Consider the following 41,337-nt stretch of genomic DNA (forward strand, 5'->3'; position numbering starts at 1 on the left):
CTGAAGAGTTCGCGGACGCTTACGCCCGTGCTTGGTTCAAGCTGACCCACCGCGACATGGGCCCGAAGTCCCGCTACTTCGGCCCAGAGGTTCCTGCTGAGGACCTGGTTTGGCAGGATCCACTGCCAGCAGCTCCAGAGGTCACCCTGGGTGCCGCTGAAATCGCAGGCCTGAAGGAACTGATCAAGGAATCCGGTCTTTCGGTTCAGCAGCTGGTATCCACCGCTTGGAAGGCCGCAGCTTCCTTCCGTTCCTCGGATAAGCGCGGTGGAGTCAACGGCGGCCGCATCCGTCTGGAGCCTCAGGTTTCATGGGCTGTCAACCAGCCTGCAGAGCTGAAGCCAGTGATCGCCAAGCTGGAAGAAATCGTTGAAACCTTCAACGCTACTTCCGACATCAAGGCTTCCTTCGCCGACGTTGTGGTTCTTGCCGGCAACGTAGGCGTCGAGCAGGCTGCTCTGGCCGGCGGCCAGCAGATCGAGGTTGCTTTCGCACCGGGCCGCGTTGACGCTACCCAGGAGCAGACCGATGTTGACCAGTTCGCATGGCTGGAGCCAGTTTCCGACGGCTTCCGCAACTACGACTCGGGCTTCATCAACCTGCCAAGCGAGTACCTGCTGATCGACAAGGCCAACCTGTTCGGCCTGTCCGCTCCAGAACTGACCGTTCTGGTTGGCGGTCTGCGCGTACTGGGCAACAACTGGGATGGCTCGAACCTGGGCGTCTTCACCGACACCCCGGGCGCGCTGACCAACGACTTCTTCACCAACCTGCTGGAGCCAGGCATCGAGTGGACTGCTTCGGATGACGAGCAGACCTACACCTCGAAGGATGGCCGCTGGGTAGGTAGCCGCGTTGACCTGCTGTTCGGTTCCAACTCCGAACTGCGTGCGCTGGCTGAAGTCTACGCATCGGATGACGCGAAGGAGAAGTTCGTTCGCGACTTCGCCGCTGCATGGGCCAAGTTCATGAACTCGGACCGCTTCGACCTGGCTCGCAAGAACTAAGTTCTTAGCAGCTAGTTCCTAGCACTACAAGGGCGGTTGCCTTCCTCCATTCGGAGGAAGGCAACCGCCCTTTGTTTAACGCCATTGGATTAGCGCTGTTCAACCCATTGCCAACGGGCCGGTGGACGCCCCGTCCCCTGAGGGACCGCCTCAAGTTTGCGGATCGCCTTGTTCGATGACAGCGCGCGGCCGACATTATTGACCACTGGTTCGGGCCTGCCTGCGGCAGTCGCGAGTTCTTTCATGCGGGCCACCACATCTGCCGTGGTGAAGTCGTCGCCCAGCAGTGCCTTGGTCAGGTCCGTATTGACCCAGAGCGAGTCAAGCAACACCGAGCATGCTTGGGAAATGATCTGGTTGTGGTCGAAGGGCAGCGCCGGAAGCTGATCGAGCGGATAGACCCGCACCGAATCGCTGTCCGGAAGTCTGTCGAGTAGCACGAGGTGCGCGATGGACAGCGTTGGGCCGCGCTCGTCGCGCTCGAAGTCGTCGAACACCGCTGTGTGCACCATGGCGAGGTATTCGCTGATGCCTGTCTTGGAGAGCAGTGCGCGTTCGACCGCTTCGCTCAGCCTTTCATTGGCATTGAGCAGAACTCCTGGCAGGGCCGCCTGCCCGATGAACGGTTCAAAGAGCCGCAGCCCGGTGATGACGCAGAGCTGGCCGTCCTGAACTATGAGTGGAACCGCATCAATGGAAACGAGGGGCTGGGTAGGCATAGTTCTCATCATAGGGCAGCCGATCCGCCGGGTATTTACCGAGCGGATCGACTGGCGGCAATGATCGTTCAGCGCAGGTTTCCCAGAACCCGTCGCACATCGTTGAATGACTGGGTCCGAAGGAACTTGCCGTCTTTCCATACGGGCCTGAGCAATGAAGCCGCTTCCTGTTCGGCAGTCGCCTTCTCGATCAGTGCAAGCTCCCCGTACTCATTTTCAACCACCGACAAACGACCGGTGGCGGACTTCTTCATTCCGCTGTCCGTGACCGGATCCTTGAGCAAATTGTGTCCCTCGCCGTTGATTTCCGCCCAGGTGGCTTTGACTGCCGAGGAGAAGGTATCGCGGGTGACGAACTGATAGGTGAATGAACCGACCCCAAGCACCACATTCGACGCGGCGAAGCCCATCGCCTCAAGTTTCCCGGTGATCTGCCGCGCGCGATCCATGGTGATTGAATCTCCGTAGATCAGACCGATGTGCGGGTCCAACTCCTTGAATCCAGCCTCATTGATTCGTCCGCCGAATACCTGCCACAGCAGGCGCACGGCGCCCAAGTGGGCGGGGTCCAGTTCCTCTCCCTCTTCGTTTTCAAGGTCTGCAATGCCGCAGATAATATCGACAGGATCCCCAGAATCTGGGCGGATCACCAGCTTTCCTTCACGGCTCATGATCTGCTCCTTGAGCGTTGGGAGGATTTGGGTCAGCACCTTCCAAAAGTCCATGGTGTCCGAAACCACCGAGATGTTCCCGGCAGGGTATTGATTGATGATGCGCCGGTAGGTGTCCAGCTCGTCGACCGCGCTGATTCCGGCGCTCATTACGGAGTGTTCGGTTGCCGGGATGGATCCGATGACCAACTGGTTGTCGGTTCCGGCCGCGCTCGGGTAGTAGCGGTTGACCCAGTCCATGGTGGCCAGCGAGTCCGATCCTGTGAAGGAGAGCAGGTGCCCGGCGCCCGAAGCCGCCGCCGCGTGGGCTCCCGGCATTCCGCGGAAGCTGAAATCGTGGAGCTGCCAGTTCACCGCTGACAAGTCTCCGCCGGTTCGTTCCGCTGCGGCGTCGAGGATCCCTCGGTAGGTGTCGGCGGTCGTGGCGGAGGTTGAAGCCTGCCAAATTTCCGAGGAGAGGACGGTCTCGATGTAGTTGGTCAGCCAGAAGAATTCGGGCAGGGTGTTTTCAACCGTGAAGCTTGGCACGCGCAGCGGGACGCGGGTTCCTTCGGGCAGCGCACAGAAGATCAGTGGCAGGTAGCCCAACCGGTGCAGTGCCCTGATGTGTCCGGTGTCGATTCCGTGATCCGGCCCCAAGACAGCGACCAGCTGCTGATCGTACTCGGCCACCGCTTCATCTTCGTCGGCGGCAAAGAACGGCGCAAAGGCCTCAACACAGTAGGACTGCAAGAATGCCTGCAAACCAAAGTGCACGACCTTCTCAATTCCCTCAACCCGTGACGCGCGGTTGGTGTAGTTGGAGAGGACCCGCGTGGTTCCGGCGGGGTAGATATCCTTGTGACCCAGCTTGTAGCAGTCGGTGAGAAACAATGCCGCGGTGACGGACGGTGCTGTCATCTGGGTGAAGGCTGCCGGTGAAGTTGTTGTAATGCTCATGATGCTTCTCCTTAGAACATGAAAGTGGAGACGGGAATGATGGTGGCGTTGACCTCAGGGTTTTGATGCCCGGGGTGCGAGTCGGTGGTGAAGATTGCTCCGAAATTTTCGCGCAGTCGTGCAGCCTTTCCGGAAAAGACTCCGTGGCTGACCCACAGGTCGAGGCGATCGCTACCGAGCCCCGTTGATTCGGCAAGTCCTCGGAAAGTTCCGCCGCCATCGCAGATGTCGTCGACGACCAGGAGCCTGCCGCGTTCGGGAAGCGCCTCGCAGCTGAATCCGCTGAGTTTTCCGGTGGCGAAGTCCCGGTGTTTGGACGCCCGGAACATCGGAACCCCCAAGGCGTTCGCGGCGGCCTGCGCCCGGTTCACGGCGCCCGCATCCGGTGCTATCACTCCGACATATCGGCGGCCAAGAATGCGCTGATCCGAAGCGAGTACGGCCGCTGAGTCGATGACCAGCAGGTTGTTGATCAGTCCGACCATGACCGGAGAGTGCGGATCGAAGCAGATCACCCGGTCGGCTTCGAGGCTGTTGATCATATTCGCGTAGACCTTGGCGCCGAATGGCTCGCCGCGGTCTGCCCGCGCCGCAGGCAGATAAGGGATGACAGCTTCCACCGTGTGTCCGTGCTGGTGCGCGTAGTCGATCCAGAGTCCCGCACGCACGTAGTCGTTGGCATCGGTTCCGGTGATGAGCACTCGCACCGGAGTTTGCTCCGAGGCCGCCGGCCCAAGGGTGAAGTGGAGTTCACCTGCTGGAAACTGCGTGAAGTTCACATCGGAGTAAACCGTGAATCCTGCTGGGACTGAAGCGAATGTCTTGATCATGACTCAACGATAACACATAAACATCACATGATGTTTATTATTTTCAAAATTAGAGCGCGACTAGCAGGGGGTGGAAATATTTCCCTTTCCAGCCAGGCACCCCAAAGTCACCTGGGCACCAAAAACAGCGACAGCCGTCAGTAAATATTTATTCCAGAAAGTTCCAATACATCCTTCGGGGCAACTTTTGGATCAGCGAGGGGTACCAAAACTCTTGCAACAAGCTATGCAAAAAGATGTTTCTGCAATTACTATTGCAATTCAGGGACGTTGATATGTCCCGCATCACAGGCTGGCAGTGGCGAAAGGCAAGCGCGTGGACAACGAATTGGACTCACAACAGGGCACACCCTGGCATGGCGATCTCTTCGGCAATACCAAGCTCACAAAATCCCAGCAGCGGGTAGTTAACAGCCTGAGCCTGAACCCAAAATTTGCCGCCTACGCTGAGCTGAATGAAGTTGCAGAACGCTCGGCGGTCAACAGCTCAACTGTCGTTCGCACCGCCCAGACTTTGGGGTATTCAGGCTGGCCGGACCTGCAGCGCGAACTTCGCGCACAGTTCCTGGTCTACATCTCCCGCGAAGCTGAATTCAGTGAACAGGTCGTCGTAGAATCTCCGGTCCACGATTCATTGGCGCACGACGCCAAGAACCTTGAACTGGCCCGAAACCTGATAGATGCCGAGAAAGTAGCTGAATGCATCGATGTCTTGTGCAATGCAAAACGCATCATTTGCCTAGGCCAGGGATCCCATGCAGCCCCCTCGATGGTCTTCGCCCACCTGGCCTCGGTCATGGGCTACCCGGCAAGTTTTGAACAGCGCACCGGTGTCCATTTGGCTGCCATCCTCAACACGCTCACCGAAGGCGACGTACTGCTGATCTCCCACCTCTGGAGACCGCTGAAAGAGTACACCGCCGCAGCCCGAATCGCCGCGGCCTCCAAGGCGAAGGTCATCACCATCACCGACCTGACCACCAGCCTGCTCGCTAAATACAGTGATCACGTGCTTCCCGTACCAAGTGAAGGCGTCTTCACCTTCCAGTCCGCCACAGCAGCAGTTTCCGTGGCCTACGGTCTGCTTGCCGGAATGGAAAACCACGAATCTCACGCCATCCGACCACGACTGGTCAATGTCCACGAACTGTGGAACGAGCTCGAAATCTACGAATCTTAAAAGGAGCATTCATGTCTGAACTGATCAGCGGCAACCCCGAACTCTCACGCAACCTCGAAGAAAACTGGGAAGCGAAACGCCAGCTCATTGAAGATCTGGCTAAGGACATTCATGCACACCCCGAACTCTCATTCCAGGAACACCGCGCGGCGGCAAATATCACCGCGCTGTTCGCCGATCACGGCTTCACCATCACCGTGGGCATCTGCGATCTGCCCACCGCTTTCGAGGCGAGCATCGGCACCGGCGACCTGGTCGTCGGCATCTGCATCGAATACGACTGCCTCCCACAGGTGGGGCACGCCTGCGGCCACAACCTGATTGCCGGCGCATCGATCGGCGCAGCACTGACGCTGGCTCCACTTGTCGACGAGCTGGGCATCACCCTCAAAGCAATCGGCACTCCCGCAGAGGAGCATGGCGGCGGCAAGGTACTCATGCTTGAGCGCGGCGCCTTTGACGGTGTGGGACTGTCGCTGATGGCACACCCGATGCACGAGGGTCGTACCAGCAACCCGCTGGGCACCACCACCCAGGCGGTCGGCCGCTTCAAGGCAATGTTTACCGGTCAGGCGGCTCACGCAGCGGCTATGCCGCACCGTGGAATCAATGCAGCAGATGCAGCAACGCTGTCTCAGGTAGCCATCGGCTTGCTGCGCCAGCAGCTGCCCGACACCCACCGGGTTGCGTCCTACATCGAAGAAGCAGGGCACGTCACGAACATCATCCCGGACTACTCGGTAGTGCAGTTCGAGGTTCGGGCCTTTGAGCTTGAAGAATACGAGCAGTCGCTGGCGAAGGTCCGCCGTTGCTTTGAAGGTGCAGCTGTGGCCACCGGCACGACCCTTGAGTTCGAAGCCACCGAGCCGCTATATGAACCAGTGGTTCAGGACGAACTGCTTGCCACCTTCTGGAACGACGCCATGGCCGCCCGCGGCAACGACGTCAGCCCCGTCGACCCTCGTGAAAGCTCCGGGGGCTCCACCGATATGGGCAACATTTCGCAGGTAATCCCTGCAATCCACCCAATGTTTGCCGTGCCGGGCGCTACCGCGCCAGTGCATTCGGCAGGGTTCACCGCTTCCGCAAACACGCCGGAAGCCTACCAGGTCATGACCGATGCTGGCCTGTCTCTCGCAGCCGCAGCCAGCGCCGCTGTGCTTGCAGACCGTGACCGTTTCATCGCCGCAGCGTACGCCCGCGGCTAACAACTCGGCCTTTGCCACAGGACACCAAATGAAAACTATGTCATCTACCGCCAAGATCGGCGCAAAGCACGCGCTTCCGATCTCCATCTTGGCCCTGGTAGTCACCATCATTGCCGAATTGATCGGCAAGAAGACCTTTGATGTTGGGATCGGCACACTACTGATTTTCCCCATGGTGTGGGGACTTATTATCGGTGCGGTACTGACGCTGCAGAAGTTCAAGCCGGTATCCATTACCTCGCAGAAGATCGCCGCAGGTTTCTCCTCCATCGCGGTGCTGCTGCTGGTGGTTCGACTTGCAGCGGACATCGGCCCGCACATTCCCGACCTGATCTCCGCAGGACCTGCCCTGTTCCTTCAGGAAATCGGTCACATGCTCGGTACGATCGTGTTGGCGTTGCCATTGGCAGTCCTGTTGCGCATGGGGCGTTCCACTGTTGGCGCAACCTTCTCCATTGACCGCGAGTCTTCTTTCGCGATGGTGTCGGCCCGATTCGGCTCCAACTCGGATGAATACCGCGGCGTGCTGGCCATGTATGTCTTCGGCACGATCTTCGGAGCCATCTACATCTCGCTAGTGACCTCAGTGGTGGCAAGCTGGGGAATTTTCGACCCGCTGGCGATGGCGATGGGCGCGGGCGTCGGTTCCGGATCCATGATGGCCGCTTCTGCTGCCAGCATCTCCGCTGTCTACCCCGATTCCGAGCAGGCAATCTTGTCCATGGCCGCGGTGTCCAACCTGATCACCACCGTGATGGGCACCTACGTCGGCATGTTCGTGGCACTGCCGCTGGCGAATAAGGTCTACAACTTCCTCACCGGAGCCAAGCGCAAGGCCGCCGCCGCAGTAACAGCGGAACGGACCGGGATCCTGCCCGATCAGGACAAGGCACTGGCTACGCTCGAAGAAGACAACGCCCAGTTCGCCGAGGAAGCTTCCGAGGTGGGCGCGGTGGAACATGTACCGCTGCGGGTATCCTTGCCGGTCTTGTCGGTCATGGGTATCGCAACAGCCACCATCTCCGTGGGCTTCAGTCTCCAGCTGATCTACTCCTACCTGGTGATCTGCGCGTTGATCGTTGTGGGCGCCTACCTGGCCAAGTGGACCAAGAACAAGATCCCTTCGCTGATCTGGCTGACAACGATTGTCGCAATCTTGTGCAGCCCCATCTCCCCCGTGGCTGATTTCTTTGTCCACACCCTCAGCGCGGTGCCGTTCCTGTCAATCACTACGGTGGTGCTGACCTGTGCTGGCCTGTCCTTGGGCAAGGACATCGGGCTGCTGAAGAAGATCGGTTGGAAGATTGTTCCCGTCGGTCTGGTGGCAATCACTGCCTCCTTCATCTTCGCAACGATCATTGCCGAGTTTGCCTTGGGACTCTGGCACTAATCGCACGAATTTGAACTCAACGGTCCCGGCGGGCGGTCTCAGTGACTGCCCGCCGGGACCGTTTTCTGATCACTGGTAGTTTCTAAAACAGCGTCTGCCCACGTTCGCCGTAATTCGGGTTCTCCAACTTCAGCAGTGTGGTCTTCACGTCCAGCCCGCCGAGGTATCCGCCCAGCGAGCCGTCGCTGCGCAGCACCCTGTGGCAGGGCAGCACAATGGGCAGCGGGTTCGTTGCACAGGCTGAGCCGACCGCACGCACCGCCTTGGGCTTGCCGATGTGTTCTGCCACCTGCGAATAGCTCAGCGTCGTACCATAGCCGATGGTCCCCAGTTCAAGCTGCACCTGGCGGCGGAAGTCAGTTGAAAGCTGCAGATCCAGCGGCACGGTGAATTTCTGCAACGCCCCGGCGAAGTACTCGTCCAGCTGAAAGGCCAGCCGGTCAAAGTTTCGTGGATTCTTGAGAATTCTGGGGCTGATCTTCTCCGAAAGGATTTCCAGGATGCGCTCGTGACCTTCGGATTCAAAGGCGACCCGGACCAGTCCGTGTTCGGTGCTTGCCAGCAGCAGCTTGCCGATGGGACTGTCGACGATTCTGTAGGACAGGTCGACGAGCTCTTGCTTCCCGGCCTCAAAAAGCAGTTGTTCGTGCAGCAGGTCCAGTGCCGCGCGTTCTTCAGCGGTGGGCATGCCCTGATTCAGTTGCTTGTTCATGACAACTCCTGAAAGTACTCGTTGCCTGCGCTCAGTGTGCGCAGTTTCTTCACTCCGTCGGCTGCTGCTCGACGGGCCGCCGCCTCGGTTCCGTTAAGAATCTGGGCGATCTCCGCGTAGCTCAGCCCACCGAGGTAGCGATAGGCCAGCACCAGCCGCTGTTTGTCAGGCAGCTGTTTGACCTGTTGCCAAAGCTCTTGCTTCTGCACCGCAGATTCGACGGTTTCGATAGTTTCATCTGCCGCATCGGGCAGCTGTTCCCAGGGGATCTCGGGGCGTTGCCTGCGCAGTTCGTCGATCGCCTTCCGGTGGGCAATGCGCACCAACCAGGCCACGACATTGGCGTCGTCGTCCAACTCGGGATAGGCCTTGAGCGCGGAGAGAAAGGTTTCAGACCATGCGTCCTGGGCGCGGTGCTCGTCCAAAATGGCACGGCAAACGCGCAAGACATTCAGCCCATAGTCATGGACGATCTGCTCGAATGGTGCTTTCATGGTGCTCCTGTGCCTTGCTCACTGATGGGCCTTCACCATGTAAACGTATCGCGAGTCGGATTTGTGAGCCGCAATCGGGAAAAATTTTCGTGATTACGCGAACGCTCTGCCCAAGATCCAGTAAAACTGCGTGAAGTAGGCTTCCTTGGGCAGTTCATGGGCCTTGATGACGGTTCGCAGCCTTTTGACCAGCTCCTTCTCACCAGCACCCCAAACGTAAACGTCGGATTCCTTGCGCAATATCTGCTCGAGTTCTTCGGCTAATGCGGTGCCCAGGACCGGTGTGGGAGAAACCCACGTCCACGTATCGAGCTTCGCGTGTTCTTGCTGCGGGAATCCCCGTGTGGAACCGTGAGCATCTTCCAGCAGGACAGTGATTTTTGGCGTATCCAGCTCGTCGGCGTAGCTCAGCCAGCTGTTGATCGCAGGCAAGGCCGTCAGGTCACCGGCGAGCACAAGATGTTCGCATTTGGCGGGGATTTTTGGCCTGGCCGGCGTCAGCGAAATTTCCATCTCATAACCGGGGCTGACCCCCTTAGCCCAATCGCCGGCAGCCCCCGGGATCTCATGCAGGACGAATTCCAGGTCGAATTCGTCCAGCTCCTTGCGCAGCGCTGTGACGGTGTATCCGCGCTGCACGATTCTTCCGTCGACGGCGCCCAGTTTCGGTACCCAAATGCGTACCCACTCGGTAGGAAAGCCTTCAAGCGCCTCGACGGCCTGGGGTGAGTGAAAGGTGATGCGGCGATATGAGTCGGCGAGGTCTTCGAACGAACTGACAGTCACGGGATAGTTCTTGATCCGCATGACTTTCATCATTGCGCGCTGCCAATTCGCCATCGCCGATTCCTTCGCCTAGGTAGAGCCCATCGCCACTGAAATAATATTTACGATACTACTTCATTACCTATTTAGCGGCGTTGCTTCAGTTCAGTTGTCCCACTTTTCCCGGGGCCTGCTGACGCTGCTGGTGCAGCTCGGAAAGCAGCTGAAGGTCGATTTCTAAAATTTCGCCGTTTTCCACGGACTTCTGAAGGCGCTCGCCTGCCAGGGCGTCGCGCACCGTGCGCATGGTGGCGCCATGACTGACAATCATGACCCGCTGCCCCGCGTATTGTTGGGCAAGTTCCAAGAGCGCGGGCAGCGCGCGGTCCAAAATCGCAGGGTGTGTTTCCAGTTCGTGGTTCACCAAGGCCGCTTCTTCGTCGCTGACTTCCGACATAATGCGGCCTTCGAGTGAGCCGAAACCTCGTTCGATGAGTTCGGGCACCGCGGGACCGGTGCTCATTCCTGCTTGCTCTGCGATCAGCGCGGCAGTTTCCTGCGCCCGCCCCAGCGGCGAGGCAAGAATCAGATCCCATTCTTTGCCACGCAGGTAGCGTCCGAGACGGCGGGCCTGATTGCGTCCGGTCTCATTGAGCTCGATATCGGTACGCCCCTGCAGCCGGCCGACCAGGTTCCAGTCGGTCTGTCCGTGTCTTACCAATGCGAGCGCAGTATCCATTACTCGAGCATAAGCCGTGGGCAGAAGATATCGAATAATCTCCGAGTTAAGAAGAAATACGCAACGTTACGACTCATAGTTAGGTCATTTTCGGTCACGTTGCGAAGATTATTACGACCATCCCGAGCGGCCGAGAGATCTGGTTCGATGACGCCACAGCAACCTCCCACAGCCGGTGGATACGGTGCTACCGCCAGAAGCGATGGAGCTGCTTTCCGCCATGAATTTGCGGGCAAGCGTCATTGATCCCGGGATTCCTGCCTCGATGGCCTTGAAGGTTGAATGCCTGAAGGCCGAAGAACCAGTCGACAAGGAGTCGTAAGCCACCATGGCAGACCATCAGTTTGGATTCCGCACCCGCGCACTTCATGCCGGAGGCACCCCTGACGCCGAGCACGGCGCCCGGGCAGTACCGATTTATCAGACCACTTCTTTCGTGTTCAAGGACGCGGATGATGCGGCGAACCTCTTCGCACTGCAGAAGTACGGCAATATCTACTCGCGCATCGGCAACCCGACGGTTGCGGCCTTCGAAGAACGCATCGCTTCCCTGGAAGGCGGAATCGGCGCGGTTGCCACCGGCTCCGGCATGGCGGCCGAGTTCATCACCTTTGCAGCCCTGGCCCAGGCCGGCGACCACATCGTCGCCTCCTCCAAGCTCTACGGCGGCACCATCACCCAACTCGACGTGTCACTGCGCCGCTTCGGCATCAACACCACCTTCATCGACTCCAACGATCCCGCCGACTTTGAAGCTGCGATCCAGGAGAACACCAAGGCTGTCTACACCGAGGTGGTAGCCAACCCCTCGGGAGACATTGCGGACATCGCCGGGCTCGCACAGGTGGCGCACCGCCATGAAATTCCGCTGGTTGTCGACTCCACGCTGACCCCGCCCTACATCCTTCGCCCCATCGAGCACGGCGCAGACATCGTGATCCATTCGGCGACCAAGTTCATCGGCGGCCACGGCACCACCATGGGCGGGGTCGTGATTGAGTCGGGCAAGTTCAACTGGGGCAACGGCAAGTTCCCCACCATGACCGAACCGGTGGCAAGTTACGGCAATGTCTCCTGGTGGGGCAATTTCGGCGAGTACGGCTTCCTCACCAAGCTGCGCAGCGAGCAGCTGCGCGACTTCGGGCCTGCGCTTCAGGCCCAGGCCGCGTTCCAACTGCTCCAGGGCGTCGAAACCCTGCCGCAGCGCATGGACAACCACCTGTCCAACGCGCTGAAGGTGGCTCAATGGCTGCAGGCCGACGAGCGCGTCACCTACGTCAACTACGCAGGGCTGCCGAGCCACCCGCAGTATGAGCAGGCCCGTGAGCTGCTGCCCTTGGGTGTCGGCTCGGTCTTCAGCTTTGGGGTGAAGGGCGGCCGGGCGGCCGGCGCCAAGTTCATCGAGGCGTTGCAGCTGGCAAGCCACCTGGCGAACATCGGCGATGCGCGCACCCTGGTGCTGCACCCCGCCTCGACCACCCATCAGCAGCTCACCGATGAACAGCTGGTCTCGGCGGGCGTTCGAGATGACCTCATCCGCCTTTCGGTGGGTCTGGAAGACGTCGAAGACATCATCTGGGATTTGGACCAGGCGTTGAGCGCCTCGCAGGAGGCTGCGGCCCACACCGAGTTCGCCGCATCAACCTACGACGGCGCCGCCTGCGCGGTGCCAAGCACTGCTTTGAAGGAGGCTAAGTAATGAGCACCGCTAAACGAACCTGGGAAGGCCCTGGCGCCGCCGAGCGCCTGAACATCCTGCGTGAGACGAAATCCATCGCCATCGTGGGAGCCTCGAACAAGCCCTCGCGCGCCAGCTACTTCGTTGCCACCTACCTGCTGTCCTCCTCCAACTACCGGGTCTACTTCATCAACCCGGTAGTGGATGAAATCTTGGGACAGCCGGTCTATAAGTCGCTTGCTGATCTTCCCGAGGTCCCCGATCTGGTGGAAGTCTTCCGCAAGCACGACGACCTGCCCACGGTATTGGACGAGGCCGTGGCGGTGGGGGCGAAGACCCTATGGCTGCAGTTGGGCTCATGGCATGAGGAGGTTGCGCGCCGCGGCGAGCAGGCGGGACTGAACGTCGTGATGGACCGCTGCGTGAAGATTGAGCACGCACGCTTCCACGGTGGCCTGCGTTTGGCAGGGTTCAATACCGGCGTGATTTCTTCCAAACGCCAGGTGCTGGCCTAGCCTCGGCCGAGAAAATGCAGCTCCTTCGAATTTTCGCAGGAGCTGCATTTTATTTTGCGGTTCGCTTGGAACTACTTCACGAGGTAGCCGCGCAGATCGTCGAGAATCTGGTTGGCACCGGTTGGGCCCAGGCCCAGGAACCACACATCGTCATTGACGCGGAATGCGTGATCGTTCTTGACCGCTTCCAGCTGCTGCCATACAGGGCCCTCGACCGCCGCCTTTTCACCGGTAGCTTCAGGGGTGCCGTAGGAGGTGTAGAACAGCCAGTCGGAGTCGGCATCGGCGAGGTTCTCCGCCGAGATCTCTGCGGCAAGATCGTCGATGTTCTGGTTATCCGGGCGGGACAGGCCCGCGTCCTGCAGGATGACGCCGATCAGCGACTTGTTGGCGTACAGGCGGATCTTCTCAGGCATGAAGCGCAGCAGCGAGATCTTTGGATCGCCGTCAACATCCTCGCCAAGGGCGGTGGCCTTGGCCTGGTAGTCATTCAAAACTGAGACTGCCTTGTTCTCTTCGCCGAGGGCCTCACCGGCAAGCAGGAAGTTTTCCTTCCAAGGGAAACCCGGGCGGATCGAGAAGACGGTCGGCGCGATCTCGCTGAGCTGGCCGTAGAGCTTGTCCGCGCGCAGCTGCGAACCGATGATCAGATCCGGCTTCAACGCAGCGATGGATTCGAGGTTCAGCTCCTGAATGGTGCCAACGGTCTTGGCGTCCTTCACCTCGTCGGCGAGGTAGCTGGGAACCGAGTTTGCGCCCTCGGTGGACGGGATACCAACCGGGGTGATGCCCAGCGAGAGCACCGCATCCAGTTCACCGGTATCCAGCACCACGACACGCTGCGGCTTGGCGGCGATTTCGGTGGTTCCGTTGGCATGGGTCACGGTGCGCGGGAAGACACCGGCTTCAGCGTCGGAGCCGAACTTTGCGGTCTCTTCATCGGCAGTGGTGAAGTTCTGACCGCCGACGGCAACATCCTTGTTGCCGGAGTCTGAGTCCGCGGTGTTGCTTGCGGCTCCACAGCCGGCGGTAACGGCAACCAGCAGTGCAGCGGTGGCGCCGAGGATGGTGCGGCCCCACGAAGTACGAGTGTTCAATAAATTCACGACGCCAATATATCCTATTTCCCGCCGCTCCTGACAAGGTAAGGATCAACTACGCAGACTACGGCGCGGTAAGGTAAATCAGTCAGCACCCTCACCGTGAAAGCGCGCCTCAAAACAGTGAAGACACTTGATCCACCGACTGCATTGCAACATAGCAAGTCAGCAAAGAGACACTTGTTAGTCCTCGGACTATTAGCCGTACTTTTGGTATCCCTTATGGCTTTCTCTTTGAGCATCGGATCACGGGCCTTGAGCCTTGAAACAATTTTTAATGCGTTGGGCACCACACAGCAGTCGGTGGAACGCAGCCTCATACTTTCGGCGCGCCTGCCCCGTGCGCTCTTGGCGGTTTTTGCGGGTGCCGCGTTGGGTGTTGCCGGGCTGCTAGCCCAGTCGCTCACCCGCAATCCCCTGGCCGAACCTGGCATCTTGGGAGTGAATGCAGGTGCTTCGCTGGCGATCGTGACGGCCGTAGGGTTTTTGGGCGTCTCCGGTTTTGCCGGATATGTTTCCTTCGCCTTCCTCGGCGCGCTCGTGACGGCGGCTCTGGTTTATGTCATCGGACGACCCCGCGCAGGTTCCACCGACCCGGTCCGGCTGGTACTTTCAGGTGTAGCGATCGGCGCGATCTTCACCGGCCTTGGCACCGCACTGTCGCTGATCCGGCCTCAGGCATTCGACCAACTTCGGGCATGGACCATCGGTTCCCTGCAGGGACGCGATGCTTCGATCATCGTTCCGTTGGCGATCCTCACCGTGCTGGGCATCGCACTGGCCGCGCTGTGTGCGCGTTCCCTCGACGGCCTTGCCCTGGGTGAAGATGCCGCCACGGCTCTGGGCATCAACATCCACCGAACTCAAATTCTGGTGTTGGCAGCCATCACCATTCTTGCAGCGTCGGCTACCGCAGCGGTGGGTGCGATCGGTTTCATCGGCCTCATGGCGCCGCACGCCGCGAGGCGCCTGGCAGGTTCGGGCACCGGGTGGATCATGGCCTATACCTGCCTGCTGGCTCCCATGCTGCTATTGGTTGCGGACGTTGTGGGACGCATCATGCTGCCGGGAGAACTCCAGGCCGGAGTGGTCTGCGCGTTCATTGGAGCCCCGCTGCTGATCGCTCTCGCTCGAGGCAAGAAGGCGGTGGCACTGTGAGCCCACCCCAAAGTATCCAGCCGCTGCTCGCTTCCCGCTCGGCGGCGCACCGGGCAACCCGCGGACGGCTCGTCGGGCTCTGCCTGGCACTCGGCTGCCTTCTGGTTCTCGTCCTCTCCATATCCGGCGGCGAATACTCCATCACACCATCGAAGGTAGTGCACATCCTCTTTGGCGGGGGTGAAGGACTGGAGAAAACCATCGTCTGGCAATGGCGCATGCCCCGTGCTGCGGCGGCGCTAATCTTCGGTGCAGGCCTAGCGGTATCCGGTGCGGTCTTCCAAAGCCTGACCCGTAACCCGCTAGGGTCCCCCGACATCATCGGCTTCTCCACCGGAGCCTACACGGGCGCACTGCTGGTGCTGACCTTTGCCGGTGGCAGCTTCCTGCTCACCAGCTTCGGCGCACTTCTCGGCGGCCTGCTCACCGCGCTGGCGGTGTACCTGCTGGCGTGGCGCAACGGCACCGCCGGCTTCCGGCTCATCCTGGTGGGCATCGGCGTTTCCGCCGCACTGGCATCCTTCAACCACTATCTGGTGCTGCGCGCCGAACTGGACGTGGCGATGGCCGCCGCGGTGTGGGGCGCTGGCTCATTGAACGGCGTGACCTGGGCCGGGGTCATCCCGGTATCTCTTGTGGTGGTTTTTGCACTGCTCGGCGTACTGCTGTGCTCGAAATCCATGCAAATGCTGCAGATGGGCGACGACCTGGCAAGCGCCCTTGGCATGCGAGTCGAGCGCGCCAAGCTGGTGCTGGTAGTGCTGGCGGTATTGCTCATTGCCGCCGTCACGGCTTTGGCGGGGCCGATTGCATTCGTTGCGCTGGTGTCCCCGCAGCTTGCCAAACGGTTGGTTGGTTCCGGATCGCTGAATTTGATCCCCACGGCGCTCACCGGGGCCTTCCTGCTGGCCTTCAGTGATCTCTTGGCGCAGCGGCTCTTTGCCCCGATCCAGCTTCCGGTGGGAGTTGTCACCGTGTGCCTCGGTGGCGTGTATCTCGTCTACCTGCTCAACCGCGGAACGCAGAAGATCCGAAGTTAGGTGCTACGCCACAGCACGGTGAGATGCGCGGCATAGTTTTTCGTCGAAATTCGACCTCTGACATGCCTCGTTATAACGATTCGGTTGAGTTTGCTGTGCCACCGGGCTGTCGATTTGGCATGGTGGGGCTGTACGCGAAAGGCTGTTTTCATGCCCTCCCGTTCACGCCTTAGCGCGGTGTTGTCTTTTTCTCTGTGCGCACTTCTCCTTACCGGTTGCGCCGGCGCCCTTCAGTCTCCGTCGAGTCTTGCCAAGCAATCGATTTCGAACCTGATGCCTGCGCATACCGCAACACGGTCGGTAGATACTCAGAGCGTGGCGGTTCCCGTCCATGAGCAGAAGGTTCAGGCTGTTGTTGCGCCGGCGGTCCCATTTATCCTGAGACCGCAGCCTGCGGTGGACTGCGCCAAGGAAAAGTGCGTTGCGTTGACCTTTGACGACGGGCCCGGGCGCTACACCGAGCGCCTTCTTGACCAATTGAAAAAGGAGAATGCCCGAGCTACGTTCTACCTTCTGGGTCAGAATGCGCCGCTGTATCCCCAGACCCTTCGTCGCATGGTTTCCGAGGGGCACCAGCTCGGCAACCACACGTTTGACCATAAGAGCCTGACCGCCCTGTCCAAGGCGCAGGTGTCTGAAGAGGTCAATGCCTCCGCGCAGAAGATCAAGGACATTGCCGGTTTCGCCCCGGATACGATGCGCCCTCCCTACGGCGCACGCAACCCTGAGGTTGATTCGCTGATCAATGTTCCAATGGTCCTCTGGGATGTCGACACCCTGGATTGGAAACACCACGACCCGAAGCAGACAGTCAAGATCGCACTCGACGAGGTGAGCGACGGTTCGATCATTTTGATGCATGACATCCATGAGTCGTCCGTCAAGGCTGTTCCACAGCTGATCTCAAAGCTGAAGCACAAGGGATACAAGCTTGTGACGGTCAATGAGCTGTTCTCTGATCAAGACTTCGTCGGATCCAAGACATACGCGCGAAGGGCATAGTTTTCGAGAACTCCTCCCGGGGTTGCCAAGCAAACCAACAAAAACACAGAAAAAGGCAAAAACCAATCGCCATTTCGCTTGACGTTGCCACATAAACGGGCATAAAGTCATGAAAACACAGATTCATGTGTTCTAGATCATGACCAATGACGGAGGCGAAAATGTTCGCGGAAGAACGACACCAACTGATCGTCGAACAGCTTGCTGCCGACGGAAAAGTCAGCGTTGCACAACTTTCCGAACGCTTCGAAATCACCCGCGAAACGGTTCGACGTGATCTGGCGCTGCTAGAGTCGGAAAACTATCTGCGCCGCGTCCACGGCGGCGCCGTCGCAGTCGGCGACGCCAGCACCCGCGAGGAAAGTTATGTAGTCCGTACCGCGATCCATGCCGAGTCCAAGGCACGCATCGCTCAACGTGCGCTCAGCCTGCTTCCAGTGTCCGACGCCTCGGTTATCATCGATGCAGGAACTACCACCGAAATTCTTGCCGAGCGCATGGTCAACACCAATGCAGGAGCTGGCTTGCTGGTGATCACTCACGCGCTGCCCATCGCCTCGGTCTTGGTGCAGAGCCCCGACATCGCCCTAGAACTGATCGGTGGGAGAGTCCGAGGCATCACCGGCGCCGCCAGCGGTGCTCGTACCACCCAGGAATTCTCCAACTACCGTGCGGACATTGCCTTCATTGGGACCAACGGACTGCATGCGGACTTTGGCCTGAGCACCCCCGACCCACTGGAAGCGGCCGTCAAGACCGCCCTGATGTCTAGCGCACGGCGCGTGGTGCTGCTTGCAGACAGCTCGAAGTTCGATCAGGAAACATTGGTCCGCTTCGGCTCCCTGAACAGCATCGACGCCCTCGTCACGGACCAGCTGCCCGAAGGCGAACTGGCCCGAGCCTTGCATGACGCAGACGTTGAGGTGATCGTGGCATGATCATCACCCTCACCTGTAATCCGTCACTTGATAAGACCATCGAGTTGGATTCCGAGTTGGCGCCAGGAACCGTACAACGTGCACGATCCACCCATGTACAGGCTGCCGGCAAGGGGGTCAACGTGACCCGAGCACTGCATACGGCGCAGGCCGCCACACTCGCGCTGCTCCCCGGAAATCCCAATGATCCGCTGCTCCGCGAGCTGTCCACAGACTCTGTGCCGCACCGCAGCCTTCCCATCGACGCAGCGCTGCGCACCAACATTACGCTGGTAGGTCCCCATGGCATCACCACCAAAATCAACGAGCCAGGACCAGTTCTCGGTGCCGAAACACTTAGCCAATTAGAACAGCTGATCGTCAGCAGCATCCTCGAATTCAATGCTTCTTGGCTGGTACTTGCCGGGTCGCTGCCTCCCGGGGTCCCCTCCGACTACTATGCACAACTCATTGCGTCCCTGCGCCAGCAGTTGAAAGATCGCTGCCCCAAAATTGCGGTGGATACCTCAGGAGCCCCGCTACGGGCGCTCTTCGCTTTCGAGCCGGGCCATGTTCCGGATCTGATCAAGCCCAACGGGCACGAACTGGCAGAGCTGGCGGGGTCGAGAATCACCGAGGCTGAGCTTGAGGCGTCGCCGCAGCTGGTGGCTGCAACGAGCGGTGCACTGCTGGAACGCGGCACCGGCGCGGTGCTTGCAACGCTCGGTGCTTCAGGTGCCGTGCTCACCACTGCCGAGGGCTCATGGGTTGGCACTCATGCACCCGTCAACGTACGCAGCACCGTGGGAGCCGGAGATTCATCGTTGGCCGGCTATCTGCTGGCAGACACCGCGGGGTTGGAACCAGCACAGAAGCTACGCTGGGCTATCGCCTACGGGAGCGCCGCAGCGGCCCTGCCGGGTTCCACCATACCCACCCGAGATGACCTGCGCGTTGACGCGGTCACTGTCACTGCACTTGAGCAACTACAAGGATCATAATCATGAGCGATCTCATCACTCCAGGGCTCGTTACCCTCGATGCGCATCTGGGCACCACGCCCGGCGAAGTGATCAATCACCTGGCCCAGCAGGTCGCCGGTCAACAGCGTGCCACCGATGCCAAAGAACTGGCCGAATATGCACTGGAACGCGAAGCCAAGACCGCAACCGGTGTACCCGGCGGAATCGCCATTCCGCATTGTCGTTCGACCGCAGTCACCACGCCGACCCTGGCCATGGCGCGGCTGGGCACCAAGGTTGACTTCGGCGCCAAGGACGGCCCGGCGGACCTGATATTCTTCATCGCCGCTCCCGAGGGTGCAGACAAAGAGCACCTGAAGCTGCTGTCCAAACTGGCCCGTGCGCTGGTCAAGAAAACCTTCACAGCGGCGCTTCGAGAAGCCCAGACGCCACAGGAAATCGTCGATCTGGTCACCTCCGTTATTTCGGATGCACCGGCTCCGGCGGCGGCCCCGGCGAACGCCGCACAGCCAGAAACTGTGCCACGTCCCAAAATCGTAGCGGTGACCGCCTGCCCCACCGGCATTGCCCACACCTACATGGCTGCCGATGCTTTGGCGCAGAGCGCCGAAGACCTGGGTATTGAATTTGCTGTAGAAACTCAGGGGTCTTCGGGCACCACGGTGTTGGATCCGGCGCTGATTCAGGCGGCGGACGCTGTGATCTTCGCGGTGGATGTCGATGTACGCGACCGAAGCCGTTTTGCCGGCAAACCAGTCATACAGGTGCCGGTTAAGCGCGGTGTGGACGAGCCTGAAAAACTGCTCAAGGACGCATTAGCGGCGTCCAAGGATCCGCAGGCCGCCCGAGTTCCCGCCGGGCCTTCGAGCAGTGAAGCAGCCGACGCACAGAACGAGAGCTTCGGCGCCGGGCTGAAGCGGGCGCTGCTGACCGGCGTCTCCTATATGATCCCCTTCGTCGCCGGCGGCGGGCTGCTGATCGCTCTGGGCTTTTTGCTCGGCGGCTACGCAATTACCGACGCGGCAGACCAGTATCTTGGCGCCAACTCGCTGTTCAATCTTCCCGACGCGGGCCTGTCGGCGTATTTGGGGGCCGTTGCCTTCAAGATCGGCTCCCTGTCGATGAACTTCCTGGTCCCCGCGCTGGCCGGCTATATCGCCTACGCCTACGCCGACCGTCCGGGCATCGCCCCCGGTTTCACCGCGGGTGCGGTAGCGGGGTTCATGGGTGCCGGATTCATCGGCGGCATCGTCGGCGGTGTCATTGCCGGCCTTGCCTGCCGCTGGATCAATTCCTGGCCGGTGCCGCATTTCCTACGCGGCTTGATGCCTGTGGTGATTGTGCCGCTGCTCGGCTCGATCATCGCCTCCGGGCTGATGTTCCTGGTGTTCGGCGGCCCCATCGCCAAGCTCACCGAGGCGCTGAACGGCTGGCTGTCGGGGATGTCCGGGGCCGCGGCGGCGGTGCTTGGCATGATCCTCGGTCTAATGATGGCGGTGGACCTCGGCGGACCGGTGAACAAGGTGGCCTACTCTTTTGCGGTGGCAGGTCTTGGCGCCGGTTCCCTGATGGATAACCCTGCGCCGCTGATGGTCATGGCTGCAGTCATGGCAGCCGGCATGGTTCCGCCCCTGTCCATGGCCCTTGCCACGGTGGTTGCGCCCAAGCTTTTCAGCGGGGCTGAACGGGAGAGCGGCAAGGCTGCATGGCTGCTAGGCCTAGCCTTCATCACCGAAGGCACCATCCCCTTCGCCGCCGCAGACCCGCTGCGCGTCATCCCCGCCTCCATGGTGGGCGCAGGGGTGACCGGTTCGCTGATCATGAGCTTCAGCGTGGTCAGTCAAGCGCCGCACGGCGGCATCTTCGTCTTCTTCGCAATGAACAACACCTGGCCGATGTTCCTTCTGGCCACCGCCATCGGCACCCTGGTCTCAGCAGCGCTGGTCATCATCCTTAAGAAATTCGTTCGCAAGGCACCGGCAGGAGTGGCGGCATGAACACCGAACAGCAGACCTACTACGGGGTAGGCGTCAGTGCCGGGCGAGTCATCGCACAGGTGCTGCGCATGCCGGAGCCGATCACCGCGCCGGTGGACGGTGCGCCCTTCCCCGAAGGGGCCACCGCTGAATCCGAAACGCAGCGACTCCACTCCGCGGCCCAGCTGGTGGCGGACGGCCTCAAGGTTCGTGCCGCCGCAGCAACCGGCGACGCCCAAGCGGTCTTGAAGGCCACGGCGCTCATGGCCTCGGATAGGACGCTGCAGAAATCGGCTATCAAGTTGATTGCCGGAGGCACCTGCGCCGAGTCAGCCATCTGGGAAGCGGCGGATGCCGTAGCCACCCAGCTTGGTGCACTGGGCGGATACATGGCCGAACGCGCCACCGACGTCCTCGATGTCAGGGCACGGATCCTCGCGCAGCTGCGCGGCGTCCCCGCTCCTGGCATCCCCGATTCCGACCAGCCGTTTATCTTGGCCGCGGTGGATCTGGCACCTGCCGATACCGCCACCTTGGATCCCGCGAAGGTGCTGGCGCTGGTGACCTCCGACGGTGGTCCGCAATCCCACACGGCGATCATTGCGCGCTCGATGGGTCTGCCGGCCATCGTGGCGGCGCCACAGAGCACCGCACTGAACGATGGGCAGCTGGTATTTGTCGACGGTGTCGCCGGCACCGTGATCACCAATCCCGGCGCGCAGCAGGAATTGCTGGCCACCGCCTACGCGCAGCGCGAAGCGCTCCCCGAGTTCGACGGCGAGGGCAGGCTTGCCGATGGGCATCTGGTGCCGCTGCTGGCGAATGTAGGCGGTGGGGACGAGGCAGAGGCGGCCGCTGAAGCCGGGGCCCAGGGCGTGGGTCTACTGCGTACAGAGTTCTGTTTCCTAGGCCGAGACACCGAGCCAAGCCACGCGGAACAGGTGGCGGCCTATGCCGACGTGTTCGCTGCCTTCAGCGGCAGGAAGGTTGTGGTGCGCACCCTAGATGCCGGGGCCGACAAGCCGCTGCCGTTCCTCACCGATACCAGCGAGCCGAACCCGGCGTTGGGTGTCCGCGGCTACCGCACCAACGGCGCCAGTCCAGGGGTGCTTGCCCGACAGCTGGAGGCCATCGCCGAAGCAGCTGCTGCGCATCAGGCCCAGGTGTGGGCCATGGCGCCGATGATCTCCACCCCTGCCGAAGCCGCGGACTTCGCCGCGATGGTGGCCCAGGCAGGACTGCCGACAGCGGGAACCATGATCGAGGTGCCCTCCGCTGCTTTACTGGCGCAGAAGATCCTTGGCAGCTGCGACTTCGTCTCGCTGGGCACCAATGACCTGACCCAATACACCATGGCGGCAGATCGCCAGCTCGGCGCCCTGGCTTCGCTGAACGACCCATGGCAGCCTGCGGTGCTGCGTCTTATCCAGGCAAGCACCGCTGGCGCGGCCGCGGCCGGCGGCAAGCCTGTGGGCGTCTGCGGCGAGGCTGCGGCGGATCCTGCCTTGGCGGTGGTGCTCGTGGGGCTTGGCGTGAGCACCCTGTCGATGAACAAGCGGGCGCTGTCCCCCGTCGCCGCCGTGCTGCGCAGCGTAGATCTCGCCGCTGCCCGGCACCTTGCCGAACTGGCTCTGAGTGCCGAGTCGGCGGCCGAGGCGCGCAGCCTCGTCAGGGCCCAGCTGCCGCAGCTTGATCGCTTCGGCCTGTAGATTCACCAACACCACCCAATAGAAGGAGCCTGTCATGGCAGAACGTACAGCAATCATCGGCAGCCGCGTGGGACTTCACGCCCGCCCTGCAGCCATCTTCGCCGAAGCCGCCGCCGAGGCGCCGGTGGAAGTCACCATCGCACTGGAAGGCGAAGGCGTCGAAGACGCTCTGGATGCATCGAGCATTCTGTCGCTGATGGGATTGGGTGCCGAGTACGGGACCACCGTCGTGCTGCGAGCCGACGGCGAAGGAGCCGAGTCGGTCTTGGATCAATTGGCGGTCATTCTGGAAACCGACCACGACTCCGAGTAGTTCACTGGGCAATGAGCCTTGATCCCGCTGGTTGACTGGAATAAATATAAGGAAGCTTTGCCGTTTCATCATTCGACGACCCGGCAAAGCCTCCTCCACCGTCGGCTAGACGGTGCTTGATTCCAGGGGCTGTTCGGCCGCCGGTGCGTTTTCCTCGTCCAATGCCAAGTGCACCCGTGCACCACTGCGCCTGCGGACAACCAGAACTATGACACCCACAGCCAACCATGCCATTCCCAAGGCAAAGCTCAAGGGCGAAAGTTGGGTCCAGAGCCAAGCCACAAACGCGAAGCCAATCAACGGCAGGATCAGGTTCCGCAAGGTTCCCATGCCGCCGCGCAGCTTCCTGTCCACGTACAGGCTCTTAATGGCGCTGAGGTTAACCATGGCAAAGGCAATCAACGCTCCGAAGTTAATCATGTACACGGCCTGCTCAAGCGTTAGAAACAACGCAGTAATGCAGAGCAGCGAGACCAATCCCGCCGCAACATACGGGGTCTTGAACCGAGGATGCAGCGTCGCCAGTGCCTTTGGCATCAATCCATCGCGTCCCATGGCAAAAAGTACACGGCTGACGCTCATTTGGGCGGCGGTTCCACACAGGATGAGCCCAAGGACATTGACCACCACGAAGATCACCATCAAGGTGTCTCCCCCGGCCTTTTGCATTAATTCGGTACCGGCCGCATCGACGTTCTGAATCTGCGTCCAGTCGGGCATGATCAGGCTTCCGGCAAGGGAGAACAAGAAGTAGCAAAGCCCTGCACCCAGGGTCGCGAGGATGACTCCCCGCGGAATATTCTTTCGCGGTTCTTTCGTTTCCTCGGCCAGCGTGGAGACCCCGTCAAAGCCTAGGAAGGCAAAGGCAACCACCGCAGCCGCGGCGAAGATCGGCCCGAAGCCCGCGTCGGAAGGCAGCGCAGGCTGCAACACCGCATGCAGGTCGATGACGGGTGCGTTTACCACGGCGAGTGTCACGAAGGTAATGATCACCAAAATTGAAGCGGCGGCAACGAAGGCATTCATGCGTCCCACCCAGGCAACACCGATCATACTGAAAATGGCGACGAGCACCATGCAGCCCAGCGTTCCCGCCCAGACGGGGATGCCCGCAAACAGGCTGTTCACGTACAGCCCGCAAAGCATGAAGTTCACCATCGGCATGAACAGGTAGTCCAACAGCATGGCCCAGCCGGTCAGAAAACCAACCGACGGGCCGAAGCCCCGGGCCGTGTAGGCGTAGGCCGACCCCGTCACCGGAACATAGCGAGCCATGCGACCATAGCTGTGCGCCGTGAAAAGCATCGCAACGATCGCTACCAGATACGCGGCAGGCAGGTGCCCGTTGCTGAGCTTGGTTCCGGATCCATAAACGGCAACAACGGACAAAAGGCCCATCGAGGTCATTCCATAGATCACCAATGAACCTAGTCCTAGGCTCCGTTTGAGAGTGACGGTATTCGTCGAGGCAGTCATCGCTGCGCCTCCGCTCAATAAATGAATGTCAGTAATTTATGTCACTCTAGAATAGGTGTGCCACGCAACACACGCAAGTTTCTGTATCCCATTTTCTTGCGTAAATGCCGCCTACTCGCCTAAAAACTCGCTGTATCTCAGTGCAGCAAACTTCGTCGGATCCAACAACGGATCCACGGACGATCTTTGGTAGACCAAAATTGAGCTTTGATACCCAGGCGCTACAGTCTCCTGGAACCTCGCACCCACCTCGAATGCAGGCCTTTCCCCCGAAAGCCGCGAAACGGGCTACCATCCCACGAGAAAACACTCGGCCGCCGGCCGCAGAAAACAGCTCAAAAGCCCCCAAAACTAGTGATTGACATTTACCAATCGCTGGGTGCATTCTTATTTTGGGGCACTACAACGACAAGTACAACAGGAGGCACTCGTGAGCGTTCTGCCTTCTTCCGTCTCCCGGCTCGTTCAGCCCTTCGCCCATCGCGACTATGCACTTCTGGTCAGCGCCATGATCACCTCCACCTTCGCCTCGGGCATGTGGGCGGTGGCAATGGTTTATCAGGTCCGCCGGCTTGGCGGAGGTCCGCTGGACCTTTCCGCGGTGGCAACTGCCAACAGCATTGGCCTGCTAGCCTTCGTGCTGCTCGGCGGCATTATGGCGGACCGCTATTCCAGTCGGAAGATCGTCATCCTTGTTGAGACGTTGTTTTTCATCGTGATGACGACTACCGCAGTCTTGGCGCTCAGCGATTCCCTGCAGCTGTGGCATTTGATGATCACCGGGTTTCTTGCCGGCGCCGGCGGGGCGTTTTTCTACCCCGCCTACTCGGCGCTGCTTCCCAGAATGCTTCCGGCCGATCAGCTGTTGGCAGCCAACGGCATGGAGGGCACGGTTCGTCCGGTGGTACAGACCGCGTTGGGTCCGATGCTTGCGGGCTTTGTCGTTGCCGCCTTCTCGCCCGCCTACGCGATCACCGCGATCGCCGCCTGCCACTTGGCCGCCCTGATCGTTTTAAGCTTCATCCGCACGCGCAAGGAGTATGACGCACCGGCACCAGAGAACGACGCGGGCCACCCCAGCGTGATTCGCCAGCTGCGTGAAGGCATCGGATACACCATGCGCACCAGCTGGCTGCGCTGGACGTTGTTCTTTTCGATCATTTCGGTGTTCACCTTCATCGGCCCGTTCGAGGTGCTGCTGCCGTTCATCGTCAGCGACCACCTTCAGGGAGATGCGAAGCTCTTCGGCTACGCACTGGCGTTCTTCGGCGCAGGATCCGCCATTGGGTCGCTGCTGATCGCATCATCGCGATTCCCCCGGCGCTACCTGACCCTGATGACCGCCTGCTGGTGCTTCGGCACCCTGCCCCTGGCGCTGATCGGCTACGTGGACGCTGCATGGATGCTGTTCTTGATCCTGTTGGTCTTTGGCGTCACCGATGCGGTGGGCATGGTCATCTGGGGAACACTGCTTCAGCGCCGAGTCCCAAAGAAGCTGTTGGGGCGTATTTCAAGCCTAGATTTCTTCGTCTCCCTGGCGTTGATGCCGGTGTCCATGGCTGTTGCGGGGCCGTTGAGCCAGGTGATGAGCCTGCAGGCGATATTCGTCATCGCCGGTGTCGTGTCACCGGTTTTTGGGCTGCTGGCGTGGTGGGCCGGAAAGTTCGCCAAGGATGAGCTGGCAAACCCACTGGATCAGCCGGCAGAAGTCGATTCCTGACCCACAGCAAAGGTTCGAACAAATCCTGTGCGCTTGTCATTTGTTATCCGAATGTCACCTCAATCAGGCGTGGCGGTTTCACCCGTCGACAACCGGCCACGAGATGGTGGACAGATGAGGTCCTTGTCCACCATCTTGTCCGGTGCAGCCGCCGCACTGTTGAGCCTGTCGCTGCTGACCGGATGCTCCTCGGGCGCCCCCGAGACAACTGATGACGCCGCCTCGTCGGCGGAAAGCACGCAGAGCGCCCCGGATTGCACGGTTGAAAAATGCGTCGCACTGACCTTTGACGATGGACCCGGCAAATTCACCAACCAGCTGCTTGATGAATTGGCCGAGGCTCACGCCCCTGCCACGTTCTTCATGGTCGGGAAGAACGTGGCCAAATACCCCGATACCCTCAAGCGCATGGTGGCCGAGGGGCATGAGTTGGGCAGCCATACCTGGGACCACGCAGACATCACAAAGCTGACAAAAGAAAAAATTGAACATGAAGTTCAATGGACCGATGAAGCCATCGAAAAGGCTTCAGGCCAAAAACCTACAGTCTTGCGCCCGCCCTACGGCAGCCACGGCGCCGTCTACGACGGGCTGATCCCCTACCCCTTGGTGTTGTGGGATGTCGACACCCTTGATTGGAAAGACCTCAACGCACAAAAGGCTGTCGACACCGCGATGAAAGAGGTCAAGCCGGGGTCGATCATCCTGATGCACGACATCCACCAAACCTCGGTGGATGCGGTTCCAAGCCTTGTTTCCAAGCTCACCGCCGACGGCTACAAGTTGGTAACGGTACAGCAGTTGTTCAACGGTGCGGATTTCACGGCGGGCAAGGCGTACACCGTCGGACCGCACCCGGCGAGCGCCGCGAGCTCTGACCAGGATTCCGAGTCACAGTCGCCCGCCAGCTAGGGGGCTAGCTGGGCGTAGGACCTCAGTCGCGCCAAGATTTCGCCCTCATCAGCCGTAACTGCCTGTGCTAGTTCTTCGCATTCAGCAACGCTGAGATCCGGGTTGATGATTGATACCTGCAGCACCACTTCGGTCTGCCCTGCGTCGTCCTTCAGGTCATAGCGGTAGGACAAACCGTCTGGGTTCTGCGATGTGTGCAGCACCAGCAATTTGTCTTCGATCAGGTCGTGAACTTCATAACGGCGCTCGTGACCGCTGATGCGATAAACCAAGTTGGTCCCGACCCGCAGCTGCGGATCATCGGCGTGCATCGTTTCAACGCCCGGCATCCACAATGGTGCGGAAGTCCAGTCGGTCAACAATTCCCATACGCGATGCACCGGCAAGTGGACTGTCTCGGTGCTTTCAAAGACGCTGAATTGGCTCATACCGAGCATCGTCTCACCATGGAATCCGCTTGCCAAGGGGTTGCACTTTAAACGCGAAGCCAGCGTGGACGGTAATCGAGCTCCCCGTTCCACACTGGCTTAAGGCTTCAAGGCGACCGGGTTTACCAGTCTTCCTCGTCGTCGGCTTCCGAGATGCCCAGCTCCGGTTCCTGCTCTTGATCGAAGTTGTACCAGGCCTCGGTGAAGTCTGCCATGGCATCCAATGAGTCCTGAGCGTCTGAGTCCAGAACTTCCAGAGCATCCGGGCTATTCAGAATCGCGGTGACAGCCGAAAAAGGATGGTGTTCAAAGTAGTCAGTTGGCGAAGACTCAGCGTTGAAGGTCAGGTCTTCACTCTGGGAAAAGAGATCAATGTACTGTTCCACTGCATCCGGCAAGCGGCTCAGGTTAATACCGGTCAGGGACTCATTGTAGATTTCTGCAGTAGCATCGGCCCACTGCTCAATGAGTTCCTCACTCATCTGTGCCATCTGATTTCCACCTCGTGGTTTTGGGGTTTACTGCTCACGGAATTCGGTAGCAATTTATGTTAAACCCCGAGGCGCAATGTGCCAAGATTCAGGGCCTGCCGACCCTAAGATGAACCACCCCGCCGCGTGGTGCAAAGCCGCAACTTACATAGTGCTCCCCTGCGATCGGTTGGCGCGGAGAACCTGTTTTGACAAACCAAAACCTCACCAACCTTCCGCACTCTGCGCAGAAACTTAGAGAAATATTGATATTTTTGGTATCCCATTCATACATTTCGAACTCAAGACCCGGTAACCTAGAGCACATCTATTGATCAGCGAAAGGTTCACAGCCCCCATGTGCGAACACGATCACATTGCAGGCCCCACCCCTAAAAAGCAGCTTGAGCGCCGCCATGTACTGGCAGGAGCCGCGGCACTGGCAGGACTTGGCATGACCAGCTTCCTGCCAACCTCAGCCATGGCAGCACAGCCAGCAGGTGCACCCTCCGCACTGCCCCTGGCCAAGCCCGGCACCGACAGCAAGGTGCAGCCGATCGTCATCCAGGGCGGAAGCATCATCGACCCTGAAACCGGCCACGTCATCGAGGATGCAGTGGTAGTTCTTGCGCAGGGCAAGGTCAAGGCCATGGGCACGCGCGATGAGACCCGCAAGGCAGTGCGCGAAGTCGGATCCTCGGCGGCAGTCATCAACGCCCACGGTAAATTCGTCCTCCCGGGCCTCGTCGACGCCCACGTGCATGCCCAGTCATTCGAAGACACCGCACTGATCCTCAGCCACGGCGCCACCACCGTTCGCAGCGGTTCCTCCAGCTTCTACCAGGACATCGCGCTGGCCCGCGTTTCGCAGTACGCACCAGGCCTGAGCCCGCGCATGCACGCGGCCGGCCTCTTCGTCTCCCCCGACCAGGGCGATTCGATCCTCGCCGACCCAGATCTGGCGCCGCTGGCAGCCAAGCGCAACCAGCTCACCGACCCGAAGGATCTGGCCCATCTGACCCGGGTGAACATCGCCCGCGGCGCAACCGTCATCAAGACCCGTTCCAATCCACGCGCTGGCATCCCTGAACAGGATCCACTGGAGCTGGTCTACGATCAGGAGCAGCTCTCGGCCGTAGTCCACGCCGCCAAGGGCGCCGGAGTGCTGTGCCACAGCTACAGCGCCAAGGGTATTGCAGGCGCCGTCGCCGCCGGCGTCCGAAGCATCGAGCACGGCGTGTTCATGGACGAAAAGACCATGGTGCGCATGGCCAAGCAGGGCACCTACTTCACCCCGACCCTCTTCGGCATCGCCGGCATGAAGGATTCAAGCAACCCCATCCTCGCCGCCCGCGGCAAGGAATACGGCCCGCTGCTCGCCGAAGCCGCCCGTGCCGCCAACGAGCTGGGAGTCACCGTCATCGGCGGCACCGATTCCTTCGGCACCGACGTCACCCCTATTGGCGATGAGGCGAACGCGCTCGCAGAGGCTGGCCTGAGCAAGCTGCAGGCACTGCAGTCGATCACCACGGCGCCAGCCAAGCTGCTCGGCGTCGCCAAGCATGGCGTGGGTCGCTTGTCCGTGCGCGGCGTCGCAGACGTGGTTGTCCTGGACAGCAACCCTCTGGAGACCTCCAAGGCGCTGTCCCAGGTCAAGGTGGTCATCGCCCAGGGCGCAGTGGTGCGCAACGACCTAGCCTAAGCCCGACCCAGTACGACACGGCGGCCGCGCAGGAACCCCTCGTTCCTGCGCGGCCGCTACTCGTTACAGCGCCCAGTCACCGCGTCAAGAGGTGATTGGTATGCAAAACAAGCCCAAAGTCAAAGTCCTAGATTAATCCATAAATCCGACTCCGACCTGAGACTTTAATGAAGTTAATAACTTTGGGATCCCATTGACACCGCCCTGCTGGATTTGTAACCTAGTTCACATTGTTATGGAATTTCGATTCCGCATTATGAAATTATCGGCAATTGGTTACTCGCCTCTTGGAGAAAGAAGCAAGCATCATGTCCTCCCCTACCTCGGATGCGACAACGGCACGCGGCGGCACCCGCCCACTGGCCGAACAGATCGAATCCACCTATGAACGCATCGGTGTCACCGGTGCCCACAAACAAATCGTCTTCATGATTCTGCTCGGCGTCTTCTTCGACGCCCTAGAGCAAAATGCTGTGGGCATCACCGGTCCGATCTTGCGTGAGTCGTGGGGGCTGGACGCGTCAAGCATCGGCTTCCTGAACACCATGACCTTTACGGCAACGGCCCTGGGCCGCATTGCCACCGGCCTGATCGTCGACCGCTTCGGTCGTCGCAATATGCTCACGGTCAACCTGATCGTCTTCGCGGTCGGCTCTCTGATCTGCGCCTTCGCACCGTCCTACGCGCTGCTTGCAGCGGGACGCTTCATCGTCGGCTTCGGCCTGGGCGGCGAAATCGCTGTCGCAGTGATCATGATGGCCGAGTTCTTCTCCGCCAAGCATCGAGGCACCGCAGTCGGCCTGATCAACGTCACCGCCGCCGGCTTGGGCAACATGCTCGCCCCGGCCTTCGGCATTCTGGTCTTCACCCTTTTCGACGGACCGGATAAGTGGCGCTGGCTCTTCGGCCTGCTGTTCCTTCCGGCCCTGCTGGTGCTGTGGTTCCGCCGCTACGTACCCGAAACGCCGCGCTACCTGGCGGCCACGGGTCAGATCGACAAGTGCAACGAGGTGCTCAACCGCCTCGCCACCGGCAAGCTGGCGGGCAAGGTCGCCGCTCACGAGCAGTACATCGTCGGGGCCCAGGAAACCACCGCGGCCACCGGATCTAACGCCGGCAGCTGGAAACAGGTGTTCTCCAAGAAGCTGCTGCCGCGCACGGTGATGCTGGTCATTGCCGTCGGCATGTCATATGCCGCCCAGATCTCCATGCTGACCCTGATGCCGATGATCCTGGTATCCCTCGGCTACGCGGTGAATACCTCGCTGTGGTTCACCCTGCTGATGCAGACCGGCTCGCTGCTCGGCGCGCTCACCGCCTCGGTGGTTGCCAACCGCTTCCCACGCAAGCTGGTGCTGACCCTGGCAGCCATCCTTGGCTGCGGCTCCGGCTTGGCCATCGCGTTCCTGGGCAGCAACATCGTGTTCGTGCTGATCTTCGGCGTCATCTTCAACTACTCGATCATCGTCCTCAACACCACCATCTGGCTGTTCGCCCCCGAGCAGTACCCGACGCGAGTGCGCGGCTTCGGCACCTCGATCATCCTGGCCGCAGGTTCGCTCTCCGGCGGCTTGTTCCCGCTGGTTGCAGGTGCGGTCTTCGACGCCGGCGGCATCGGAGCCATGTTCTCCGTGATGGCCGGGCTGTTCGTGGTGCTGGCAGTCAGCATCCGCTTTGTTCCCGAAACCTTTGGCAAACCACTGCAGGAAGATGACAATGCAATCTATGGACACTGATTCCCGAACTTTGAGGGTCGTGCTGGTCAACCCCAACACCAACAGCGCCACCACCACGATGATGACCGAGCTGGCCCAGCAGAGCGCAGTCAGCGCACAGATCACCGTAGAAGCTGCGACAGTTAACTACGGACCGGGAATGATCATCGAGCCAACTGCCCTAGCCGAGTCGGCCAATGCGGTGGTAGAGCGCATCGCCCAACGAGTCGACGCCGGGGCGCTGGACGCAGTGATCGTCTCAGCCATCGGCGACCCCGGGCGCGACGAGCTGGCCGACTGCCTGGACATCCCGGTGGTGGGCATCGGCCAGGCTGCGATCCTCGAAGCCAGCGCAGGAGGCCGGCCCTACGCCATGGCAACCACGACCCATGAGCTGGCAGGTTCCCTCCGGGATCTAGTGCACCACTACGGCTGCGAAGAAAATTTCCTCGGGGTCTACCTGACCGAAAGCGCACCGCTTGAACTGGCGTCGAATCCGCAGGCTCAGGACGAGGAACTGCGCGCGGCAACCGAGGAAGCGGTGGCCGCAGGCGCTCAGGCGGTGATCATCGCCGGCGGACCGCTGAGTGAAACCGCTCGACGGCTGCGCGAGACCACCGACGCGCTCATCGTCGAGCCGATCCCCGCGGCCATGGCGCGGGTAGAGCGGCTGCTTGGCAGCTAATTCAGGAACGCCATGTGGCGCTTTAGCTGGTCATCTCGACCGCTGAAGCGCCACAGGCAGTTAAGCGCCAGTTTCACCATCGAGCTCTCGGTGGCGCACGCTGGACGAAATTAATCTTTTTCCGGGCGGATCGCGCTCTTCTTGTGCGTCTCTGGATTCTCAGAACACATTAGTTCTAGCAATCACTGGAATTAGTGAGGCAAGGGGTAGATACTAAGCGGAGATTGAGCTGCAGAATGTTGACCGGGTCACGTACAGTCAATATCCTTTGAGAAAACTAATGTTTACCTTTAGGCATCACTCGTTCAGTTAGGTATCCGCATGGATTACATCAATGGGCTCATCGTCGCACTGTATCTCGCGGCCATGCTGGCCTTTGGCTGGTGGGGCAAATCCCGCACCAAAAACAGCAGCGACTATCTTGTTGCAGGCCGACGTCTCGGCCCCTTCCTCTACACCGGCACCATGGCGGCGGTCGTCCTGGGCGGCGCCTCCACCGTCGGCGGTGTAGGCCTCGGCTACAAGTGGGGGATCTCCGGCATGTGGCTCGTGGTAGCCATCGGCGCCGGCGTCATCCTGCTGTCCCTGGCATTCGCGCCGACGCTGCAGAAGCTCAAGGTCTTCACCGTCTCCCAGATGCTTTCCCTGCGCTACGGCAGCCAGGCGGCAACCAATACCTCCGGTATTGTCATGCTCGCCTACACCCTGATGCTCTGCGCCACCTCCACCAGCGCCTACGCCACGATCTTCGTCGTGCTCTTCGACTGGGAGAAGTGGGTGGCCATCGCCATCGGCGGCGCCATCGTGATCATCTACTCCACCATCGGCGGCATGTGGTCGATCACCCTGGCCGACCAGGTGCAGTTCGTCATTAAGACAATCGGCATCTTTGCGTTGATGCTGCCGTTCTCGTTGAACGCCGCCGGCGGGCTGGACGGCATCCGCCAGCGTGTGGGCGACGAGTTCTTCGACATCACCGGCATCGGCCTGCAGTCGATCATCACCTACTTCGTGGTCTACACCCTGGGCCTGTTGATCGGCCAGGATATCTGGCAGCGCGTGTTCACCGCGAAGACTCCCAAGGTAGCCCGCTGGGGCGGCACCACCGCCGGCATCTACTGCGTTCTTTACGGTGCGGCAGGTGCGCTGATCGGCATGGCCGCCAAGGTGGCGCTGCCGAGCATCGCCGGCGCCGAGGCCAATAAGGACGTGGTCTACGCGGAGGTCGCCACCCAGCTGCTGCCAGTGGCTGTGGGCGGCCTGGTCATGGCGGCGGCGGTGGCGGCGATGATGTCCACAGCTTCCGGTGCGTTGATCGCCGCGGCCACCGTGGCGCGCACCGACGTGACCCCGTTCGTCGCGAGCTGGTTCGGCAAGAACATCTCGGTGAACTCCAACGAGAATCCCGAGCACGACGTGCGTGCGAACCGCATCTGGGTGCTGGTCCTCGGCCTGGTGACCGTCACCCTCGCCATCCTGGTCGACGACGTGGTCGCGGCGCTGACCATCGCCTACGACATCCTGGTAGGCGGTCTGCTGGTGGCGATCATCGGCGGCCTGCTGTGGAAGCGAGGCAACGGCCACGGCGCGACCGCCTCCATGGCGGTGGGCACTATCGTCACCCTGGGCACCATGATTGTGCTGGAGGTTCAGGCCACCGAGAAGTTCGCCGGCGTCTACGCCAATGAGCCGATCTACTACGGCCTGATCGCCTCCGCGGTGACTTTCATTTTGGTCTCGGTGTTCACCAAGGCCACAGATGCCAAGGTGCTTGACCACTGGAACCTGCGCGTCTCGGGCAAGTCCGAGGAAGAAGGGGTCAGCATCGAGGGCTAGCTTCCGATGCTCGAAAATTTTCTGGGCCGCCGAGCTGCGCATCCTTTCCCACCCGCGCAGTCCAGGCCCGGATAACCGTCACGGCCGGTGCTGTTGATTTACTCAGATGAGTCAACCGCGCCGGCCGTTGTGGACTTCAGCTTCGGCAGAACACCGCACCAATCCCAATGGCATGCGCCAGGTCGCGCGCCCGTCGGCCTTATTTGCTACCCATGTCCCATTCGAGCGTCACCTTAAGTTCGTGGCCCCAAGCAAAATCTCCAGTTGCCTTCTGTGTTTGCCCAAGGACAATACTCGGTGCAACGCCAAGTTCCTTGGCAAGCTCCCGCACCGTTCGAATATTGCGGTTTGCCGGCAGCCGGTCGCGATACTCGTCTGGCACCAAGGTAGTTGCGGCATAGACATCCGCTTCGAACTCTTCGCGACTACCGCTGCCCTGCATGAAGATTGAATTATGGTCGTGCAGAAGAACATGTCCCAGCTCGTGGAACAACGTAAACCACAGCTGGTCGTCCTTCTTTCCGCGCACCGATAGCTGCACGATGGGGCGTCCCAGGATCCACCGGGTTGCCCCATGCACGCCGAAGCCTGGTATCGGAGGAACCAGGCACAGGCCAACTCCGACGTTGCGCAGCATCGCCTGTGCTTCGGCGATGGCTACAACAGGGTTGGGATTGGCAGTCAGGGAACGCAGGTCAGTAACCATTGCCTCAAGCTGCTTCCTGTCAAATTCAGGCAGTTCTTCAATAGCCGCCGCCTGCTCGCCGAGCGCAAGCCAGGTTGCCCGTTCGAAGGTTTTGTCTCCGTTGAGCGTTGCTTTGCGATAAGCGACCTTTGAATGAGCCCAAGTAGCATCGAACGAGTTGAGATTTCCGATGCGGAAAATCGACAACAGTTCGCGCACCGTGCCAGCCTTGTCTCGCGAAGTTGCTGAAATGTATCCCCACTTTCGCAGGTAAGCCAAGGGAAATTGTTTGGCTTGATCGTATTGCTGCACCAGGGACTCTTCCTCGGCCAAGCGCGCCAGGTCTTCCCGGTAGCCTGCCTCGATCGAGTTCCACAATCGTGCTGGAGTGCCGGTGACGCGTTCCAAACCGAGAGCGAGCTTGGCAGACAAAGGAGCTTTGCCGGAAAGCAGCTCGGAGACATGCTTCGGCGTGACCCCCAGGCGGCGGGCAAGTTCTGCCGCATTCAAATGTCGGTCATCCAGCCATTCCTGAATATGCTCGCCGGGTGAGACGGCATAATTTGGCAAATTGGCCATGACTGGCTCCCTTCCCTTAGAGGCTTGGCAATTAGTGATAGTCGACAATTTCAATGATGCAGACGCTGATGGTCCTATCTTCCGGAGCGGCAATAATTCTCCAGTTTTTGGTCAGCCTTCCCGACCATTGACCCGCCCGATCTTCCTTCAGCGCTTCCCATTTTCCAGTGATATAAAGCAGATCTTCCATCTGCGAAACTCGGCGCAATTCGTTGAGGCGCAAACGCAGTGCCTTTGCCATCTGGACCACCGAACTTGCGCTGGATGAAGCGCTCGTCGGCACATCGACGTTCTAGTTAGTTGTGGACATATCGCAACTCCATACTGTTACCGATATCGTAACGGTATTAGATTCGACAAGAGCGGAATCGTGTTGTGGATCTTCGGCAATTACTGCTTAACCACAAACGGCTCCTCGCCGAATTGCGACTTCTCGAAACTCGGCAAGGTGCCACATAGGCCCCCGGTCAAACAACCTGACACCTCCTATGATCGAACCTTCACCAGTCACTCATCCGCACAGACACGGCCGTCGATCACGGCAAGCGAAAAGGCTCATGCTCCATTGCGCTTCCCGGCAATTGGCCAGAGTAACTTCTAATCTTCGCGCTTAAGAAGCGCTACGTCAGATACCAGATTAATATGTTCGAGCATGGCATCCGCAGCCCCTCGGGCATCCTGATCTTGGATCGCCTCAAAAATTCTCCTGTGCGAGGCCAGAGACATTTCTGGTCGCCCCGGTTGCCCCAGTGACTCAATGCGCGTCTCCAAAACCATTTCAGAAATGAATGTCATCAGCTGCTGCAGCACGGAAGATTTCGCTGCTGCGGTAATAGCCTTGTGGAACAGCTCATCACCTCGCTCGCCACGTCCGCCAGCGGCAACCTCTTCACTCATCACATCAAGCGCGCGGGTAATGCGTTCGAGATCTTCTTCGGTACGTCGCATGGCTGCTAACGAAGCAAGCTTCACCTCAAGCGTACTTCTGGCTTCAACGATGTCGGGAAGACGGCTTTCATGCTCCCGTAACTGGCGAAGAACCGTAGCGATGTGCGGACGATACACCAACACAGCACCAGTACCGTGCTGAACGTCAATGACACCAAGAACCTCCAAAGCCACCAACGCCTGAGCAACTGTAGCCCGCGAAACTCCCAGTTGAACCGCCAGGTCGCGTTCAGCGGGCAAATGATCCCCGGGGCCCAATTGTTCGGTTTCGACGAAGGCTAATATTTGCTGCATCAATTGCTCGTAAAGACGAGGTCGCTGCATCTTCTTCAATGCGCTGCGGTTGTTCTCCAGAGCCATATCGCCTCCCAGTATGTGACCTTGAGATCTAAATCTACATTGAAACGTCCTTGACAAGACTCCTAGAGTCTAGGAGGCTAGTCCAGTGATGCACCTCACATAAACATAGCAAAGGATTTCCGATCATGTCGGTAGAGATCATTTCGATCATTGTCCTAGCGGTAATGTTCATCATCGCGACAATGTTTCCGATCAACATGGGAGCCCTCGCCTTCGTTGGCGCGTTTGTTCTCGGAACGTTCTTCCTTGGGATGGGCGCTGACGATATCCTCGCGGGTTTCCCCGGTGGCCTCTTTCTTACGCTGGTAGGCGTAACTTATTTATTCGCAATTGCACAAAACAATGGGACCATCGACATCCTTGTCGACAAGGCAGTGAAGCTTGTCAATAACAAGGTCAGCCTCATCCCATGGGTGATGTTCCTTATTACCGCTGTGATCACATCAATCGGAGCGCTCGGACCAGCCGCTGTCGCCATCATCGCTCCAATCGCTCTGAGCTTCGCTGCCAGGTACAAGATCAATCCGCTGATGATGGGCATGCTGGTAGTGCATGGCGCGCAGGCTGGTGGCTTCTCGCCCATCGCAGTTTACGGTGTCATCGTCAACTCTCTAATTGAGAAGACTGGGTTTGATTTCGACCCATTGGCGCTGTTCCTCAGCAGCTTCATTTTCAATCTGGCCATCGCAGTCGTCTTGTTCTTAGTACTCGGCGGCCGCAAGCTTGCAGGAAGTCGCGCCGGTCACGTCGCAGAGAACGTGGCCAAAGCCCGACTGGCCGTATCCGCCGGGATGCATGGAGCAGACGTTGACTACAAGGGCACTGGTTCCGGAACATATGGACCACGCGATCCAGCAGGCGACGGATCCGCACCGAAGGGAAAGACGGTTAATGCGTCACAGCGTTTTGGACAGTACGCAACCATCGTGGGGCTGATTGTTCTTGCTGTAGTCGCATTGGGCTTCAAAGTTGACGTTGGATTCGTATCCATCACCATTGCTGTAATTTTGGCTTTCCTTAACCCAGAAGCCCAGAAGGGGGCTGTAAACAAAATCAGTTGGTCCACCGTGCTGTTGATCTGCGGAATGCTCACATTCGTTGGGGTCCTCGAAGAAGCCGGCACCATCAAATACGTTTCAGACTCCGTAGCGACATTGGGTGCTCCGCTATTGGCAGCTCTGGTGATTTGCTACATCGGTGCGATCGTCTCGGCCTTTGCATCGTCAACTGCAATCTTGGCAGCTCTGATCCCACTGGCAATTCCATTCTTAGATTCCGGATCGGTCAGCGCCGTCGGAGTCATCTGTGCGCTAGCGATTTCTTCGACCATCGTCGACGTCTCGCCATTCTCGACCAATGGAGCCTTGGTCCTTGCCAACGCCCCCGAAGGTACCGATAAAGACCGCTTCTACAAGCAGATTCTGGCTTATGGCGGCCTAGTAGTAGCAGTCGGACCTCTTCTAGCTTGGGCTACCCTCGTACTCCCCGGCTGGCTGTAGTCCCGTCAAATCAGAACATTGCAACCGCAAAGCTAAAGGATTCGTTTCAATGACAGCATCGGTACAGTCTCTCAATTCAACATCTGCTACCGGCCAGGGACCGCTTAGCGGCCTGACAGTGGTCGACCTCACCCGTGCCCTCGCCGGCCCCCATGCTGGGATGATGCTCGCTGATCTTGGAGCAAGGGTGATCAAAGTAGAATCTCAGGGCCGAGGCGATGACACTCGCAGCTGGGGACCGCCGTTCGTCGGCCCCGAAAGTTCCCCTCAGGCAACCTACTTCCTTTCCTGCAATCGCAATAAAGAGTCAATAGCGCTTGACCTGAAATCAGAACACGGCAAGGAAACGCTGAAGCAGATCATCAAGCACGCAGACGTCCTCATGGAGAACTTTCGCGTCGGTGTTCTCGGCCGGTTGGGTTTCAGCACTGAGGAATTACATGACTTGAATCCTCGCCTGGTGATCCTATCGATTACTGGTTTCGGACACGACGGCCCCGAAGCCCAACGCAGCGGATACGACCAAATTCTTCAGGGAGAAGCAGGGCTAATGTCCTTAACTGGACCTGATGCCGACTCTCCGCAAAAGGTAGGTGTTCCGATTGCCGATCTACTTGCTGGAATGTATGGTGCCTACGGTGTCTTGGCAGCGCTCCTAGAAAGAGAACGAACTGGAGTGGGCCAGGTGGTGCGGACCTCACTTCTTGCCAGCATCATCGGAGTACACGCTTTTCAAGGAACGCGACATACAGTAGCAGGCGAGGTTCCCCGCGCAATAGGAAATCATCATCCTTCCATCGCCCCGTACGGCCTGTATTCCTGTGCAGATGGCGATGTGCAAATCAGCGTCGGCAGCGAAAAACTCTGGCGCAGCTTTGCTGATGCCGTTGGCCTAGATGCAGCCGATCCACGCTTCGCCGATAACTCGCTTCGGGTGCAAAATCGTCAAGAACTGAATCAAGCCATCACCACCGCATTCAGTGAATTCACTTCGACGCGGCTGCTGGAATTGCTCGACGAACACGGCATCCCTGTAGGAAAAGTCCGCACCATGGACGAGGTTTACCAATGGGACCAGGTTCTATCTCAAGGTCTGCTCATCGATGTGGAGCATGAGCTTCTAGGCAAGATCTCCCTGCCCGGCCCTCCGCTTCGCTTCTTCAACTCTTCGACGGGCGCAGAAACTACCCGGACCAACCATCAGGCGCCCCCGCTCTTGGACGCAGATGCTGAAAGAATTCACGAGTGGCTCGACAACTTTGAGGAGACGCAATCATGAATCGTACGACAGTCAAGAGATATTCAGCGATAGAGCTCATAGACGCCGTCATAGATGAAGGCACCTTTCGTTCGTGGGATTCCGCTCCGCAGCAGCCTTTTGTGGATCAGGCCTACGCGGACGATCTAAAACGTGCTGCGGACAAAAGCGGTGTCGACGAAGCCGTGCTCACCGGTGAAGGACGGGTCCAGGGTCGGCGCGTTGCCGTTATCGTGTCCGAGTTTCGCTTCCTCGCCGGATCAATCGGTATGGCTGCCGTTGACCGCATTGTCGATGCAGTTCGAAAGGCCACAGCCGAGGGTCTGCCATTATTGGCAGGACCTTGTTCAGGCGGCACACGGATGCAAGAAGGAACCCAAGCCTTTTTGGGAATGGTTGCCATCACCCAAGCCGTGCGTGAACACAAAGACGCCGGGCTTCCATACCTGACGTATCTGCGAAACCCAACGACAGGTGGTGTCATGGCTTCTTGGGGATCCTTGGGCCACCTCACCATTGCCGAACCCGGCGCACTCCTGGGTTTTCTGGGCCCCCGAGTTTATGAGGCGCTCTATCACGAAGAATTTCCGGCCGGAGTACAGCTAGCGGAGAATCTCTACCGCAAGGGACTCATCGATGCAGTCGTCAGCCTCGAAGAACTTCCTAGCATCATTACTCGAGTACTAGATATTCTTCTACCTGGTACGCCATCTGCACAGCTGAAAGAACCGGGCGGATCGCAAGCTGTCGACGGCCAACTGGACGCATGGGAAGCAGTTCAACGCAGTCGCAACCCGAAGCGTCCAGATGCTCGCATGGTTCTTGCCTCAGCCGACGATGTGCTGCCATTGAGCGGTACCGGACAAGGTGAAAATGAGCCTCGGTTGATCTTGGCTCTCGCAACTTTTGGCACACAGGCATGCGTTGTGGTGGCCCAACAAAAGCCACGTCATGATGACGACCCAGACCTCGGGCCGGTCTCCTTGCGAATCGCCCGGCGAGGCATGCGGCTCGCTCAGGAACTTCAATTGCCGTTGCTCACGCTGATTGATACCGCCGGGGCACAGCTCTCGCCGCAGGCAGAAGAAGGCGGGCTGGCTTCCGAAATTGCGCGCTGTCTTAGCGACCTTGTAGCTTTAGGTGCTCCATCGGTATCGGTACTGCTGGGCCAGGGAACAGGAGGCGCCGCCCTAGCACTGCTCCCGGCCGACCGGACGATTGCATCCGAAAACTCTTGGCTCTCGCCTTTGCCCCCGGAAGGCGCAAGCGCGATCATCCACCGTAGCGCGTTACGAGCAGCAGAAATGGCCCGCTCACAGCGAATTTCAGTGGCATGGCTTAGGCGTTTTGGCGTAGTCGATCGCATAGTTCCAGAACCTGTCGACGCCTCTCTCCAACCACGCCAGTTTAGCCAAGACATAGCGCTGGCCATCGAAGCCGAATTGGCAATTGCTAGGTCACTCGAAAGCAGCAAGCGCTTGGTAGCGCGAACTAAAAAGTACAGCGATCTCGGACGATCAGTATCGCTCACGGCCAGCTCCGACAATCCGTCTAGAAGCTTGGGCCGTTATTTGAGAGTGCTACCCATGCTTTCATCCATAGAAGAATCTTAAAGATCCCGTCAGCCCGAATCATCCCAGACCGTGGCAGACTGTCTGGATGCTGCACTGCGTCAAGGATCGGCAAGATCGGAACCGCACCGTGGATCATCAGCAATATCTGCTTAACCAAAAACGGCACCTCGCCGAATTCCGATTTCTCGAAACTCGACAAGGTGCCGCCTGCGAAGGATCTAGTCGTTGATCAGGTCGTAGCGCACGATGGTCTGATCGCGGTCCGGGCCCACGCCGATGGCGGAGATGCGGGTGCCGCTGATCTTCTCCAGGGCCAGGATGTAGTTGCGGGCGTTCTCCGGCAGATCCTCAAGGGTCTTGGCGCCGGAGATGTCCTCGGTCCAGCCGTCGAAGTACTCGAAGATCGGCTTCGCGTGGTGGAAGTCGGTCTGGGTCATCGGCATTT

The 41,337-nt window shown here is 59.6% G+C and carries 38 protein-coding genes; 23 read left to right on the forward strand and 15 right to left on the reverse strand.

Annotated elements, in window-relative coordinates; all coding sequences use genetic code 11:
* The coding region (locus RUH64_RS15640) for a peroxidase family protein (RefSeq protein WP_313814630.1) at positions 1 to 1,007 on the forward strand (1,007 nt) is incomplete at its 5' end.
* A gap of 89 nt (positions 1,008 to 1,096) precedes the next feature.
* Here RUH64_RS15640 and RUH64_RS15645 read toward each other — a convergent pair.
* The 3 genes from RUH64_RS15645 to RUH64_RS15655 form a co-directional block, all read right to left on the reverse strand.
* Positions 1,097 to 1,726, reverse strand: coding sequence for a hypothetical protein (locus RUH64_RS15645; RefSeq protein WP_313814632.1), 630 nt, complete (start codon positions 1,724 to 1,726; stop codon positions 1,097 to 1,099).
* 68 nt (positions 1,727 to 1,794) lie between these two features.
* Positions 1,795 to 3,336 carry a nicotinate phosphoribosyltransferase gene (locus RUH64_RS15650; RefSeq protein WP_313814633.1) on the reverse strand — a complete coding sequence of 514 codons (1,542 nt, stop codon included), beginning with the start codon at positions 3,334 to 3,336 and terminating at the stop codon, positions 1,795 to 1,797.
* 11 nt (positions 3,337 to 3,347) lie between these two features.
* Complete coding sequence (locus RUH64_RS15655) at positions 3,348 to 4,166, reverse strand: phosphoribosyltransferase family protein (RefSeq protein ID WP_313814634.1); 819 nt, start codon at positions 4,164 to 4,166, stop codon at positions 3,348 to 3,350.
* Positions 4,167 to 4,482: 316 nt separating this feature from the next.
* Here RUH64_RS15655 and RUH64_RS15660 point away from each other — a divergent pair, with 316 nt between their 5' ends.
* From RUH64_RS15660 to RUH64_RS15670, 3 genes are read left to right on the forward strand one after another with little or no spacing between them, the layout of a single operon-like run.
* Positions 4,483 to 5,346: a MurR/RpiR family transcriptional regulator gene (locus RUH64_RS15660; RefSeq protein ID WP_313814636.1), complete on the forward strand. Its 864-nt coding sequence runs from the start codon at positions 4,483 to 4,485 to the stop codon at positions 5,344 to 5,346.
* 11 nt (positions 5,347 to 5,357) lie between these two features.
* A complete protein-coding gene (locus RUH64_RS15665) occupies positions 5,358 to 6,554 on the forward strand; it encodes a M20 family metallopeptidase (protein ID WP_313814637.1) in 1,197 nt (398 codons plus the stop codon).
* A gap of 28 nt (positions 6,555 to 6,582) precedes the next feature.
* Positions 6,583 to 7,944 carry a DUF3100 domain-containing protein gene (locus RUH64_RS15670; protein WP_313814638.1) on the forward strand — a complete coding sequence of 454 codons (1,362 nt, stop codon included), beginning with the start codon at positions 6,583 to 6,585 and terminating at the stop codon, positions 7,942 to 7,944.
* A gap of 82 nt (positions 7,945 to 8,026) precedes the next feature.
* Here the strand turns inward: RUH64_RS15670 and RUH64_RS15675 are convergent, their stop codons facing one another.
* The 4 genes from RUH64_RS15675 to RUH64_RS15690 all read right to left on the reverse strand — a co-directional run bounded on the left by RUH64_RS15675 (position 8,027) and on the right by RUH64_RS15690 (position 10,654).
* Entirely contained in the window at positions 8,027 to 8,656 is a 630-nt protein-coding gene (locus RUH64_RS15675) for a methylated-DNA--[protein]-cysteine S-methyltransferase (RefSeq protein ID WP_313814639.1), read from the reverse strand.
* Complete coding sequence (locus RUH64_RS15680) at positions 8,653 to 9,150, reverse strand: sigma-70 family RNA polymerase sigma factor (RefSeq protein WP_313814640.1); 498 nt, start codon at positions 9,148 to 9,150, stop codon at positions 8,653 to 8,655. Before RUH64_RS15680 ends, RUH64_RS15675 begins: the two co-directional genes overlap by 4 nt.
* 93 nt (positions 9,151 to 9,243) lie before the next feature.
* Complete coding sequence (locus RUH64_RS15685; RefSeq protein WP_313814642.1) at positions 9,244 to 9,990, reverse strand: siderophore-interacting protein; 747 nt, start codon at positions 9,988 to 9,990, stop codon at positions 9,244 to 9,246.
* A gap of 85 nt (positions 9,991 to 10,075) precedes the next feature.
* Complete coding sequence (locus RUH64_RS15690) at positions 10,076 to 10,654, reverse strand: histidine phosphatase family protein (RefSeq protein WP_313814643.1); 579 nt, start codon at positions 10,652 to 10,654, stop codon at positions 10,076 to 10,078.
* Positions 10,655 to 10,982: 328 nt separating this feature from the next.
* On the opposite strand from RUH64_RS15690, the gene RUH64_RS15695 reads away from it, so the two are divergent.
* Together RUH64_RS15695 and RUH64_RS15700 are read left to right on the forward strand one after the other, a co-directional pair.
* Positions 10,983 to 12,353, forward strand: coding sequence for an O-acetylhomoserine aminocarboxypropyltransferase/cysteine synthase family protein (locus tag RUH64_RS15695; protein WP_313814644.1), 1,371 nt, complete (start codon positions 10,983 to 10,985; stop codon positions 12,351 to 12,353).
* Entirely contained in the window at positions 12,353 to 12,847 is a 495-nt protein-coding gene (locus RUH64_RS15700; protein ID WP_313814645.1) for a CoA-binding protein, read from the forward strand. Before RUH64_RS15695 ends, RUH64_RS15700 begins: the two co-directional genes overlap by 1 nt.
* Before the next feature lie 71 nt (positions 12,848 to 12,918).
* On the opposite strand, the gene RUH64_RS15705 is transcribed toward RUH64_RS15700, so the two are convergent.
* Positions 12,919 to 13,944 (reverse strand): ABC transporter substrate-binding protein, encoded by a 1,026-nt coding sequence (locus tag RUH64_RS15705; RefSeq protein WP_396276071.1) that lies wholly within the window; start codon positions 13,942 to 13,944, stop codon positions 12,919 to 12,921.
* A 237-nt stretch (positions 13,945 to 14,181) separates the two neighbouring features.
* Here RUH64_RS15705 and RUH64_RS15710 point away from each other — a divergent pair, with 237 nt between their 5' ends.
* From RUH64_RS15710 to RUH64_RS15745, 8 genes are all read left to right on the forward strand, one after another.
* Entirely contained in the window at positions 14,182 to 15,105 is a 924-nt protein-coding gene (locus tag RUH64_RS15710) for a FecCD family ABC transporter permease (protein ID WP_396276070.1), read from the forward strand.
* Positions 15,102 to 16,145, forward strand: coding sequence for an iron chelate uptake ABC transporter family permease subunit (locus RUH64_RS15715; protein ID WP_313814646.1), 1,044 nt, complete (start codon positions 15,102 to 15,104; stop codon positions 16,143 to 16,145). Before RUH64_RS15710 ends, RUH64_RS15715 begins: the two co-directional genes overlap by 4 nt.
* Before the next feature lie 315 nt (positions 16,146 to 16,460).
* Entirely contained in the window at positions 16,461 to 17,147 is a 687-nt protein-coding gene (locus RUH64_RS15720) for a polysaccharide deacetylase family protein (RefSeq protein WP_313814647.1), read from the forward strand.
* A gap of 161 nt (positions 17,148 to 17,308) precedes the next feature.
* Positions 17,309 to 18,085: a DeoR/GlpR family DNA-binding transcription regulator gene (locus RUH64_RS15725; RefSeq protein ID WP_313814681.1), complete on the forward strand. Its 777-nt coding sequence runs from the start codon at positions 17,309 to 17,311 to the stop codon at positions 18,083 to 18,085.
* On the forward strand, positions 18,082 to 19,065 hold the full coding sequence (locus RUH64_RS15730) for a hexose kinase (RefSeq protein WP_313814648.1): 984 nt from the start codon (positions 18,082 to 18,084) through the stop codon (positions 19,063 to 19,065). Before RUH64_RS15725 ends, RUH64_RS15730 begins: the two co-directional genes overlap by 4 nt.
* 2 nt (positions 19,066 to 19,067) lie before the next feature.
* On the forward strand, positions 19,068 to 21,044 hold the full coding sequence (locus tag RUH64_RS15735; RefSeq protein WP_313814649.1) for a fructose-specific PTS transporter subunit EIIC: 1,977 nt from the start codon (positions 19,068 to 19,070) through the stop codon (positions 21,042 to 21,044).
* Positions 21,041 to 22,732: a phosphoenolpyruvate--protein phosphotransferase gene (gene ptsP, locus RUH64_RS15740; protein WP_313814652.1), complete on the forward strand. Its 1,692-nt coding sequence runs from the start codon at positions 21,041 to 21,043 to the stop codon at positions 22,730 to 22,732. Before RUH64_RS15735 ends, ptsP begins: the two co-directional genes overlap by 4 nt.
* 34 nt (positions 22,733 to 22,766) lie before the next feature.
* Entirely contained in the window at positions 22,767 to 23,045 is a 279-nt protein-coding gene (locus tag RUH64_RS15745; protein WP_313814654.1) for an HPr family phosphocarrier protein, read from the forward strand.
* 105 nt (positions 23,046 to 23,150) lie between these two features.
* Here the strand turns inward: RUH64_RS15745 and RUH64_RS15750 are convergent, their stop codons facing one another.
* Complete coding sequence (locus RUH64_RS15750; protein WP_313814655.1) at positions 23,151 to 24,443, reverse strand: APC family permease; 1,293 nt, start codon at positions 24,441 to 24,443, stop codon at positions 23,151 to 23,153.
* Between the two features lie 508 nt (positions 24,444 to 24,951).
* Here RUH64_RS15750 and RUH64_RS15755 point away from each other — a divergent pair.
* Complete coding sequence (locus RUH64_RS15755) at positions 24,952 to 26,241, forward strand: MFS transporter (protein ID WP_313814656.1); 1,290 nt, start codon at positions 24,952 to 24,954, stop codon at positions 26,239 to 26,241.
* Positions 26,242 to 26,355: 114 nt separating this feature from the next.
* Positions 26,356 to 27,153, forward strand: a complete 798-nt coding sequence (locus RUH64_RS15760) for a polysaccharide deacetylase family protein (protein WP_313814657.1) — start codon at positions 26,356 to 26,358, stop codon at positions 27,151 to 27,153.
* Here the strand turns inward: RUH64_RS15760 and RUH64_RS15765 are convergent.
* Both RUH64_RS15765 and RUH64_RS15770 read right to left on the reverse strand, forming a co-directional pair.
* Complete coding sequence (locus RUH64_RS15765; RefSeq protein WP_313814658.1) at positions 27,150 to 27,581, reverse strand: SRPBCC family protein; 432 nt, start codon at positions 27,579 to 27,581, stop codon at positions 27,150 to 27,152. The genes RUH64_RS15760 and RUH64_RS15765 overlap by 4 nt on opposite strands.
* Before the next feature lie 122 nt (positions 27,582 to 27,703).
* The gene (locus RUH64_RS15770; protein ID WP_313814659.1) at positions 27,704 to 28,072 is read right to left on the reverse strand and encodes a hypothetical protein; all 369 of its coding nucleotides are present in this window, start codon (positions 28,070 to 28,072) and stop codon (positions 27,704 to 27,706) included.
* Positions 28,073 to 28,409: 337 nt separating this feature from the next.
* On the opposite strand from RUH64_RS15770, the gene RUH64_RS15775 reads away from it, so the two are divergent.
* From RUH64_RS15775 to RUH64_RS15790, 4 genes are all read left to right on the forward strand, one after another.
* Positions 28,410 to 29,753, forward strand: a complete 1,344-nt coding sequence (locus RUH64_RS15775) for an amidohydrolase family protein (RefSeq protein WP_313814660.1) — start codon at positions 28,410 to 28,412, stop codon at positions 29,751 to 29,753.
* Between the two features lie 308 nt (positions 29,754 to 30,061).
* Positions 30,062 to 31,489 carry an MFS transporter gene (locus RUH64_RS15780; protein WP_313814661.1) on the forward strand — a complete coding sequence of 476 codons (1,428 nt, stop codon included), beginning with the start codon at positions 30,062 to 30,064 and terminating at the stop codon, positions 31,487 to 31,489.
* Positions 31,479 to 32,153, forward strand: coding sequence for an aspartate/glutamate racemase family protein (locus RUH64_RS15785; RefSeq protein ID WP_313814662.1), 675 nt, complete (start codon positions 31,479 to 31,481; stop codon positions 32,151 to 32,153). The genes RUH64_RS15780 and RUH64_RS15785 overlap by 11 nt, the downstream gene beginning before the upstream one ends.
* Positions 32,154 to 32,474: 321 nt before the next feature.
* Positions 32,475 to 33,989, forward strand: coding sequence for a sodium:solute symporter (locus RUH64_RS15790; RefSeq protein WP_313814664.1), 1,515 nt, complete (start codon positions 32,475 to 32,477; stop codon positions 33,987 to 33,989).
* Between the two features lie 199 nt (positions 33,990 to 34,188).
* Here the strand turns inward: RUH64_RS15790 and RUH64_RS15795 are convergent, their stop codons facing one another.
* The 3 genes from RUH64_RS15795 to RUH64_RS15805 form a co-directional block, all read right to left on the reverse strand.
* Complete coding sequence (locus RUH64_RS15795; RefSeq protein ID WP_313814666.1) at positions 34,189 to 35,253, reverse strand: ImmA/IrrE family metallo-endopeptidase; 1,065 nt, start codon at positions 35,251 to 35,253, stop codon at positions 34,189 to 34,191.
* A gap of 31 nt (positions 35,254 to 35,284) precedes the next feature.
* Positions 35,285 to 35,494 (reverse strand): type II toxin-antitoxin system YoeB family toxin, encoded by a 210-nt coding sequence (locus RUH64_RS15800; protein WP_313814667.1) that lies wholly within the window; start codon positions 35,492 to 35,494, stop codon positions 35,285 to 35,287.
* A 356-nt stretch (positions 35,495 to 35,850) separates the two neighbouring features.
* Positions 35,851 to 36,561, reverse strand: coding sequence for a FadR/GntR family transcriptional regulator (locus RUH64_RS15805; RefSeq protein ID WP_313814669.1), 711 nt, complete (start codon positions 36,559 to 36,561; stop codon positions 35,851 to 35,853).
* A gap of 125 nt (positions 36,562 to 36,686) precedes the next feature.
* Here RUH64_RS15805 and RUH64_RS15810 point away from each other — a divergent pair, with 125 nt between their 5' ends.
* The 3 genes from RUH64_RS15810 to RUH64_RS15820 are packed head-to-tail and all read left to right on the forward strand — an operon-like array spanning position 36,687 to position 40,931.
* Positions 36,687 to 38,060, forward strand: coding sequence for an SLC13 family permease (locus RUH64_RS15810; protein ID WP_313814670.1), 1,374 nt, complete (start codon positions 36,687 to 36,689; stop codon positions 38,058 to 38,060).
* Between the two features lie 49 nt (positions 38,061 to 38,109).
* Positions 38,110 to 39,339, forward strand: coding sequence for a CoA transferase (locus RUH64_RS15815; RefSeq protein WP_313814672.1), 1,230 nt, complete (start codon positions 38,110 to 38,112; stop codon positions 39,337 to 39,339).
* Entirely contained in the window at positions 39,336 to 40,931 is a 1,596-nt protein-coding gene (locus RUH64_RS15820) for a carboxyl transferase domain-containing protein (RefSeq protein ID WP_313814674.1), read from the forward strand. Before RUH64_RS15815 ends, RUH64_RS15820 begins: the two co-directional genes overlap by 4 nt.
* Before the next feature lie 179 nt (positions 40,932 to 41,110).
* On the opposite strand, the gene RUH64_RS15825 is transcribed toward RUH64_RS15820, so the two are convergent.
* On the reverse strand, positions 41,111 to 41,337 hold a 227-nt coding region (locus RUH64_RS15825; RefSeq protein ID WP_313814676.1), incomplete at its 5' end, for an adenylosuccinate synthetase.

The sequence above is a fragment of the Glutamicibacter sp. genome (assembly GCF_032154645.1).
Taxonomy (GTDB): domain Bacteria; phylum Actinomycetota; class Actinomycetes; order Actinomycetales; family Micrococcaceae; genus Glutamicibacter.

Bases quoted from the DNA above. Each gene is read 5' to 3' on its own strand.
- RUH64_RS15765 (WP_313814658.1), bottom strand. From the start codon at position 27,581: ATGAGCCAATTCAGCGTCTTTGAAAGCACCGAGACAGTCCACTTGCCG.
- RUH64_RS15770 (WP_313814659.1), bottom strand. From the start codon at position 28,072: ATGGCACAGATGAGTGAGGAACTCATTGAGCAGTGGGCCGATGCTACT.
- RUH64_RS15685 (WP_313814642.1), bottom strand. From the start codon at position 9,990: ATGGCGAATTGGCAGCGCGCAATGATGAAAGTCATGCGGATCAAGAAC.
- RUH64_RS15680 (WP_313814640.1), bottom strand. From the start codon at position 9,150: ATGAAAGCACCATTCGAGCAGATCGTCCATGACTATGGGCTGAATGTC.
- RUH64_RS15760 (WP_313814657.1), top strand. From the start codon at position 26,356: ATGAGGTCCTTGTCCACCATCTTGTCCGGTGCAGCCGCCGCACTGTTG.
- RUH64_RS15790 (WP_313814664.1), top strand. From the start codon at position 32,475: ATGGATTACATCAATGGGCTCATCGTCGCACTGTATCTCGCGGCCATG.
- RUH64_RS15810 (WP_313814670.1), top strand. From the start codon at position 36,687: ATGTCGGTAGAGATCATTTCGATCATTGTCCTAGCGGTAATGTTCATC.
- ptsP (WP_313814652.1), top strand. From the start codon at position 21,041: ATGAACACCGAACAGCAGACCTACTACGGGGTAGGCGTCAGTGCCGGG.
- RUH64_RS15675 (WP_313814639.1), bottom strand. From the start codon at position 8,656: ATGAACAAGCAACTGAATCAGGGCATGCCCACCGCTGAAGAACGCGCG.
- RUH64_RS15650 (WP_313814633.1), bottom strand. From the start codon at position 3,336: ATGAGCATTACAACAACTTCACCGGCAGCCTTCACCCAGATGACAGCA.
- RUH64_RS15815 (WP_313814672.1), top strand. From the start codon at position 38,110: ATGACAGCATCGGTACAGTCTCTCAATTCAACATCTGCTACCGGCCAG.
- RUH64_RS15795 (WP_313814666.1), bottom strand. From the start codon at position 35,253: ATGGCCAATTTGCCAAATTATGCCGTCTCACCCGGCGAGCATATTCAG.
- RUH64_RS15745 (WP_313814654.1), top strand. From the start codon at position 22,767: ATGGCAGAACGTACAGCAATCATCGGCAGCCGCGTGGGACTTCACGCC.
- RUH64_RS15800 (WP_313814667.1), bottom strand. From the start codon at position 35,494: ATGGCAAAGGCACTGCGTTTGCGCCTCAACGAATTGCGCCGAGTTTCG.
- RUH64_RS15775 (WP_313814660.1), top strand. From the start codon at position 28,410: ATGTGCGAACACGATCACATTGCAGGCCCCACCCCTAAAAAGCAGCTT.
- RUH64_RS15780 (WP_313814661.1), top strand. From the start codon at position 30,062: ATGTCCTCCCCTACCTCGGATGCGACAACGGCACGCGGCGGCACCCGC.
- RUH64_RS15820 (WP_313814674.1), top strand. From the start codon at position 39,336: ATGAATCGTACGACAGTCAAGAGATATTCAGCGATAGAGCTCATAGAC.
- RUH64_RS15700 (WP_313814645.1), top strand. From the start codon at position 12,353: ATGAGCACCGCTAAACGAACCTGGGAAGGCCCTGGCGCCGCCGAGCGC.
- RUH64_RS15805 (WP_313814669.1), bottom strand. From the start codon at position 36,561: ATGGCTCTGGAGAACAACCGCAGCGCATTGAAGAAGATGCAGCGACCT.
- RUH64_RS15670 (WP_313814638.1), top strand. From the start codon at position 6,583: ATGAAAACTATGTCATCTACCGCCAAGATCGGCGCAAAGCACGCGCTT.
- RUH64_RS15665 (WP_313814637.1), top strand. From the start codon at position 5,358: ATGTCTGAACTGATCAGCGGCAACCCCGAACTCTCACGCAACCTCGAA.
- RUH64_RS15735 (WP_313814649.1), top strand. From the start codon at position 19,068: ATGAGCGATCTCATCACTCCAGGGCTCGTTACCCTCGATGCGCATCTG.
- RUH64_RS15690 (WP_313814643.1), bottom strand. From the start codon at position 10,654: ATGGATACTGCGCTCGCATTGGTAAGACACGGACAGACCGACTGGAAC.
- RUH64_RS15695 (WP_313814644.1), top strand. From the start codon at position 10,983: ATGGCAGACCATCAGTTTGGATTCCGCACCCGCGCACTTCATGCCGGA.
- RUH64_RS15785 (WP_313814662.1), top strand. From the start codon at position 31,479: ATGGACACTGATTCCCGAACTTTGAGGGTCGTGCTGGTCAACCCCAAC.
- RUH64_RS15645 (WP_313814632.1), bottom strand. From the start codon at position 1,726: ATGCCTACCCAGCCCCTCGTTTCCATTGATGCGGTTCCACTCATAGTT.
- RUH64_RS15655 (WP_313814634.1), bottom strand. From the start codon at position 4,166: ATGATCAAGACATTCGCTTCAGTCCCAGCAGGATTCACGGTTTACTCC.
- RUH64_RS15725 (WP_313814681.1), top strand. From the start codon at position 17,309: ATGTTCGCGGAAGAACGACACCAACTGATCGTCGAACAGCTTGCTGCC.
- RUH64_RS15730 (WP_313814648.1), top strand. From the start codon at position 18,082: ATGATCATCACCCTCACCTGTAATCCGTCACTTGATAAGACCATCGAG.
- RUH64_RS15750 (WP_313814655.1), bottom strand. From the start codon at position 24,443: ATGGGCCTTTTGTCCGTTGTTGCCGTTTATGGATCCGGAACCAAGCTC.